This window comes from Streptomyces sp. GLSS-08, assembly GCF_056387915.1.
The window spans coordinates 228,522-284,564 of record NZ_JBWJAQ010000002.1; the positions used below are offsets into that span (position 1 = coordinate 228,522).

Below are 56,043 nucleotides of genomic sequence, written 5' to 3' on the forward strand. Positions count from 1 at the left end.
GATGTGGCGAGGCGGCGGAGTGCGGCGATGACGCCGCGCTCCGCCGCTTTGCTGTGCGCGGGGTCCGACAGTTGTTCATCGGGGGCTCCTGGGACCGGCGTTCGGGCATGCGTGGGCCAGTGATTCAACGGACGTTGGCCATTGACCCCCGACCGCGTCCACGGGTGCCGGCCGGAAGGCGGAAGGCTGCCGAATACGGCCCCGTTCGGGGGGTATTGACTGCTGTGGAGCGCGGCGGGAGCGGCATTCCGCATCTCGCCCACCTGGCAATTTTGCATCGGAGACGGCTCATTGACCGGCCGCGCCGAGGGTGCGGACACAGAGAGGAGCAGCGTGTTCATCGAAAGAATCTGGTCGTACCCGCCGCAGTGCGGTCACTCGGAAGGGTACGAACTCACGGGATACGTCGTCGAGGCGACCGACGGGACGATTGGGCACGTGGACCGGCAGGCAGACGACTCCGGGACGCGGCATCTGATCGTGGACACCGGGGTGTGGGTGTTCGGGAAGAGTGTCCTGGTGCCGGCCGGCATCGTCACCGGAGTCGACACCCAGGCGCAGAAGATCACCGTGGCGTGCACCAGGGACGAGGTCAAGTCCGCCCCCCTGTTCAAGACCGACCGGGAGACCCTGGACCCCGGATACCTGGGCCGGGTGGGCAGCTACTACGAGAGCCTGCCGCCCAGGCAGCCCGCCTGACCGGCACCGGGCTTCGTCCGGGGCGACGCATCCGTACACCCTCCACGTCCGGAAGGAACACGGGCCACCTGATGTCCCGGTGCCCGCCCGGAGAAGTGCCCGAGCGCCACAAGAACGGAAAGAGTGTGCCGATGTCCGACGAGTTGGAGGCCACCGTCACGCACCGTTCGGCCAAGGACTCTTTCGTCGTGCGGGTGGGCGGTGACATCGACTACGCGAGTGCGTCGAGGCTCGAGGAAGCCCTGGACCTCGCGCACCGAGTGGGTGCCCCACGCGCGATCGTCGATCTCTCCGGCACGGATTTCGCCGACTCGTCGATCCTGCACGTTCTGCTCGCGGCACAGCGCGCCCACCGGGCCCGCGGCAGTCTCATGGTCGTGGCGGGCCCCTTCAGCGAGACCGTCAGCAGGCTCTTCGACGTGACGGGAACCGCGGGCTTCTTCGTGCTGGCCGACACTCTGCAGGCGGCCATGTGCCTTCCCCTCCCCGGGGACGAGCACTGAGGGCCGGCCCCTCCTCCCGCAGCAGCCCCGGGACATCACCATGGAGCGGTGTCCCGGGGGCAGGAGGTCAGCGGCCCGGCCCCGTCGGAAGCGGGCCGCGGAACCACGCGCAGGCAACGCCGATGCGCCTGTAATGTCTGACGTCCCGTCACCGAGCGCTGTTCTCGGTCCTGTTGGAACGTCGCCTGAGTATCCAGGGCAGGAGGTACCAGCAGAACGCGAACCACAGCATGACGGCGCCCGCGAGGAATTCGGCGAGCAGGCTGGGCAGCACCACATGCAGAATGAGGAGCACGGTGCAGCTGATGGTGAGCGCCAGGAAGACGATGCCGCACATCATCAGGCGCCCGGCGGCGACGACGAGTTCGTCCTTCATCCGCTGGCCCGAGAGGAAGCGGTGGATCGAGACCGGTGCGATGAGGGCGCCGGTCGCGGCGGCGCCCAGGATCACGGTGACGACGTAGACCGTACGGTCGAACGTGCCCAGTTCCTTGAACAGCGACGTGAAGGCGACGCTCAGCAGGAAGCCGAACAGGATCTGCACGCCGGTCTGCGCGACCCGCGTCTCCTGCAGGATCTCGTTCCACCGCCGATTGGCGCGCTCCTGCTCCGACTCCCCGGTGTCGGAGTCGTTCCCGTTCTGCCGGCTCTGCGCGGCTCGCTCGGCCGCCTCGTCCGCGGCCTGAGATCTCTGATCCATCAGACTCAAGGCAATGCTCCTCTCCCCTGGCCCCTGATCGGGCCTCCGACTCCTTGTACCCCCCAAACGCCCGATCACGACCTGACCAGGCGGCATGCCTTGCCTGCGCGTACGGGGACGAGCCGGGCCGCCGTGGCCGACGATGCCCTGCGGTTCGCCCCGGTCCGGGCCGGGGTGTCGGGCCGGTGGTGGGCCGGTGGATTCTCCCCGGAGTCGGCGCCCGGTGCCCGACCGCCCCGAGTGTTCCGCCGCGTATCGCGGGTAGACGCGCAGAGCGGACCGAAGGTGACGGTCCGGGCAAGGGGACCGTGATGGTGGAAGCTGTAGCTGGCGAGGGTGACGCGGACATGGTTCTGCCAGGAGCGTTGCCGTGGGCCGGAGCCGTCTATGACGGCGCATCCGAGTCGGTCGGGGAGGCCCGGCACTTCGCCGCCGACTTCATGGAGCGATTGCAGCGGGCATACCGCCTCGTGGTGTCCACCAAGGTGATCGGTGCGGTGCAGCTCGTCGTCAGCGAGCTGGTCACGAACGTCTGCAAGCACGCGCCGGGGCCCTGCGCCCTCGACCTGGTCCTGATCGACCGGTCCCTGGAGATCAGGGTGTGGGACAGCAGCTTCGACGTGCCGGTCGCCCAGGCTCCCGACCCGGCACGGGTCGGGCGGCACGGCCTGGAGATCGTGACGGCGCTGTGCGGCGGGATAGACGTCCGGCGCGAACCGGTCGGAAAGCGGGTCAAGGTACGCATCGCCCTGACCGGGGCGCCGGCGTAGCCGTGCGTACGGCGCCGCGGACACGGGTGCGCCGGTGCCAGGACAACCACCGCCCAGGGTGACGGGCGGGAGTTCCACCTCCCGGCTCACGGGGAAGGCACTGGCGCGTCCGGCTTCCCCCTGCTTCTCCGGCACTGCTGTCGCCTGTTACCCCGAGGGGCACCTGTGCCGGAACAGGGCCCCTCGACGAGCAATCCGTCCGCCTCCCGGCGGGCCGCTCCTTCGTCGAAGCGGCGGTGAGCCGCCGGCGGAGACTCAGCCGGCAGCGGGCTCTCGCCGCGCGTCGTCCTTGGTGGGCTCGGACGTGGTCGTGGCGGTGTAGAAGACGGACGAACCCTGCTTGCTGCGGTGGGCATGGCTCTTGGCGACAAGGCCTTCGAGGGTGGTGCGCACGACCGTGGTCTTGATGCTGCGGTCCGGGTGGGCCTGCGTCAGCGCGGAGGTGATCTCGGCAGCGGAGCGCGGCTCCTTCTGCTCCTCGAGGTGGCCGCGGATCAGCTCGACGAGGGTCGGCTTCGCGGCGCCCTTGTCGGTCTTCTCGGTAGCGGATGCCGCGCTCTTGGCGGCGGGCTTCGCGGCCGGCTTCGTGGCCGAGGAGGTCTTGGTGGCGGAGGCCGTCTTCGCGGACGAGTCCGTCTTATTGGCCGCCGTGGCCGCGGTGCCCGCAGTGGACTTGGCGGCCGTGGTCGCCTTGGTGGCGGGCTTCCTGGCCGCCGTCTTCCTGGCGCTCGCGGAGACGGCCTTCTTCGCCTTGCTCTGCTTCGGCCCGGACTTGCCCGGCTTCGCCTCGGCGGCCGTGGCCTGGTGAGGCACGGTCGGTGTCGCCCTGATGTCCAGCTGCGCGGCCGACTCGGCGGCCGCGATGTTTCCGGCACTCAGCGCCTGCTGCATCGTCAGCAGCACGGTGTGGTCGTGCTGGAGCGCGCGCAGTTGCTCCTGCAGCGCCTCGATCTCGGTGCTGATGCGCTCCTGCTCCTTGGCGTTGCGCTCGAGGTCGCTCGTCACCTGGGCGACGTACTGCGAGGTCAGTTCGGTGGAGGGAGCTTGGGTGTCGGGCATGTCAGCGGCCTTTCTCGAATTCGCGGCCGCGGCGGTGAAAGGAAGTGCGCCCGGCTCGCGAAGGGACGGAGGATGTCTCCCGTTTGCGGTGACTGGATCGGCTGCAGTCGCAACTACTGCGGCTACTACCAGCCTAGAGATAGTACGCATGACTGGAACCGAATGTTCCTGTCGAGGGACGCACAACTCGATTCGCCGCGCTCACAAGCCGGGTGGCGAGGGCGGTACGTGAGGTCGCCACCGGCAGGGTGGGTCGACTCACCCCACACTCCCATGTGCCGCTCTGACCTGCGAATTCAGGGATTCTCAGGGGCAGTCGGTGATATTCCGTTCGCAAAGCCCGCGGTGGGGCGAACACGGGGTCACTGACGGCCCGAGGTGAACAGAAGTACCCATGCCGAAGCGGAATTCCCACACTCGGGACGAGGGCATGCGAAAGGCGCACCTTCCCCCGGTCGGCGGTTGAAGTCGCCGGGTGTGCCGACGCCGCTGAATCGGAGGGGCAGATGCGCCCATGCTTGCCGACCGAGGAGGTGAGCCCCAAGTCGGTTGCCTGGCAGGGGAGTTGAGAGACACAAACATTGGCTCATGGTGTCGCGTGGTCAAAGACCTCCAACGCCTGCGGGCCCATTCGGCCGCAGAGCGCGGCCGGCCGTCAGGCTTCAGGGACGCCGCCAGTCGTCGCTCTCGAGGTGCGAGCCGGCCTGGGGGCCCATGCGTACCATCCCGCCGTCCGCGACCCAGGACGCACCGGTGACGTACGAGGCGTCGGGACCGGCGAGGAAGGCGATCACCGCGGCCACCTCGCGCGCGTCTCCGGGGCGGCCCAGGGGGATGCCGGGGCGGCGCTCGGTGTGCACGTCGGTGTCCTCCTGCCCGGTCATGGGTGTGGCGATCTCCCCGGGCGCCACGGCGTTCACGGTGATGCCGTACTCACCGAGTTCCAGTGCCATCACCTGGGTGAGCAGCCCGAGGCCGCCCTTGGCCGCGCAGTAGGGAGCGGCGCCGACCCGGGGCTGGTGCTCGTGCACGGAGGTGACGTTGACGATACGGCCGCCGTCACCCTGCCCGATCATGAGGCGGGCCGCGCGCTGACCGCACAGGAAGGGGCCCACCAGGTCGACGTCGAGGACACGGCGTACGTCCTGAAGCTTCAGGTCGAGGAAGGGCATGGCGGTGCCGGTGCCCGCGTTGTTCACCAGTACGTCGAGGCGGCCGAGCCGGGCGGCCAGCTCGTCGATCGTGTCGGCGGCCTCGGGCAGCCGGGTGAGGTCGAGATGTGCCACTTCCGCGCGTCGGCCGTGGTGGCGCACCTCGGCGGCCGTCCGCTCGGCGCCTTCCTCGTCGCTGTGCCAGGTGATGCCGACGTCCATGCCCGCCTCGGCCAGTCGGACGGCGGTGGCCCGGCCGATACCCGAATCGGCGCCGGTGACGATCGCCGTCCTGGCGGGGGAAGGGGTGGGCGCACTCATTGCTGCCTCCTCGAAGCCGTGAGCGACATGCTGCGGTGTCTGTTGCGAGCCGCCGCCCCGGCCGTACGCGCTGCTACGGAACGGGGTGTCGCAGTACCCGGGGGAGTGGTGGTGAAACGGGGCCCTTCGGGTGCCGGGCGCTGCCGCCCGGGTACCGGCAACTGCTCGTCCCCGTACGCGAGAAAGAGGTGGGGCACGGAGCCGTCGGGCTCCGTGCCCCACCTCTTCGGGGGTGTTCCGCGGTCAGCGCCGTGTGCCCCGCCGGGACGCTGCGAGGTCCAGGGGGCTAGAGAGCGGCCAGGTGCCTGTGGTCGGCGGTGTACGCGTCCACCGTGTCGTAGACGGCGGGCGTGGCGCGGGAGTGGTCGAACGTGCGGGCCCCGAGCAGCCGGTTCCGCGCGGACACGAGGGCGGAGTCGATGTCGCGCGTGCCGGTGGCGACGCACAGGGTGTAGGTGACATCGTCGAGCCGCCGGCGCGCCTCCTCGTTGCCGTCCTCGGCGTGGAATTCGCTGAGGGCTTCGTACTGGGAGATGAGGTCGGCCAGAACGGCGGGGTGGGCCATCAGCATGGCGTTCTCCTTCGCAACGGCGCCTGGACAGGCGGTTCCGCGGTGGGGGCACAGCCCGTTTACCCCGGCCGCTCCTCCTCACGCCTCACTTTTCACCCCTACGGCACGGGGGCACCGCCGGCCCCGCAAGGTCTCACCTCCTCGTCGGGGGTGAGCCGCCCGATGCCTGGGCGACGTCGATGGGCAGGCCTACGACGGCATGCGAACTCCGCGGGGCCCCGGGCCGGTTCCGCCGTCCTCGGTGCCCGGTGTCGCCGTCATCGGCCGGCTTCGCGGGCCTGGTCGCGTGCGGCCGTCGTCCGTGTCTCCCGGGAGGGTCGTGCCTGGTGGCTCCCTCACCATCCGTCCCGCACGTCCTGCGGATCGTCGGCGTCGACACCGTGATCGCCCACTGCGCCTCCCTTCAGCCGCCCCTGCGGACCGGACCGGACCGGGGCGCGGCAGGCGGCCTCGTCGACGGGCTCAGTCGAGGATGCCGAGCCGGTGCCCGGGTTCGCAGTGGGTGCAGGCACGCAGGCCCGAGGCGAGCAGCTGACGCGCCTCCTCGCGGCTGACGGGACGGCGCCGCTTGCCGGCGGCGTAACAGTCACCGGCGTGGAGCTCCACGGGGAGCCGTCCGTCGCCGATGCCCAGCTCGACGATCCAGTCCGGGGCCGGGGGGCGGTTCCGGCGTCCCTGCTCCTGCTCGGCCTCCTTTCGGCGGACAGCCGCGATCTTGCGGTCGATGCGCTCCAGCCACATGGCGTGCCAGACCCGCAGGGTCAGCAGGCGCCCCAGGTCGGGCGGCAGGTCATCGAACATACATCCGATTGTGACGCGTGGCGGCCCGGTTTGGCCAACCGCCGTCTGACCGGCGTGGCTGTTCTCCGCCGTGGCCGAGCGTCCTGTCGATCACCTTCTCCCGCATCGGCGTCTCCAGTTCCGCGTCCGACATCGGGTGCAGGGTGTCCAGGAGGCGGCGCAGTCCCGGCTCGTCCAGGATCCGGCTGGTGACCTCGACCTCCGTGTTGCGGCGGCGGGTGAGGGTGAGGGTGATGCTGCGGTTGCCGGGCCGACCTCGGCACGGGCTGCTCGCATGCCGGGCGGCGTAGCGGTGACGTAGAGCAGTTCCGGATGCTCCCGGTACCTCGCGACCTCCGCCGTGTGCAGGTGTCGGCGCGACTGTGCCGGGCCGAGAAGGCCTCCGTGGGCCACCCCGGCCGCCAGGAGGGCGACCGCCCCACCCGTATCCACCGGATCGGTACGAAGAGCGCCGCGACCACCGCGTACGGCGCTCCCGTCAGCGCGATCCGGGTACCGGCACTGCCCAGGCCGACGTCCTCACCAGCCGACCCGAGGGAACAGCCGCAGGGCGCGAGCCCGCGCGCGTCTTCGCCCCGTGCGCGCGATGCCGAGGTCGTCCGGGAGCGCTCCCGGACGCGCTCCTGTTTCTGGCCGGAATTTGTCTCGCTCCGAGTCGTACGCGAGGCGCCGCAAAAGATCAACCGGCGGACCTGTGGGAATTCCGATCAAGAAAAGATGCCGGGTTGAACGCCAGATCGGCCAGGGCGCCCTCGGTCGGCAGAAGATCTATTCCGCGTGTTCAGCCATGCGGTATCCCGCTGATTCGAGCATGTCCTGATCAGGGCTTATCGCCTCTGTTTTCTTCTGCTTCAGTAGAACGCGTTGTGTCCCGTACTCATGGAGGAGGCCACATGGCCGAAGTCAGGAAGGTCGTCCGACCCGCGGTCACCGCGTCGTCGCGGCCCTGCGCGTTCGTCTCGCCGGACAAGGGCAACGCGCCGACCATCACGCCCGTCCGCAAGCAGGTGGAGGCCGACACCGCCCCTGCCGAGCAGCGGAAAGAGCCCACCTCTGCCTAGGCGCCGAGGCTGATCCGGGCTCCGTCCGGTTGGCCGGGCCCCGGGCCGTCGCGCGGACCGAACCCGAGTACAGGGTCGGTCCGCGTCCCGAGGGCCGCCGCCCGAAATCCCCTTCGCCGAGGCCGTGCCACGCGCCCGCCGTGCTCCACGGCCGGGCCGCGGAACACGGCCGCGCCACGCACCGTACCGAAAGCCGTGAGACGCAGGGAGAAGTTTTCAGCATGCAGAATTCGGTGTATCAGTCCTCGCGTTATGTCCGCACTCTGCGTGCCGCGGGTGACCGGGATTTCACGTCGTTCGGAGGGCGCCTCAATTCCTATGAGGATGACGCGCGGACCATGGCCTTCCATTCGCTGTACGGAAATGCGCGGCTCATCGACAAGGACGTGGTCGAACTCCTGCGGGATGCCTCCCAGGGCCTCAGCGTGGACCGGCTGCGGGAGCGGATCGACGACGCTTCGCTGCGGGACCTGGTGGAGGCGCGGTTCCTCGTCGAGGCGGGGCACGACGAGGCCGAGGAGATCGACGGCCTGCTGGCGAGCCGCCAGGACGTGCTGGGCACCGGGGTGTTCCACTCCTCCATCCAGCTCGTGCTCACCAACGCCTGCAACTTCTCCTGCCAAGGCTGCTTCGCGTACAACTTCGACGGCGGTGTGGAGGAGCGCAACACCTCCGGCGAGTCCGTGAAGCCCGGCCCCGTGCTCGTGGAGCTGCGCCGCTCCCGCGAGGACGGTTCGGGTCCGGCCCGCCAGGACTCGGGGCCCACGCTGGCGAGCGGCGACTGGAACCACGGCTCGGACACCGGCCGCAACCCGTCGATGCACATGTCGCGCGAGGTGGCCGAGAAGACGATCAAAGAGGCCATCGCGCTGCGCAAGGCCAACGGCGGCGGCCATCTGACCGTGTCCTTCTTCGGCGGCGAGCCCACACTGGCCCGGGGGACGATCCTGCACGTGCTGCGCACCTTCGGCGACAGCCACGACGGGGTCACCCTGTCCTACGACCTGACGAGCAACGGCTCCCGCATCGACGACGAGCTGCTGGCCGCACTCGCCGAGCACCGGGTCGACACCACGGTCTCCATCGACTACCTGGTGCCGGAGACCGGCGAGTTCCGGGGCGGACAGCAGCAGCGCACCCCGTGGCCGGTGGTCCGCAAGGCGATCCTCGACATGAAGGCCGCGGGCGTCCCGGTCAACATCACCACCGTCCTCTCCCAGTACACCTGGGAGAAGTGGGGCAACCCGTTGATCGACTTCGTCGCCGAGGCGGGTCTGGGCACCCTGGACGTCATCGTCTCCTTCCAGGCCAGGGAGTTCTTCCAGCAGCACAGCCCGCACGACGTGGCACAGCGGCTGCTGGCCGCGGTCGACTACGGGCGCGAGCGCGGGGTGCAGCTCAGCGGCTACTGGTACCAGACCTTCCAGATGATCATCGACGAGGCCAAATGGGCTGAGCAGGCCGACTACAAGACGTGTCCGGCGGTCGGCCGGCAGCTCTCCATCGAACCCAACGGCAGCGTCTTCGCCTGCAAGGCCACCGCCCGCGTGCTGGGCACCATCGACGACTGGCGGGGCATCTTCGCCTCCCCCGCCTACCAGGACTACGGCATGCGCGCCTACACCAACGGACCTGGCTGCCAGGGCTGCGAGCTGCAGGGGACCTGCTCGGGCGGTTCGGCGGGCGGACTGGAGGAGGAGAACGGCTCGATCCAGGTGATGTCACCCGGCTACTGCGCCTACATGCGCGAGGTGGTGCAGGGCCTCCTGGAGCGGCACCACGCGCAGAGCCTCGCCGCGCTGTCGTAAGCGGACCCCGGAGATGTCCCCGGCGGCCCGCCCACGGCGGGCCGCCGGTCCACGGGTCCCCCGCAGCCGGCTGAGGAAGAGGTGACAGGCTAATGGCAACGATCGGTATGCACTTCGGCCACGACGCGGGTGCCGCCCTGACCGACGCGGACGGCTACCTGGTCATCGAGGCGGAACGCCGGCTGCGGCTGCGCCACGTGTGCGGGGGCAACGGCGACTTCCCACAGGCAGCGGCCGGTTGGCTGGCGGAGCTGCGGGAGCGCGCCGCGAGCCCGGTGACCCGGGTCGCGGTGGCCGACTGGTACACCCCCGTGTGCCAGGTCCTGCCGCCGGCGCTCGTCGAGCTGGTCAACGAGGACGCGCGCTGGACGGCCACGGGCGGGATCGGACTCGCCGACGCGGTGACCCGGGTGATCAAGCCGGTGGACTGGCCGCTCGCCGACGGGCTCGGCGACATCTCGCTCGTCGCCGTACGCCACCACTACGCACACGCCGCGCTCGCGTACTACACCTCCGGTGCCCGCAAGGCCCTCGTGCTGGCCCTCGACGGGACCGGCAACTACGCCGAATGCGGCATGGTCTGCCTGGGCGACGGCGACCAGCTCACCCCGGTGATGTCGTTCACCAACCGCGGCGGCCCGCGCTTCGGCCTGGTCTACGAGGCGCTGGCCCGGCGGGTGCACGGCAGCCAGTTCGACACCGGCAAGCTGCTCGGCCTCGCCGCGACCGGCGAGAGCGACGCCTCCCTGTTGCCGGTGCTGCGCGCCATGCTGGTCCCGCAGTCCGCCCGGCGCGCCGCGCCCGACCTGTACGAGCAGCTGGACGAGGGCCGGCTGACCGGGTCGGCGCTGCGCTACGCCGACACCTGGTGGGAGTACGACCCGGGCAGCGGCGGCTATCTGGACGTGGGCCTCGCCGACTCCTCGGACGACGACGTCGTGCACTCCTTCGGTTCCGTGTTCCCGGATGAGATCCGCACCCCGGGCGGCCGTACGACCGTGGTGGGGACCTCGCCCGACGAGCGGGTATGCAGGGATCTCGCCGCCACCCTGCAGTCCGCCGTGGAGCGGGACCTCACCCGGCTGGCGACCGGGATCAGTCGGCGCTTCCCGAGTTACTCCACGCTCTGCTACGCGGGCGGTTGCGCACTCAACATCACCGCGAACAGCCGCCTCGCCGAATCCGGGCAGTTCACCCGGGTGTCCGTCCCGACCTGCTGCGACGACTCGGGCATCGCGCTGGGCGCGGCCCTGGCCGTGGCGGAGCCGTCCGACCGTCCGGCCCTGGCGGGCCGCTCGGGGTGGGCGCGGCTCGCGTACGCCGGGCCTCCGTTGGAGGGTCTGGACGAGCCACCGCCGCAGGAGCAGTCGCCGGCCCCCGGGTCCGAGGCCGCGTCCGAGGACGGAGCGAGCGCGGACCCGGTCAGCGGCCTGGCCGCGCGGCTGGGCGCCCGAGGGCTGTCCACGCGTGGACTCGCCGACGACGGCGAACTGGTGCGGGCGGTCGCGGACCTGCTGGCCGAGCGTCGCTGCCTGGCCTGGCTGGACGGCGGCATGGAGACGGGGCCGAGGGCGCTCGGACACCGCTCGCTGCTGGTGTCGGCGCACTGGAACGGCGCCCGCCGGCACGTGTCCCAGACCATCAAGGGACGCGAATGGTTCCGGCCGGTCGCGCCGATCTGCCCGGAGGAGGTCGCGGACCGCTACTTCACCGGCCCCCTGGACCACACCGAGAGCATGCTGTTCGCGGTGCGGGTGCGGCCCGAGGAGTCCCACCGGCTCGCCGAGGCGCGGCACATCGACGGCACGGCCCGCCTGCAGACCGTACGGCCGGACACCCACCCGCTGCTGCACCGGCTGTGCCACGCGGTCGGCGACCGCACCGGACTGCCCGTCCTCATCAACACCAGTGCCAACGGCGGCGGCATGCCCATCCTCAACCACCTCGACCAGGCCCTGGAGCTGCTGGCGGAGACGGAACTGGACGCCGTGGTGCTGCCCGGCCGCCGCCTGATCGTCGAGTGATCCGTGCCCGGGCGGTTGTCCCACCCGCTCCGGCGGGCGGCAATCGGCCGAAAACGGCGGTGCCGGTCCGGGCCCGCCCACCCGATCCTGTACAGGCGTCGTCCCCTGGAGAGTGCACGTGCCCGCAACCCAACTGCGCGACATCCGCAAGACGCAGCCGCTGCGTGTCCTGTCACCCGCCGACTGGGCCCAGTGGACCGAGCAAGGCTATGTGATCGTCCGTCAGGCGGTGGCGCCCGAAACGGTCGCCGCGCTCGCGGACGGGCTGCGGTCCTTCCTCGAAATGCGCCCCGACGACCCCTCGACCTGGACGTCGCCGCACACCGGCAACGACCGGCTGCCCGGCCACAGCGGACTGGTCGAGATGTACAACCACCAGGCCCAGTGGGACGTGCGCCAGACACCGCGCGTGTACGAGGCGTTCACCGACATCTGGGACCTGGACGAGCTGTGGGTGACCATCGACTTCGCCAACGTCAACCCGCCCAACCGGGGCGAGCGGGCCTTCGGCGGGTTCGTCCACTGGGATGTGGACACCTCCGCCGACCCGCTGCCGGTGAGCTGCCAGGCAGTGCTCTCGCTCACCGCGGGCGACGAGGACATCGGCGGCTTCCAGTGCGTGCCGGAGATCTTCGCCGAGTGGGAGAAGTGGGTGAGCCGTCAGCCCGCCGACCGGGACCCGTTCACACCGGACATCACCGGCTACTCGATCACCACCCCCGAGGTGGCGCCCGGCGACCTGATCATCTTCAACAGCCTGCTGCCGCACGGCGTGCACCCGAACGTCTCCGAGCAGCGGGTGCGCATGGCGCAGTACCTGACCATGGCGCCCGCCTGGGAGGACGACACCGAACTGCGCGAGGCCCGGGTGCGGTTCTGGCGAGACCGCGTCCCGCCGCACCCGTCGGAGGGCGGGATACGCAAGGAGGAGGCGCAGCTGTACGGGCCGGCGCGGCTGACGGAGCTGGGCGAGCGGCTGCTGGGACTGCGCGGGTGGCACGAAGGGAGCGTCGTTGGCTAGCACTGCGTCACCGGGGGCACGCGCCGCCGGACGGACGGACCTGGGCCGTCCGTTCCGCTGGCTGCTGGCCTCGGCAGCGGCCTCCAACGCCGGCGACGGCATCACGCGGACGCTGCTGCCGCTGCTGGTCGTCGCGCACCACCCCGATCCGGCGGCGGTCGCCGGCCTGACCGCCGTGAACATGTTGCCGTGGCTGCTCTTCGCGCTCCCTGCGGGCGTCCTGGTGGACCGGGCGGACCGGCGACGCATCGTGCTCGGCAGCAACGCGGTCCGGGCCGCGGCGCTGGCCGGAGCGGCGTTCGTGCTCGCGCAGGACCGGCCGCTCGGCCTGCTGTACGCGCTTGCGTTCGTGCTGGGCATCGCCGAGACACTGGCCGACACCGCCGCCCCCGCTATGCTGCCCCGTCTCGTGGACGAGCGGCAGCTGGAGCGGGCCAACGGGCGTCTGTCGGCGGCGCAGATCGTTCTCAACGAGACGGCCGGACCGCCCGTGGCGGGTCTCCTCGCGGGGCTTACCGCCGCGGCGGCGCTGGCCGCGGGCGGGGCGCTGTACGCGCTGGCCGCGCTGCTCCTGCTGGGCCTCGCCCCGCTCGCCCGGACCGAGCGCACACCGCAACCGGACGGGGCACGCTCCGCAGAGGCGCGCGGAGGAGGGCGCGGCGGTGTGCTCCGGGACATCCGGGAGGGCGTCGGCTTCGTCCTGCGCCACCGCACCCTGCGGCTCACGCTGGCCGCGAGCACCCTGTACGGACTGGTCTTCTCGGCGACCTTCTCGATGCTGGTCCTGCTCAGCGACCGCACTCTGGGGCTGAGCGGCACCGGGTACGGACTGCTGCTGGCCGCCGGGTCGCTGGGCGCCGTCGTGGGCAGCTGGCTGGCGCCCCGGGCCGCCGGCCGGCTGCCCACCGTACGGCTGGCCTTCTGGTCCCTCATGGCGTCCGGGGCCGCGTACGTCCTGCTGGGCACGGCGCCCGACCCCGTGCTCGCCGGGCTGGCGCTGGCCGCGAACGGCGTCTTCATGATGGGCTGGAACATCCCGGTGATGTCACTGCGCCAGCGGCTGACACCGGAGAACCTCCAGGGCCGGGTGATGAGCGTGTCCCGGCTGTGCGCCTGGGGCACCATGCCGCTCGGCGCGCTCCTCGGCGGGCTGCTCGCCGAAATCCTCTCCGTTCCGGCCGTGTTCGTCGTCTGCGGCACCGTCCTGGCCGCGGGTGCCCTGCTGCTGCTCACCCTCCTGCGAGGCTCCCCGGCCGCGGCGCCCGGGGAGCCTCCGCGTCCCGATCCGCACACAGACCTTCTCGACAAGGGGTGACCATTGGACACGCAGCTCTACGACACGGTGATCGTCGGGGGCGGCCCGGCCGGCCTGAACGGCGCACTGTACCTGGGCCGTTCACGCCGCCGGGTGCTGCTGATCGACTCCGGCGACGCGCGCAACATGGCGGCCGGGGTGATGCACAACGTGCTCACCAACGACGGCGTGGGCATCGCCGACTTCCGGGCCCGCTCCCGCGCCGAACTCGCCGAGTACGACGTGTCGTTCCGCGACGACGAGGTGGTGTCCGCCGCCGGCGAGGGCGACCACGTGGTGGTCGCCACCAAGGAGTCGGGCACCTTCCGCGCCCGCACCCTGCTGTACGCGGCGGGCGTGCGCTCCCTCCTGCCGCCGGTGCCCGGGATCGCGGACCTGTGGGGCAAGAAGGTGTTCGAGTGCCCGTACTGCCACGGCTGGGAGGTCCGCGAGCGGACCATCGCCGTGTACGGCGGTGCGGAGCCCAGCGAGTGCCTGGCGTCGATCCTCACGGCATGGTCCGACGACATCACCTACCTCTCCGACCGGCGGGAGTTGCCCGTGGACGAGCGGGACCGGCTCACCGCGGCCGGGGTGCCGGTCCGCGCCGACAAGGTGGCGGCGCTGAAGCCGCACCCGGAGGGCGTACAGGTGGAGTTCGAGAACGGGGACGGCGCGAGCTACGGCGCGCTGTTCCTGCATCTCGACATGGAGCCCCGGGTGGAGCCCCTGCGCCCCTGGGTCGACGCCCCGGACCTGGAAGCGGTGCAGACCGACGACCGGGGCCGCACCAGCGTCCCCCGCCTGTACGTGGCCGGCGACCTGGGACGCACCATGCACCAGGCGGCGATGGCCGCGGCGAGCGGCGGACTGGCGGCCATGGCCATCAACACCGACCTGATCCGCGAGGACCGGCCCGGCTCCCTGCCCGCGCCGCCGCCTCCCACCCCGGCGCCCTGACAGCAGCCCGCCCTCCACCGCGCACACCGACGGGAGCACACCGCAGCGATGACGTCACCCCGCGCCGCGTACACGCCGCACATGGAGCACTACACCTTCGTCCTGGAGGACCAGCCCTACCTGGGGTACTTCCAGTACGGCGGTGAGAAGACGCCCGTCCACAGCACCGACCGGCACGGCTTCCGGATCACGCCCGGTCCCGGCGGGCAGCGGGCCACGGTCGGCGACGACCGGCCCGAGGGACCCGCGCGGGTGCTGGCGGGCAGTTCCGCCGTGTTCGGAGTGGGGGCCACCGGGGACGCCGCCACCATCGGCGCGCGTCTGTGGAACGCGTACGCGCCCCGGCTGCCATGGCTGAACTTCGCCGGCCAGAGCCACAACTCGGTCCAGGAACTGCTGCTGTTCACCCTGTTCCAGCACGAACTGCCGCCCGTCGAGGACATCGTGCTGCTGTCGGGGGTGAACAACCTGGTGCTGAGCCGGTTGCCCGAGGAGAAGCAGGGCCGCCACGGCGCGTTCTTCGACTGCGGTCCCGCCCCGGACGTCGTGCCCCCGCCGGACCGCAGGGTCGCGCACGCGACGGACCTGACGCTGCGCCACCTCCGCGGCTGGAAGGTGCTCGCGGACGGGCTCGGGGCACGGCTGACGTTCGTCCTGCAGCCGCTCGCGCCGTGGGTGCGCGAGGAGCCCCTGCCGCGCGAGAAGTTGCTCTTCGAGGAACTGGACGAGGTGTCCAACTTCCGCCGGTTCCACAACGACATCTCCACCATGGAGGTCGGCCGCTCCTACGCCGAGCGGCTCGCCGCCGGATGCGCCGCGCTGGACGTGCCGTTCCTGGACATGAACGTGGCGCTGGGCGAGGCCGCAGCGCCGGAGGACTGGCTTTTCATCGACCGGGTGCACTGCACGGACCTGGGCTACGACCTGGTGGCCCGGCAGCTGGCGGACCGTCTGGACCTGGCGTGAGGGGGCCCGGCGGCGGCGGGGAACACGGGGCCGGCCGAACCCCGGCGGCCCGCCGCCTCGCGTCCTGGCTGCGCGCCCGGAGCCGCATCGAGCGGTCCACCGACGCACCGGACCCGGCCGAGTCCCCGGCGGACCGGACAGCCGAACGGCCCCCGACGCCGTCGCGGTTGCGCCCGCAGCCGGAAGACGACGCGTCCGTCTACCCGTTGTTCTGACGTGAGGACGCGGACCGGCGGGGGGCGGATCGACAGCGCGGGCCGGATCGACACTGGGGGCCGGGACGGTCCGGTACTGGGAATCTCCGCCTACTACCACGACAGCGCGGCGGCCCTGGTGTCCGGCGGCGTTCCGGTGGCCGCCGCCCAGGAGGAGCGGTTCAGCAGGCGCCGCCACGACGCGGGCTTCCCGGCCCAGGCCGTCGCCTACTGCCTGCGGGAGGCGGGTCTGCGGCTGGACGAGCTGGCGGCCGTGGCGTTCTACGAGGACCCGGCGCTGAAGTTCCGCCGGGTGATGGCCACGTGGCTCGCGACGGCGCCGCACGGCTTCCCCGTCTTCCGCCGCGCCTTCCCGCAGTGGGCCGGCTGGAAGCGGCACGCCCTGGACGACGTGCGCGCGCGGCTGCGCGCGCCGGCCGGCGGACGGCCGCTGCCGCCGGTGGTGGCGCACCGGCACCACGCCTCGCACGCCGCGTCCGCGTTCCTGCCCAGCCCGTACCCGTCGGCGGCGGTGCTGTGCGTCGACGGCGTCGGCGAGTGGGCGACGACGACGCTGTGGCACGGCCGGGGCACCGAGCTCGTCCCGCTCGCCGAACTGCGCTTCCCGCACTCGCTGGGCATGCTGTACTCGGCGTTCACCCACTTCTGCGGCTTCAAGGTCGACTCGGGCGAGTACAAGCTGATGGGTCTCGCCCCGTACGGCACCCCGCGCTGGGCACCCGTCATCCGGGAGCGGCTGATCGACGTCAAGGCGGACGGCTCGTTCCGCCTCGACCTGCGCCACTTCGCCTTCCAGTACGGCAGCACCATGACCGGCCGGGCCTTCGAGGAGCTGTTCGGCGGGCCGCGACGCACCCCCGAAGGACCGCTCACGGAGCGGGAGTTCGACCTCGCCGCCTCGGTCCAGGCGGTGACCGAGGAGGTCGTACTGCGGCTGGCCCGCACGGTGCTGGAGCGCACGGGCGAGCGACGGCTGTGCCTGGCCGGCGGTGTGGCGCTCAACTGCGTGGCCAACGGACGGCTCGTGGACGAGGGCGTCTGCGACGAGCTGTGGGTGCAGCCGGCCGCCGGGGACGCCGGCGGCGCGCTGGGTGCGGCTCTGGCGGAGTCGCACCGCCGGGGCGCGCCGCGCACCCATGTGCGGCGCGGCACGGACGCGATGGCGGGCGCACTGCTCGGGCCCGCGTACGGCGCTGAAGAGGTCGCGGAGTTCCTGGACCGGGGCGGCTGTCCCGCCGTACGCCTCCCGGAGCCCGAACTGGTCGAGCGGGTGGCCGCCGAGTTGGCGGCAGGAAAGGTGGTGGGCTGGTTCCAGGGGCGCATGGAGTTCGGTCCGCGCGCGCTGGGCAACAGGTCGATCCTGGCCGATCCGCGCGATCCCGGTACGCAGTCCACGCTCAACTTGAAGACCAAGTTCCGGGAGTCCTTCCGGCCCTTCGCCCCGGCAGTGCTCGCCGAGGACGCCAAGGACTGGTTCGACCTCGCCGGGGAGAGCCCGTACATGCTGCTGACCGCCCGGGTCGCGGCGGCACGACGCAAGGCGTGCGGACCGGAGGCGGAGGGACTGGCCGGTCTGGACCTGCTGCGGGTGCCGCGCTCGACGATCCCGGCGGTGACGCACGTGGACGGGTCGGCCCGCGTGCAGACCGTCACCGCCGAGCGCAACGCTCGCTTCCACGCGCTGCTGACCGCGTTCCGGGACCGGACGGGCTGCCCGGTGCTGGTGAACACCTCCTTCAACGTGCGCGGCGAACCGATCGTCCGCGACCCCGGGGAGGCGTACGCCTGCTTCATGCGCACCCGGATCGACTTGCTGGTGCTGGGCGACTTCCTGCTGGACAAGCGGGACCAGCCCGCGTGGCAGGAGGAGGGGGACTGGCGTGCCGCGATCCCGATGGACTGAGCGCCTGGGCGGACTGGGCCTGGCCGCGCTGTACTTCGGCGTGCTGACTCCGATCGGATGGTGCGTCCGCGCGGTGCGGGACCCACTGCGCCGGTCCTGGGACGCGGACCGCGCCGGCTACCTGGAGCCCCCGGACCGGAGCCGGGCCCGGCCGCGGGCCGGACGGCGGCGACCGGCGCCCGGGACGGCACACGGGTTCAGCGGCCGCCGGGCGTGACGGCGGAGGTCACCACCACGCCGCGGGTGCCGAGGACGTGGACGCGGGAGACGGCGTCGGTGAAGCCGCTCGCGGTGGCCCAGGCGTCGGCCTCCTCGGCGCTGCCCGGGAGCGGGACGTCCGCCGCGAGGAGCGCGGCGAAGCGTTCGGACGGGCGGAAGCGGGCGGCCAGCGGGAGCGTGAACCCCACCCGTCCGCCCGGGCGCAGCGCGCGTCGCCAGTCGGCCACCGCCCGGCCGCCCAGGAAGTGCAGCGAGGAGGCGCAGAGGACGACGTCGAGGGAGTGGTCGGCGACCGGCAGCGGCACGGCGTCCGCGAGCCGCCAGTCGATCGCCGCGCTCAGCACCGGGGACGCGGCCCGCGCCCGGCCCGCCTCGATCATGCCGGGCGACATGTCGACGGCGAGGACGGGCGGCGCGGCGGCGGGGCGCCCGCGCGCGAGTTGCAGGGCCACGGCGCCCGCTCCGCAGGCCACGTCGGCGACGGCGTCCAGCGGGCCGGGACCGACCAGGGCCAGCAGGGCCCGCGCGATCTCCTCGTGGTGCTCGTGGTCGTAGCTGGGGGCGAGATCGTCGAAGACCCCGGCCAGGGTCGTGCTCTGCGTCACCCGGCGATCCTACGCATCCGGGTCCGTTCCGTGCGACACCTGGCTGGACCCCCGCAACCAGGACCGGCCGGGGACATCGGGCCATGGCCCCGGGCCACGTCATCAGCCGCAGCATGGGCATGCTCGCCCGGAACCCCGGCGGATTCGCCCCGTACGCCGGCCGCGGTCGGCGCGGCCGAGGACACGGCGCCCCGGCCGCGCCGGCGGCCCGCTCACGCCGCCCGGGCTGTTGCTCGCCGCCGTGTCGAGCAGGTGGACGACGGTACGGAAAAGGGCGGCTGCCGCGAGCGAGGGTCAGCGGCCGACCCTGAGGAGGGGTGGTGTGACTCCGGTTCCGTCGGGGTTCACGAGGAGCCAGCCGCCGTCGTGGCCGGGCACGAGTTCAGCGGCCTCGGCGACTTCGTCGAGGCCCTCGCGGATCAGCGGCCCTTCGGCGAGGTGTCCGGTGCGCGCGTCGAGGGACCCGATCCGCCCGCCCGCGAGGACGGCGAGCCGGTTCCCGGGTAGCCGAGTGAGGGCCGTGACCTGCCCGCCCGCATCGGCGTGCCACAGACGTCGTCCGCTGCCGAGCTGGTATGCGGACACGCCGCCGGGGACGGCCTCGCCCGGCTTCGTCACCGCGGTCACCAGAACGTCTCCGACGACCGCGGCGCGGAGCGCGGGCCGGGCGTCGAAACCCTGTCCGTCGTCCACGGTCATGCGCAGGTCCTCCTCGCCCCTCGAGACCTCCACCGACCCGCGCGGGCGGTCCTGGCCGTCGAAGGCGAGTACGGCGTCGGTCCCGCGGTCGTCCTTCTCCTTGAGCCAGAGCACGAACGGCCGGGCGGACAGAACCATGACCGCCTCCCAGCGGCTCTGGGCCGGCAGCGCGGTCCGGCGTACGTGTGTGCCGGTCGAGGTGTCGAGCGAAACCAGTTGCAGCGAGCGGAACGCGGAGCCGCCGCGCAAGCACTGGACGACCACCCGGGTACGGCCTGCCGCGGCTGAGGCGACGACCGGCGAGCAGCCCTCGCCGAGGGCCAGTTTCCAGCGCGGAACGCCCGTGCGCAGGACGAAACCCCGTACGGCGGTCTCCTCCAGGGCGACGGCGACGCCGCTGTCCGCGGCCACTCGGCCGTCGGTGGCGGGCCCGAACGCGGCGCCGCCCGTGATCTTCCGCTCCCAGAGCTTGCGGCCGCTCCTGGTGTCCACCCCCCACACCGTGTCGCACGGCTGGTCCTCGCGGCCGAAGGCGATCACACCGGTGCCGTCGACCACGGTGTCACTCATCGCGCACGCCGATCCGCGCGTGGGCGCGTCCAGGTTCCAGTGCTCGTGCCCGTCGGCGAGGTCGTAGCTGGTCAGACCGTCGGCGCGGGCGCGGACGACGGCGCCGCCGAGGGTCCAGTTGCCCACGCCCCTGACGCTGCTCGGCCGGTCGACCGGCGCGTCCCAGGCCCGGTCGAGGACGGGGCCGCGCATCCACGCGTACGCCAGCCACCCTGGCCAGAGAGCGAGGAGCATGCCCGTCACGACGAGCACGACGGGCAGTGCCTTGCCGGGCCTGACCTTGATCAGTTCGGCGACTCGCCAGCTGACGAGGGCCATCCCCGCGAAGGTGCACAGGAACGCCAGCAGGATGGTCGGGACGGTGCCTTCGGGGCAGGGTGTGTAACCGTCGCCGCACTCGTTGCCCGGAATCGAGGTCCAGCCGAACCAGTGGAAGGCCACCGCGAGTCCGACGACCAGCCCGGCTGCCACAACAAGCAACGCCCTCCCGGTTACGGCTCCCCGTGTCCTGCGCGCAGGCCTGCTGTCCTCCACCACGTCGCCCCCCCAGGCGCCAACTGCCTTGTCCCTCGCCGGAGATGCGGCGATCGATCTTAACCCCCGTACGGCCGCTCCGGAGCGCGCCGGCGGCTTCAGCTTGCTCACCGGGCCGCCCGTTTGCTGGTCCCGTAGGTGTGCGGGTCCACGGGTTGCCGGGCCTTGGGCAGGTGGGCGACGACGAGCCGGTAGGAGTCCGTGACGAGTTCCCTGGCGAGCTCCTTGTCGACGCCTGTCCCGCCCTCCAGCGTGATCCAGTGCTTCTTGTTCATGTGGTAGCCGGGGGTGATCTGGCTGTACTGCTCCCGCAGGGCGTGGGCCTCGCGGGGGTCCGCCTTGAGGATCACGACGGGATACCCCGGGACTTCGGTCATCAGCATGAACACCTTGCCGCGGACCTTGAAGACCTCCCAGTCCGGGCCGAAGGGATGTTCCAGCTGCGCTCCGGGAAGTTCCTCCGCGCACTCGGCGGCGAACGTCTGCAGGGTCGATCCGTTCATGGGTGTTTCCTCTCTCAGGTGGTGGCGGGCAGGGGTGCCGGCCACGGACGCAGACGGCACGCCCCATCCTGTTCTCCGAAACGGGCGAAACGGGCGGTAAACTGCGGACACGTGATGGTCGACAAGCGACACCCCAGGCGTTCTGCCGGACGCCACGGGCAGGCCGCGGTTCCGCTGCACCGTTTCCAGCCCCCGGTCGGCACCCCGTACGGCCTTGAGGTGAGCACCGTCGAGGACTTCTTCGCCGAGCACGACGACTGGCCGTGGAATCCGCCCCGTCCGGGCCGCGCCACCTTCCACTACCTGATCCTCGTCACCGAGGGTGAGCTGCTCCACGATGTCGACCACGTCACGCGGACCGCCGCCTGCGGCCAGTGGCTGTGGGTGCGTCCGGGGCACGCGCAGTGCTGGCATCCGCCGGGCGCCGCCCGCGGCGTGTTCATCCTGTTCGAGCCGGACGTGCTGACGGCCGACGCCGCCCGACTGCTGGCCCCGCTCACCGCGCACGAGGCCCCTGCCGTGCTGAGTCCGCACCCCGATGACGCGCCATGGCTGCGGCAGACGGCGCTCCAGCTCCTGGACGAGCACCGTGCACTGGGGCGCCGCCGACTCGATGTCCACCACGCCCTGCGGCGCAGCCTGCTCGAATCGCTGCTGCTGCGCCTTGCCAACTCCCCGGATGTCACCCCCGCCGGCGCGGCGGCGGGCGGCACGGGCCGCAGGGACACGTACGCACGCTTCGTGGACGCACTGGAGCTGCACTTCCGGGAACTGCACCGGGCCGCGGACTATGCCGGGCTGCTCGGCTGTTCGGTTCGTACCCTCAGCCGCGCGGCCCGGGACGCCACCGGCAAGGGGGTGCGTGAGGTCATCGACGAGCGGCGGCTGCTCGAAGCCCGGCGCCTGCTGAGAGGCGCCGGTTGGGACGCCCGGGCTGTCGCCGTCCATCTCGGGTTCACCGATCCCGCGAACTTCGGCCGCTTCTTCCGCGAACGCACCGGTCTCACCCCGGCCGCCTTCGCGGCCCGCGAAGCCAGGACCGGCATGTGAGACGGGCGCGGCACAAGCCCGCACTCCCACGGCCGCCACGGCCTTGATCGCGTCCGGAACACCGACGCTCTCGGTGCCGGGGATGCGCGGGTGGGTGACCTCCGGGTCCGACCCGCCCTTTCGGGTGGTGACCTCGGACCGTTGACGCCGAACGCCTTCGCCTTGATGCGCACCCGTCCGGGCCGCGGCTCGGACACGGTGGTGACCTGAAGGGCATCCGGGCCGCCGGGCTGAGAGACGACCACCGCTCGCATCGTCGCCCTGGGCCCTCATCCCGGCTGGGGAGGCGCTGAGCGCGCCCGCCCCGTCACCTGTTCGGTTCGGCCGGAACCGTTGTGGAGTGGTTCGACCGACCGGGATGGGTCCGCGGCGTCCTGGTCAGGCCGCCGGGCGGCGAGGGTTGGGACGCGGACCTGTCAGGACAGCCCACACCCTGATCTTCTTTCCGGCCCGGCGGCCCATCACGTCGGCCACCTCCCGCTTGCTGACCGGACGGTCCCAACCGATGTCGATCCGCTCACCGGCCTCGGCCTCGGCGTCGACCGCGGCTGCCAGGTACGCCGCGAGGTCGGAGGTGTTGCACGAAGGTCAGCGGGACGGTGGCCTTGCCGATCCACACCACGCGGCCTGTGTCGACCGGGTCGCCCGCCATGCTCGGGACCTGGGCGAGGAACGCCCCCGGGCGCAGGGCGACGAACGGGACGCCGAGCTGTTCGAGCTTGTCCTCGGCGAGCTTCTTGTGCCAGAAGTGCGGGACATCGGGCGTCCGGTCGCTGGTGAGGACGCTGGTCAGGACGATCCGCGGTGCGCCTCGCCGCCGGAACGCGCCGCGTCCGAAGGCAGCCGGGACGGAGTGGGTTGTATGGCCGACCTGACGGTGGTCGCGCCGCGTGCGGGACGGGGTGCACCCCAGGCCGCGTGCGGGACGGGGTGCACCCCAGGCCGTGTGCCTCTTGTCGCCTGTGGTGTGGCGTACGCGGGCATGAGGTGCACACCGGGGAGTCACGCGGACTCTTCCTCCGGCAGCGCGCGGCCGCTGATCGCCTCGGTGATGGCGTACGCGGTCTCCACGAAGGCCTCCGCCTGCTGCTCCGACAGGTTCCGGGCGGAGGTCTCCTCCAGGGCCTGCCACAGGGCCGCGATGGGCTCGCGCATCGCCCGGCCCTTGTCGGTGAGGTGGACCACCATGACACGCCGGTCATGTGCGGCCGGCTCCCGGATGACCAGGCCGGCATCCTGCATGCGGCGTAGCGCCTTGGAGATGGTGGAGTGGTCCACGCCGAGGCATTCGAGCAGCCCGGACTGGGACTGGCCGTCCCGGTCGAGAAGGTGCATCAGCAGCAGTTCTTGTCCTGGATGCAGGTCCATCTCGCGCAGCAGGGTGGCGGCGTAGGCACGGTGGGCGCGGGCGAGTTGGAAGATGGCGTAGCTCATCGGTCCTGCGCCGGCCGTCGTGGGGATGCGGGGTTCGGGGGTGGGCATGGTTTGGTTCCTCAGCCGGTGTGGGTGGGGTAGTCGGTGTAACCGGCCACTCCGCCGCCGTAGAAGGTCGCAGGATCGGGGGTGTTCAGCGGCGCGCCCGCGCGGAGCCGCTCGACCAGGTCCGGGTTGGCGAGCGCGAGGGCGCCGACGGAGACGAGGTCCGCCGTGCCGTTGTCGATGTCCTTGGCGCGGGCGGGCAGGTCGGTGCCGCCCCGGTTGAGGATCAGCGTGCTCGGCCACAGCGCGCGCAGGGTGCCCAGCAGCTCCTCGTCGCCGACGTGCAGCACGTGGAGGTAGGCCAGGTCCAGGGGGCGCAGGGCGTCCAGGAGTGCCGGATACAACTCGGCGGTGTCGGACTCGGCGATGCCGTTGTACGGGTTCGCGGGGGAGATACGGATACCGGTGCGCTCGGCGCCGATCTCGTCGGCCACGGCGGCGGCGACCTCGACGGCGAAGCGGATGCGGCCCTCGATCGAGCCGCCGTAGCCGTCGGTGCGCTGATTGGTGTTGTCGGACAGGAACTGGTGCACCAGGTAGCCGTTGGCGCCGTGGATCTCCACGCCGTCGGCGCCTGCCGCGACGGCGGCAGCCGCGGCGCGGCGGAAGTCCTCGACGGTCGCCGCGACCTCCTGCGTCGACAGTGCACGGGGGGTCGGCATCTCCTGGGGCCCTGACGCGGTGAACATCATGCCCTGCGGCCGGATTGCCGAGGGGGCGACCGGCAGGCGGCCGTGGGGGGTGTTGTCGGGGTGGGCGATGCGTCCGGTGTGCATCAGCTGGATGACGATCCGGCCGTCGGCCGCGTGCACGGCGTCGGTGACCTTGCGCCACCCGGCGATCTGCTCGTCGTTGTGGATGCCGGGGGTCAGGAGGTAGCCCTGGCCGTCGGCGGAGGGCTGGGCTCCCTCGGTGATGACGAGCGCGTGCGAGGCCCGCTGGGCGTAGTACTCGGCGTTCAGCTCGGTCGGTACGCCTTCGGGTGTGGAGCGGTCACGGGTCATGGGGGCCATGACCAGGCGGTGCGGCAGAGACATGCCGCCAAGAGTGGTCGGCGTCCACAGGGAATCCAGCACGAGGGGGTCCTTCGACAGGGCGGTGACCGGCCGGTCACCGCAAATGGGGGTGGGGGCTAAGTGGGCGGGCGCGCTCAGTCGACGGTCAGGACGAGCTTGCCCCGCACGTGCCCGGCGTCGCTGACCTGCTGGGCCGTGGCCGCCTGGTCGAGCGGGTAGGCGGTGACGGTGGTGACGAGCTTGCCGGCCGCGGCGTCCCGGGCCAGGGCGGCCAAGCGGGCGGTCGAGCGTTCCTGGGGCCCCTGGGAGAAGGCGATGCCCAGCTGCCGTGCACCGAAGTCGGCGATGGTGACGATGCGCTCGGTACCGCCCCGCAGGGTGATGGAGTCCTCCAAGGCACCCTTCCCCGCCAGGTCGAACACCGCGTCCACGCCGTCGGGGGCCAGCGCCCGCACCCGCCCGACGAGGCCCTCGCCGTACACGGTCGGGGTGGCGCCGAGCGAGGCGAGATAGTCCTGGTTGGAGGGGCCCGCGGTGGCAATCACGCGTGCTCCGCGGGCCGTGGCGAGCTGGACCGCCAGGGTTCCCACCGCTCCGGACGCGCCGTGCATCAGCACGGTCTCCCCGGCGGCCACCCCCAGCTGGTTCAGGACCCGCTCGGCCGTCTCGCCGGCCACCGGCAGCGCGGCCGCGTGCTGCCAGTCGAGGCCTGCGGGCTTGGGGGCCACGGTGGTGGCCAGCGCGTACTGGGCGTACGAGCCGGTGTCCGACCAGCCCAGCACCTCATCGCCGACCTGCACGTCGCCCACGCCCTCACCCAGGGCGTCCACCACGCCGGCGAGCTCGCCACCGGGGACGGCGGGGAAGGCTGTCGGGCGGACGGCCTCCATCATCCCGGCGCGGATCTTGCCGTCCAGCGCGTTCAGCCCGGCGGCCTTCACACGGACCCGGACCTGGCCGGGGCCGGGCTGCGGGACCTCGATGTCCGCCTCGTGCAGCACGTCCGGGGCGCCGAACTGGTCGAAAACGATTGCTTTCACGATGACTCCATTCCCTTCGGCCACCAAAATAGTGGCTAGCCACATAATCAAGGTAACAGCAATCATGTGGCTAGCCAAGTAAATCCGGACGGGGGGTGAAGACAGCCGCCTCGGCTGCCCGCGCCGCCCTGCTGGGCCTCGTCGTCGAGCTCGGCCACCGGCTGTGCCGTGGGGATCAGGCCGCCCGTGGTCTGACGCTGGCGCTCCGCCTGGTCGGCGGTACGGCGTGGGAGAAGGCCCGTCGGCTCACGGCGGCCTCGGCCCATGACGAGACCTGCGCGCGCTCGCCCACCGGCTCGTCGACGCCACCGGGCTCCAGTGCGGACGCCTCACCGCGATCGCTCTGCGGGCGGTGGACCTCGTCGACGCCGACCAGGGCGCCGAGCGGATCAGTCTGGACGAGGCCCGCGAGGCCCGCCTGGTCGTGAGTCCGGCCGGCCAGAAAGGTTTCTTCAGTGCGCGGAGGGGTCCGGCCCGCCGCGCTCGACCCGCCTGCCGGGCCCAGCCTGCCCGCCTCCTTCACCGGGTGCACCCGGGTCACCAGGTGTACCCGGGTCACTTGGGTCGGCCGGTACACCTGGCCGACCTGTTTGGCCCCGCGCATCCGGTGCCCCCGGTACATCCGGCCCGCCGCGTGCCGCGTGGTGCAGGGGCAGCCGGGCGAGGCGGTCCGTCGTGTCCAGGATCGCGTCGACGCAGCGACTGGTGCGGATGATGCGTATCTCGACGCCGATCATGTGCAGGCCTTCGCTGACCCCGAGGAGCGTGTAGAGGCCGGCCGGGTCACAGGCGGCGACCTCCGACAGGTCGACCTCCAGCTCTCCGGTGGTGAGTTCGGGGACGACACGCCCGATGGCCTCGCGCAACTGGGGGCCGGTGCTCACGTCCAGCTCACCGGAGACGCACAGCAAGAGACCGCCGGGCCCCTGTGCGGCCTGGCGGATCTGCAGTCGCCGTACTGTCTCCCGGCGCACACCCGTCACTTTCCGACCGGCAATGCCGGTCATGACTGCAGTCGGCCGCTGTTGTCCCAACGGCCACGGCTCCCTCCCACCTGCCGAGGGGGAGCCGGGGCTCTACTTCCCCGGATCACGCCTCCTATGCCTCACGAATGCCGACCGTCCCTGCCCTCTCCGTCGGCTCCTCCGGGAGGCCGGACGCGCACCGGCCCGGCAGGCCCACCCCGGCCACCCGCCGTGGGCGCGAGAGGGGGCGCACCCAGGATGCAACGGGCGGTGCCGTCTACGCACCTCGTGGTTCCCGTGACGGTGAGAGTCTTGAGGTGGTTGATACGGATTCTTCCCGGACGGGAAGGCTGGACGGGTGGACGACTTCGACGTGGATGAGGCGTTGCAGCAGGCCCTGGACCGCCTCACCCTCCTGAACGACATCGCCGACGCGTTGTCGAGCACGCTGGACGAGGTGGAGGGGCTGCGCCGGGTCTGCCGGATCGTCGTGCCGCAGCTGGCCGACTGGGTGATGGCGGACCTGCTCGACGAGAAGGGCCGTCTGGAGCGCATCTGCCTGACGCACCACGACCCTGACGTCCCCCTGACCGGCCTGACCGGTGCGCTTCCCGCCGTGCCTGCCGCCGCGTCCGGCCCGCTGTCCCGCGTGTTGCTCGGAGCCGGACCGCTCCTGCTGTCGGCCGAGGACGTCCCGGCCGCCGATCAGGCCGACGACCAGCTGCACGCGGTGAACCTCGAGCTCTTCGCCCGGCTCGGCGGGGACAGCCTCATCGTCGCGCCCCTCCGTGCCCGGCGCCGGGTCCTCGGCGCTTTCACGTTCGTCCGCCACGCGGGCCGCCCGCCCTTGCAGGAAGCCGACCTGGCCCTGGTGGAGGACCTCACGCACCGGATCGCACTGGCCCTGGACAACGCCCGTCTGTACAGGGAGACCCAGCGGATCGCCGAGCGCCTGCAGCGCTCCCTCCTCCCGGACCTGCCCGCCGTCCCCGGTCTGGAGCTCACCGCACGCTACGCGCCGGCAGCCGCGAGCGCCGACGTCGGCGGCGACTGGTACGACAGTTTCGTGCTGCCGCAGGGCGACACGACGCTGATCATCGGCGATGTCACCGGCCACGACCTGCGTGCCGCCGTCACCATGAGCCAGTTGCGCAACATGCTCCGCGGCATCGCCTGCGACCGGCAGGAGCCCCCCGCCAAGATCCTCCACCGCTTCGACATGGCGGTGAACGCGCTGGCCGAGCACACGACCGCGACCTGCATCTACAGCCTCCTCAAGGGGCCTCCCGGCGGGCCGTGGCGCCTGCACTGGGCCATCGCCGGACATCCGCCGCCGCTGCTCATCACCCAGGACGGCGACACCCACTACCTCGACGACGTCCAGGGTCTGCTGCTCGGCGTCCGCCCCAACGAACCGCGGACCGACGCCGAGCGCCTGCTGCACCCGGGCAGCACGATCCTGCTCTACACCGACGGCCTCCTCGAACGGCGGGGCGAGAACCTCGACAACGGACTGACGAGACTGCGCCAGCACGCCGCGGCCCTCCACAGTCAGCCCCTGGACGTCCTGTGCGACGAACTGGTCACGGGACTGGCGGCCAACTCCACCGACGACGTGGCCCTCCTCGCGCTCCGCCTCCCCGCGGGGTAGGGAGCGGTCGCCGGGTACGGCCCGTCACGATCCCACGTCGGGCGTGGTCAATGGCGTGTCCTGAGGCGAGCGTGGCGGCGTGAATGCCGTGATTCGGGAGGGGCGTTCCCTTTGGGCGTGATGGCGGGTTAGGGTCGCGCTCGGAGAGATCTTGAGTCGAAGGTGGTCCTGATGGAGAAGACGGCAACAGCGCGCCGGGGCAGGCCGGCGGGTGTCCGCTCCGTCGAAGGCGAGCTGACGGCCCGTCAGGCAGCCATCGTCGAGTTCGTCGCGAGCGAGGTCGCCCGCCAGGGCTACCCGCCGTCGATGCGGGAGATCGGCAAGGCCGTCAACCTCGCCAGCACCTCGTCCGTCGCGCACCAGCTGATGGTCCTGGAGCGCAAGGGCGTCCTCTACCGGGATCCGCACCGGCCGCGCGCCTACCGTGTGCGTCCGACGTGGGCCCCGGACCTGGCGGGTGCTGCCGCCGTCAGGCCCCCGGCCGAGGTGCCCCTCATCGGGCGGATCGCCGCCGGTGTGCCCGTGCTGGCCGAGGAGGCGGTCGAGGACGTCTACCTGCTGCCCCGCCAACTGGTCGGTGAGGGTGACCTGTTCGCCCTCACCGTGGCCGGTGACAGCATGATCGGGGCAGCCATCTGCGACGGCGACATCGTCACGGTCCGCCGACAGGACAGCGCCGACCACGGTGACATCGTCGCGGCGCTCATCGAGGACGAGGCCACCGTGAAACAGCTGCACCGTCGCGACGGCCAGGTGCTGCTCATGCCCCGTAACACCGCGTACGCCCCGATCCCCGGCGACCAGGCGGTCATCCTGGGCAAGGTGGTCGGTGTCCTGCGCCGGCTCTGACCGGACCGGCGGGCGGCGTTTGCCCTCCCGTGATCGGGTGACCCGAGGGACCCCAGGCGCGCGCACCCGCCACGGGTGTGTGCCGCGCCCCGACCCGTGAGGAGCCCACTGTGTCCACGTCCAACGAGGCCGGCGACGCAGCCGAGGGACTGGATCCCGGACTGCTGGACGACCAGCAACTGCTGCGCGAGCTGGAAAGCGTGCACCGCACCCGCCACGACACCTTTCTGCACGGTTCGCCGGAGGCCCTGGAGACGCACAACCGCCGCACGGCGGAGCTGGAGGGCGAATACGTACGGCGCAACCCGGACCGCGCAGTGAGCGCGGGCCGCACCCGGGAGGGAGCCCGGGCCCGCGAGGCATGAGCGCGGGGCGCATGCACCACGGCGGTGCCGTGCGCGTGCGCCCCGGGGGTGCTCAGGAGTGCGTGCGGCCCCGGAGCGCTCAGGGCTGGGCACGGCCCGGATTGCTCAGCCCTGAGCGTGGCTCGGAGTGCTCAGGACTGCGGGCAGCCCCGGAGCGCTCAGCACCTCGTGCGGACCGGATCGCTCAGGACTGGGTACGGCGTACGCACTCCGTGATCACGGCGCCCAGACTGCCGGTCCTCTCCATGATCTCGCGCTGGATCCGGGCGCCGTTGCCGTGCTGGAGCAGCTCGGTGACGGCTTTCTCGGCCCGGTCGGCGTCACCGCTGTCGGTGAGGGCTTCACCGACGTGGTCCAGCAGTGCGCGTACCACTTCGCCGGCGGGAGCGGGCTTCATGGTCAGCGGGTGCAGGAGGTTCTCCTCCAGCCCGGACCGCGCCGCTCGCCAGGCCGCGAGCCGCAGCAGCTCGACGCTGTGACCCACCGGCTCGACACCCGCACGCCACTCGCGCGCGGCCGTCTCCACCAGCCCGCGGGCCAGGGTGGCGATGAGCGTGGCGGTGCTCGCCTCCAGGCAGACGTCCGAGACGCGGATCTCGACGGTGGGGTACTGGTCGGAGAGCCGCGCGTCGAAGTAGACCATCGCCTTGTCGAGGGCCACCCCCGTGGCGACCATGTCCTCGGCCCGCTGGTGGTACCGGTCGGCGGAGCCGAACAGCTCGGTGGGGCCGGCCATCGGCCAGCGCCCCCACACCCGGCTGCGGTAGCTGGCGTACGCGGTGTTCCGGCCCTGCCAGAACGGGGAGTTCGCGCTGATCGCGGTCAGGACGGACAGCCAGGGGCGGATGCGGTCGACGACGGCGACACCCTCGTCGTCGGACTCGACGGACACGTGGATGTGACAGCCGCAGACGAGTGTCTCCTGCGTCGCGATGCCGAACTCGTGGGACATCCACTGGTATCTGCTGTTCGGGCTGATCGACGGGCTGACCGGCAGGGGTGACGTGGCGAGGGCCACGACGGCCGCCCCGGTCTCCCCGGCGAGCCGTGCCGCCTCGCTGCGGCAGCGCACGATCTCCGCGCCGAGTTCGGCCATGTCGGACTGCGGGTGGGTGGCGAACTCGAGCTGCTGCTCGTGCAGCTCCTTCTCGAACGTCTCCTCCTCGGGGTCCTCCCTGGCGGCCCGGGCGAGTACGGCCGCGGACAGAGCCTGCGGTTCTCCGGTCTCCGGGTCGACCAGGAGAAGTTCTTCCTCGACTCCGACAGTGCGCACGTGATGCGGCCTTTCCTTGGGGGTTTCTACAGCTGGGTGGGGGCGGCTAGCGGGCATTGCGCGGGCGGCCCGTGTGGAGTGTCCGAGCGGCTTTCTCGCCCTGCACGAAGGGATCGATCTCCGGGTCGTACGTCCCGGCATGGTCGGCCAGGGCATCGGTCACCCGCTCCCACTCCGCCACCTCGGCGTCCGCGCGTGCCGCCTCGCCGTCCGTGAGGGCGTCGGACTTCGCGGCGTGACGGGCGGCGTCACGCGCCGCCTTCGACCCGTGGTGGGACATTCCGGTGGCTCGTCGGCGCACGTCCTCCCACGCCGCCCGTTCCTCTCCGGTCGGGCCGTCCTGCGGCGCCCCGGTGTCCTCGGTGGTGTCACGCTGCTGTTCGAAGCTCACTTCTCGTCCTCGAGGTCGGCTCGGCTGCCCGCCCTTCCGGGATCCGCCTGCCCGGGAACAGCGGACGGACACCCCCTCTGTCCTGCGGAGGCCTACGACCGGCGGGGAGCCGCAGCGGCGTCCGCGGTTCCCCCGTAGGCAGCAACAGAGTCCACGGGAGAGGGAGGAAGCTGACAATATCGGTAGGAATCTTCCCGTTCCGTAGAAAGGGCGCCGGTGGATGCGGACGCTGTCGCCGACGAGCTGTACGGGCTGCGGCCCGAGCAGTTCACCGCCGTCCGCAACCAGCGGGCCGCGGCAGCCCGCACGGCGGGCGACCGTGCGCTGTCCGAACAGATCGGCGGGATGCGCCGCCCCAGCCTGTCCGCCTGGGCCAGCAACCTGCTGGTGCGCGAGCAGCGCGACGAGATCCAGCCCCTGGTCCGGCTGGGGGAGGCCCTGCGCCAGGCGCACCAGGACCTCGACGGCGCACAGCTGCGTCAGCTCGCCGGGCAGCAGCAGGCACTGGTCAGGGCCCTGTCCCAGCAGGCGAAACAGCTCGCCGCCGAACACGGGCATCCGCTCGGTGACGGCGCCCTGCGCGAGGTCGAGCAGACCCTGCAAGCGGTCCTCGGTGACGCCGACGCCGCCCGGGAGTGGGCCGCGGGACGACTCGCCAAGCCGTTGAGTCCGGCCGTGGGCTTCCCCGCCGTGGCCCGGGACGCCGTGGCGCAGGGCAGGGCGGCGCCGACCGACAGCGAGCCCCGGGCGGCGGCCTCCAGCCCCCGGGCCGCCCGCCGTACGAACTCGGCGGCACAGGCGCGGCGGCGGAAACGGCTCGCCGAGGCCGGCCGGGCGGCGGAGGGAGCCGAGCGCGACCTCGTGGCGTGTACGACGGAGGCGGAGGAGGCGGGCCGTGCGGCCCGGGAAGCGCGGGAACTGAGCGACACGTCGCAGCAGCAAGTCACCGGGCTGCGACAGCGCATCGCGGAACTGACCGAGGACCTCGAGAACGCCGAAGAGCGGCAACGTCGGGCCCGCGCCGACCTGCGTGAGGCACAGGAGCGGGAACGTGCGGCCGACCGCCGGCTGAGTGCCGCCAGGACCCGGGCCGGGAAGGCCGCGGCGGAAGTCGATCGCCTGACGGGCGAGGACCCGGGCGGGAGCGCTGCGGCGGAGGGCGACGGCTGACGGAGATCCCGGCCCCTGGCTCCGCGTGGACGACGGCGAGGGGCGGGTCCCGCGGTCCGGTCGGGGGCTCAGTCCTTGCGGCCTGTCGCCGCGACGGTGACACCGAGGCCGATCATCGTGAGGCCGCCGAATCCGCCGATCAGGGAGAGCCGGCGCGGTGAGCGGGCGAACCAGCTGCGCGTGGTGGCCGCGGCCAGGCCCCACACGCTGTCGGAGGCCAGCGCGATGACATTGAAGACCAGCCCGAGTACGAGCATCTGCACCGGGACGTGACCCTGGCCGCGGTCGACGAACTGGGGCAGTACGGCGGCGAAGAAGACGACGGTCTTCGGGTTGGCCACGCCGACCGCGAACCCGTCCCACAGCGTCCGAAGGGTGCCGTGCGCCGCCGGCCCCTCTCCGGTGACCGAGGCGTGCAGGGACCCGCGCTGCCGCACCGCCTTGACGCCGAGGTGGATCAAGTAGGCGGCGCCCAGCAGCTTCAGCATCGTGAAGACGAGGACCGACCGTTCCACCACGGTGCCGACCCCGAGCGCCACGGCCACCACGAGGACATACGCGCCGAGGGTGTTGCCCACGACGGTGATCAGCGCCGCTCTGCGTCCGTGAGCCAGTGCCCGTCCGATCACGAACAGCACGCTGGGGCCGGGTATCACGATCAGGAGGAAGGACATGGCGGCGAAAGCCGGCAGTCGGTCGGAAGACACCATGCCGCCATGAAACAGGGGAACCTCTCGCGTCTGCAGCCCATTTTCGCCCAGCCAGCCAGCCAGCCAGCCAGCCAGCCAGCCAGCCAGCCAGCCAGCCAGCCAGCCAGCCAGCGGGCCCGGCCGGCCCGGCCGGATACCGGATACCCGTACGCCTCCCTCGTCCTTCCCGCCCTCCGCATAAAACCGGTTGGTCGACATGTTTTGATCGGGAATGGCCCTCTCGACGCGGCCGAGCGGATTCGGGCGGGAGCAGTCGCGGGCGGGGCATTGTAAAAACCAGCCATCCGGTTTTATTCTGAACGGGTTCCGCGGCTCGCCCCTCCCGGTCACTGACCGGCCTGTGGGTGGTCTGGTCCCTGTTCGTGTCGTCGGTCGGCCCTCGCGGGGCTGGTGAGACCGACGCTCTCCTCTCTGTCCTGGGTCGGTTCGAACGCCGTGCTGTTCGGCGGGTGTCGTGGGTCTTCGCTGTCTCTAGGGGGTTGTGATGTCTGGTGGAGTCGGGTGTCCGTTCGCGGTGGACGCTTCCGGGCGGGACGTACAGGGGGAGGCGGCACGGTGGGCCGAAGCGGGCCCCGTCGTACCGGTGGTGCTGCCCGGAGGCGTCGATGCCTGGGCCGTGACCGGGCTGGAGACCATCAGGGAACTGCTGCGGGACCCGCGCGTGTCCAAGGACGCGTACCGGCACTGGCCCGCCTGGCAGCAGGGCGAGATCGGCGCCGAGTGGCCGCTGGCGATCTGGGTGTCCGTGCAGAACATGGTGACGGCGTACGGCGAGGACCACCGCAGGCTGCGCAGGCTCGTGGCCTCGGCGTTCACGGCACGGCGGGTGGAGAGCATGCGCCCCCGGGTGGAGGAACTCACCGAAGGCCTGCTGGACGAACTCGCGGAGCGTGCCGCTGAAGGGCCCGTGGACGTACGGCGGGCGTTCGCGCAGGAACTCCCGGTGCGGGTGCTCGCGGAACTGTTCGGCATCCCCGGACAGTTCCGACAGGCCATCGCCCGGATCATCGCGGGGTTCTTCGACACCGGCGTCTCGCTCGAGGAGGCGCAGCGCAACGGCGTGGACCTGTACCGGACGATGAGCGCACTGGTGGACCTCAAGCGGCGGTCCCCGGGGGACGACCTGACGAGCGCGCTCATCACCGTGCGGGACGGGGACGACGACCAGCTGTCGGAGAAGGAACTCGTCGACAACCTCATCCTGCTGTACACGGCCGGGTACGAGACCACGGTGAACCTGCTGGACCACGCGGTGGCCCTGCTGCTCCAGCACCCCGACCAGCTGGCCCTGGTGCGCTCCGGGAACGCCTCCTGGCAGGACGTCGTGGAAGAGGCACTGCGGGTGGAGACACCGGGCGCGACCGGCATCCTGCGCTACGCCGTCGAGGACATCGAGATCGGCGGTGTCGTGATCCGCAGGGGAGACGCACTCGTCATCTCGTTCCTGTCGGCGGGACGTGACCCGGAAGTCCACGGCGCGGACGCCGGGGTCTTCGACGTGACGCGCGCCACGCGTCGGGAGCACCTCGCGTTCGGCTTCGGGACGCACTTCTGCGTGGGCGCGCCACTGGCCCGGCTCGAGGCTCAGGTGGCGCTGCGCGGCCTGTTCACCCGCTTCCCGGACATGTCGCTCGCCGTGCGGCCCGAGCAGCTGCGGCCGCTGGAGTCGTTCATCTCGAACGGGCACCGTGAACTTCCCGTGTCGCTGGGAGACCCCGCGGGCCCGGGTGCGCGGGAGGCTCGCCCGGTGGTCGTGCGGGCGGCCGGCGGCTGCCCGGTGGGCGCGGGCGCCGGAACCCCGGGCGCGTAACCTGCGCCGTACCCAGCGGACTGGCGGCGGCGCCCCCCAGGGGGCGCCGCCGCTCCGCCGGTGACCGGATCGTTCCGGTGCCGGCCCTGATCGAGCCTGGGACCACGGTTCGGGGCAGGTCAGAATGGGTGACATGAACCGAGCGCTGATCGTCGTCGATGTCCAGGAATCGTTCCGAGCACGCCCGTCGTGGGAGCAGTTCTCCAATCAGAAGATCGCGGAACCGGTCAACCGGCTGGTCGCCCTGGCGCGTGCGGCGGGCGACCGGGTCGTCTGGGTGCTGCACACCGAACCGGGCAGCGGTGACGTCTTCGACCCCGACTCCGGCCAGGTGCGCCTCTTCGTGGAGCTCGACGGTCCGCGGCCGGACGAACCCGTCCTGCACAAGACGTCCCACAACGCGTTCACCACCACCAACCTCCAGCAACTGCTGACCGAGGCGGAGGTCAAAGAGCTGTGGGTGTGCGGCATCCGCACCGAACAGTGCGTGGAGACCACGACCCGGCTGGGCAGCGACCTCGGGTACCGCATGGTGTTCGTCACCGACGCCACCGCGACCAGCGCCATCGGCGACCTGGGTGCCGCCGAGATCATCGAGCGGACCGAGGCGGTCCTCCGCGACCGGTTCGCCCGGATCGCCACGGTGCCGGAGCTGGAAGCCGAACGGGAAGCACCGGCTGCGTGAGTCAGGTCGTCTTCGTCCTCCTGCCCGGCGTCCACCTCCTCGACCTCGCCGGGCCCGCCCAGGTGTTCAGCACGGCGGCGGACTTCGGGCACTCCTACCGGCTCTCGTACGTCGCCGAGCAGGAGCAGGTGGTCAGCGCCCAGGGACTGCCGCTGACCGCCCGCACGCGGTGGCCCGAGCTGACACCGGAGGACCTGGTCGTGGTGCCCGGCTGGCGGGCCCCGACGCTGCACGGGGGGCCCGTGCCGGGCGAGGGCACCCTGCGGCGCCTGCGCGGACATCACGCCGGCGGCGGCACCGTCGCCAGCGTCTGCGCGGGCGCCGAGGCACTCGGCCGGGCAGGTCTCCTGGACGGGCGCCGCTGCACCACACACCATGACGTGCAGGAGGAACTCGCGGCCCGGTACCCACGGGCGCTCGTCATGCGGGACGTCCTGTTCACCGCGGACGACCGGGTCGTGACCTCGGCGGGCATCGCCAGCGGCATCGACCTGGCGCTCCACCTGCTGGCCGTGCGGCACGGCCCGGGACTCGCGGCGCAGGTGGCCCGCCAGATGGTGGTGTATGCCCGACGCAACGGACACGAGCCGCAGGCCAGCGCCATGCTGCGGCACCGCTCGCATCTGGACGACACCGTGCACCGCGTCCAGGATCTGATCGACGACCGGTTCGCCGAACCCCTGCCGCTGAGCACGCTCGCCGCGTCCGCCGGCGTGAGCGAGCGCACCCTCACCCGCCTGTTCGGGCGTGCCACCGACGGCCTCACACCGCTGCGCTACCAGCAGACACTGCGCCTGGAACGGGCCGAGTACCTCATCGGCCACGGGTCGACGATGGAGACGGCCGCGCGTGAGGTCGGCTTCGAGGACGCCCGCATGCTGCGACGCCTGCGGTCCCGGCTGCCCCTCGGCGACTCCACGTAACCGCGGCGGACCGGCGCAGGCGCCCGCCGCGGCTCAGCCGTCCGTCCCGCCGCTCAGTGCGGGGGTCAACCCGCCCCAGGGATTGGGGAGTTCCCCGGTCACCGGACCGGCGACCGCGGCCCGGCGCTCACCGGCCGTGCGGATCGCCAGCGGCACCAGCGCCTCGGGGACCCCGTAGACCAGGTGGCAGAACCGCTCCGGCGGATGCCGTGCGGTCCACGACGGTCTGCTGAACGCCGACACATACGTCGACCAGTGCCCTTCGAAGGTGACGATCAGGTCGGCGACGCGGGCGTATCCGGGCGCCGGATGGACGCCCGGATTCAGCACGACGGGCGACGCCCCCAGCCGGCGCACCGACCGCACCAGCTTCCTGCAGGCGGGCAGTTCGGCCGGCGCCGCGGTCACCCGGTCCAGGAAGCAGCCGTCGGCCCCGTACCACTCCCGGTGCCGGACCATGTCCCGCATGACGTCCGCGGCGGGGCGCGCGCCGTAGTCTGTGTCGACGTAGCCGAGCAGCCGGGCGCCGGCCGCCCTCAGCGCCTCGGCGGCCGCGGCGAACGCGGGATCGGCCGCCGTGCCCGGCCCGTCGGCCGGGTTGATGACGACCGCGTAGGTGCGGTCCGCCGACGTGATCAGACGGTGCCAGGCCGCCGGATCCTCGGCCGGATGGACGTACAGCGGGATCAGCAGGCTCACGGTGCGCGGCCCTCTTCCAGGTGGAGGGACGGACCGCCCGCTGTCGCCGCCCACAGGGCCGCCAGCGAGTCGTCCAGGGTGTACGACGGCCGCCAGCCGAGGGAGTCGGCGGCCGCGGTGATGTCGGAGCACTGCCATGACACGTCGCCCGAGCGGACGGACCCGCCGCCGTTCTCCTCGATCCGGCCGCGGAACCCGGCGACGCGCGCCAGCGCCCGCACCATGTCGCGCACCGGTACGGCGTTCCCGCCGCCGATGTTGAGAATGCGCGGCAGCGGCCCGGGCGTAGTCGCCGCGAGCACCGCCGCCCGTGCCACGTCCCGCGCGTCGACGAAGTCGCGGTACGCCGACAGGTCACCCAGCCGGATCACCGCGTCCGGGTCCCGGCCGGCCTCCGCCAGCAGACCGGCGATGCGGCCGGGCAGCCCGGTGAGCGGGGCGCCGGGCCCCACCGGGTTGCCCACCCGCAGGACCGCGGCGTCCAGCCCGGAGGTGGCAAGGGTGACGGTGCCGGCCAGCTTGGTGGCACCGTACGCGGTGACGGGACACGTGGCCGCCGACTCGGATACCCGGGCGTCCCGGGTGCCGGGGCCGTACTCGGCGGCCGAGCCCAGGTGGACCAGGCGGGTCGCGGGCGCCGCCTCCCGCAGCGCCGCGCACAGGACGGCGGGGCCACGGGAGTTGACCTCGGCGAGGGTCAAGGCGTCCCCGCCGGTCGCCCCCGCGCAGTTGATCACGGCGTCGGGGGCCGCCGACGCGAGGATGCCCGCCAGTCGGTCCGTACGGGCCGTGGCGAGGTCGATGCCGAGCTCCGCGGCGGATGAGCGGCCGCCGCGGAGCACCCGCACGCCCGCCAGGGCGTGCAGGTGCTCGACGACGTGGCCGCCCAGATAGCCGGTGAAGCCCAGGACGAGAATGCGCATGTGGTGCTCAGGCTCCCTTGAGTAGCAGCGACCTGCGGGTGGTGAACTCCGCGTTGGCCCGGTCGTAGTCGTCGGGGCGGCCGATGTCGAGCCAGTACCCGTCGAACTCGTAGGCGTGCGGGCGGTCCTCCTTTCTGAGCAGGTCCAGCACCAACTCGTCGAAGCCGAGCGGCAGACCGGCGGTGTAGCCGTCGAGCGTGGTCCGGTTCAGTCCGTACACGCCCATGGAGACGCGGTAGTCGATGCTCGGCTTCTCGGTGAACCCGACGACGTGGTTCGCGTCGGTGGTCAGCACTCCGAAGTCGATCTGCACCTTGCGGGCGTACGTGGCGATCGTCAGCGGGGCGCCCGAACTCCGGTGCCTGTTCAGGACGTCGGCGTAGTCCAGGTCGGTGAGGATGTCGCCGTTCATCACCAGGAACGACTCCGGGAGGCGTTCGCGCATGGTGAGCAGGGGACCGATCGTGCCCAGCGGGCTGTCCTCGGTGACGTAGTCGATGGACATGCCCCACTGGGAGCCGTCGCCGACATAGGCGCGGATGATCTCGCCCAGGTGGCCGATGGCGATGGTGCAGCCGGTGAAACCGGCCGTGGCGAGCTGGCGCAGCACGATCTCCAGGATGGCGTGCTGGTCGCCGATGGGCACGAGCGGCTTGGGCAGCGCGGTGGTGTAGGGCCGCAGCCGGACGCCCTTGCCTCCCGCCAGGATCACTACGTGCATGGGACTCCTCCTTCGTGGACGGACGTGCCGGTGGGTCAGATGTTGTAGATGCCGGTCTTGTAGCGGGCGAGGTTGCCCGGGTCGCGGAAGAACTCCACGGTGTGCGCGAGGCCCTGCTCCAGGTCGTGGGCGGGACTCCAGCCGGTGGCCGCGCCGAGGCGGGTCGCGTCGGCGACGAGCCGCATCACCTCGGACCCGGCCGGCCGGATCCGCTGCGGGTCCTCGCGGACGTCGAGGGCGGTGTCCATCACCTTGCCGATCAGCGCCACCAGGTCGCCGACCGAGATCTCGCCGCCGGTACCGGCGTTGAAGGTGCGCCCCACGACCCGCTCGGCGGGCGCGGTGCCCACCGCGAGGAACGCCTGCGCGGTGTCCTTGACGTAGGTGAAGTCGCGGGTGGGCCGCAGGTCCCCGAGGGTGAGGGTGCGCTCGCCCGCCGCCACCTGGCCGATGACGCTGGGGATCACCGCCCGCATCGACTGACGCGGACCGAAGGTGTTGAACGGCCGCAGCGTCACCACCGGTGTGCCGAAGCTGGCGTGGTAGCTGTCGGCAAGACGGTCCCCGCCCGCCTTCGAAGCCGCGTACGGGGACTGGGTGTTGATGGGATGGTCCTCGGTGATCGGCACGGTCTGCGCGGTGCCGTACGTCTCGCTGGTGGAGGTGTGCACCAGCCGGGGCGTCCCGAGGGCGCGCACCGCCTCCAGCACGTTGAGCGTGCCCGTGATGTTGGTGTCCACGTAACTGTGCGGTGCCTGGTACGAGTACGGGATCGCGATGAGGGCGGCCAGGTGGTAGACGCAGTCGGCGCCTTCGACGAGACCGCGGACCGAACCGGGGTCCCGGACGTCGCCGAGGACGATCTCGACGTGGTCGAGGACGTCGGGGGCCAGGGTCTCCAGCCACCCGTAGGAGGAGAAGGAGTTGTACTGCGCCATGGCCCTCACCCGGTGTCCGGAGGCGACCAGCGCCTCGGTGAGGTGGGAGCCGATGAAGCCCTCGGCTCCGGTGACGGCGGCGAGCGGTGCGGAGGTCAACTCAGGGGTCCTTCCGGTCGGTTGTGCGCGTGGTGACAGGGCGTGGAGCCGGCCCGTTCGTGGACCGGTGCCGTGCGGTGGTCGTCGGGCGGTCGCGAGGGGTGCGAGCGGTGCGGCGGTGCGGCAGGTGGTCCGTGGGACGGAACGGTGGCGGGCGGGGCGCAGGTGCGTGCGGTGCGGTGGGTCGTACGGGTGACGGCGCGGACGGAGCGGTCAGGCGTGCGGTGCCGGCCGCCCCAGCAGCCACACCGTGCACGCCGTGAGACACAGCGCGGCCGCGCCGCAGCTCAGCGACAACACGGCGACCCCGGCCGGTGGTTGGAGGAGAGCGACCGCTGTGGCTCCGCCGGCGGCCCCGAGGCAGACCCCGGCCGGCGGCCAGGCCACCCCGAAGGCCTGGAGCAGCAGAGCGGTCCACAGCGTCGCGGCGAGCAGCAGCAGCGGAGCCGGTTCGGCGCCGGTGAGCAGTGCGGCGGGCAGCAGGGGAAGGAGGTAGGCGCACAGGCAGAGGGCGAGGATTCCGGACGAACGGAGCAGGAAGGCGGCGGGTGTCGCCGTCGCCCGCAGCGCCGCCACCGACATGCCCCGGTACCGGTACAGCAGCCATTCGGCGGGCCCCATGCTCACGGTCAGCGCGATGACGGTGGACGGGTGCTCCCGCCCCTCCAGCAGCACCAGCACCCCGGCGGCCAGGCCGAACAGTCCGTACGGCAGCGACCGCAGCAGCGCGGGCGGGGTGCCGCCCGGAGCGGGGGAGGCGCCGAGCGGTGTGCGCAGGGCCCAGCCGGCCGCGGCGACCGCGCCGAGGACCGACAGCATCGGCAGCCCGGCCCGCAGCAGGGTGCCCGGCTCCCACCACGGCAGCAGCAGCGCACCGGCGATCACCGGGGCGAGCGCGGCCAGCAGCAGGCGCTCCCGGCCCAGCACCAGGAGCACCCCGGCCGCCGCGAGATACACGGACTGCGCGGCCGCCACGCATGCCGCCGCGACCGAACCGGCGAGCAGCGCCCCGGCGGTCGCCGCCGCCGCGGCACCCAGCGGTGCGCCCACGAGAAGGGTGCGCCCGGCCTCGCGCTGTCCCGTGGTCATGCGCAGATAGGCCCGGTGTCCGAGCGCCTGGCCCCAGGCCCAGGAGACGAGCCCGGCGGCGACGAGGACGACGGCGTTCCCGTCGACGTGCCACAGCCGTCCGGTGAGCAGGTAGGCGAGCCCGGGCAGGGCGAACAGGGCCCCGCGCAGTGCGCACCGGATGTGGTCCGGGCGCCACGGGTCGGCCGACGGGGCGGGTTCGGGGAAGGTCCGCGGGACGCGTTCGTACAGGGCGGAGGCGAGGGAGAACAGGTTCGGGTGCCCGTAGCGTTCCTGGATCACCTCGGCGGTCAGTCCCTCCGACTCCAGCAGCGCGGCCACCTCGTAGGGGTGCACGGCGGGACCGATGCCGTCGGCGAGTTCGGCGGCGAGCCGGTCGACCGCGTCGTGGTCCGTGCCGCGACCCGGCAGGTGCAGCGTCAGGGTGCGTTCGTCGGCGAGCCGCAGGGACAGCGTGTCCTGTCCCGCGCCGCCCGGTTCGAGAGCGATCGGCCCGCTCATCCGACCAGGCTCCTCGGCTCGGCGACAGCGGCACCCTCGGCGGCCGTGACGCCCGCTTCGGTGTCGGTCCACGGGTCGCGCAGGGTGATCCGGCCGGGCCGCGACAGCTCCAGGTAGATGGCCCGGAAGGTGTCGACGGTCTGCCGCAGCGTGAACTGCTCGATGACCCGCAACCGGGCCGCCTCTCCCAGCGCGCGCCGGCGCTCGCGGTCGCCCAGCAGGTCGAGCGCGGCGGCGGCCATTGCCGCCGGGTCGCGCGGCGCCACGACGAGACCGGTGTCGCCGACGGCCTCCCGTACGCCGCCCACGTCCGTGGACACCGTCGCCCGTCCGCACGACATGGCCTCGATCAGGGTGAAGGGGAAGCCTTCGCTGATGCTGGAGAGCATCACGACGTTGCCGGCGGCGTAGGCGTCCTTGATGTCGTCGACCCGGCCCTCGAAGGTGACCGCCTCCCCGTGGCCGAGTTCGGTGGCCAGCGCCTCGCACCGCTCCCGGTAGGCCTCACCACCGCGCGGAGTGCCACCGAACAACCGCAGTCGCGCGTCCGGGAGTTGGGCCCGGACGAGGGCGAACGCCCTGATGAGGGTCTCCAGGTCCTTGATCGGGTCGACCCGGCCGGCCCAGCTGAGGGTGGGTGCGTCGGGCTCGGGGCCGGCCGGCGGGAACGCGGCGGGGTCGACCCCGTTGTAGACGGTGCGGATCGACTCGGGATCGGCGCCGCCCTGTTCCTCCCACAGCCGGTTGTACCGGTTGCCGGGAGTGATCAGCGCGGCCCGCCGGTAGGTCTCCTCGGCCAGCAGCCGGAAGAACCCGAGGACGACGGCCTTCACCGGCCAGCGGTACGGGGCCGTGCGGTAACCGAGGTAGCGCTCACGCAGATAGACGCCGTGCTCGGTCAACAGCAGCGGCACGCCGTGCCGTTCCAGCGCGGCCAGACCCGGGAGTACGGCCACGCCGCCGCTCACTGCGTGGGCCACCCCGTGCTCGGGTACCGGGGCCGCCAGCGGGCGCAGGGCGTGCTCCAGCAGAGCCGTGGCCGTGAGGGCGTCGTGCAGGGTCGGCCGAGCCTCGCGCACGGCCAGTCCCGGCCGGTTCCACACGGCGGTGAGGATGCTGATCGCCCGGTCGCCGCGCAGGAAGGGGCTCAACTGTCCGTCGGCCGCGGCCCCCGCCATCGCGTGGAGGGCGTTGCCGAACCTGTCCTCCGCGCACGGGTCGAGCAGGGCGGTGAGGAACTGCTCGTAGGCGGTGGCGAGCCGGTTGCGGCGTCGCCCGCGGGGCGGGTTGCCGCCGGGTGCGGGCCCCCACATGGGGACCGTGACCACGCGCGACATCTGTTCCGGGATGTCCCACACGACCGGCTCGCGTCCGGTTCCGGTGACGGCGATGACGTCGAAGGAGATGTCGGGCATGCCGCCGACGAGCTGGTCGCACCAGACGCTCACGCCGCCGTGACTGTGTGGGTACGTTCCTTCGGTGAGCAGGGTGACACGCGTCGCGCCGGGGCGTCGCGTGCCGTGGTGAACGTGCATGGGTGTGCTCCACGGCCGAGGTGTGGGTGGTGGTGCCGGTCCCGGCTGCGGAGGATGCGGCCGGGACCCGGGATCGGTGCGCGGTCAGCGCTCCGGGGTGTACGGCACCTGTTCGGTCACACCGGCGGGTACACGGGTGCGCGGGGTGGTGCGGGTCGCGGCGGCTTCGCCCTCGACGTCGACGGGCGCGGTGAGCGGGGCGGCGCTCGACGGCAGGGTCAGGGTGAGGGGCCCGGCGGCGGTGACCCAGCCGGACACCTGGCCGGCGTACGCGTCGCCGAACCCGGCGCCGCCCCGCGTGGTGCCCGCGGGCATGGTCGCCGTGGTCGCGACGCCGTCCGGTGCCTCGACGGTCACCGTGTCACCGATGCGGTGGGCGCTGACCCGGCCCGCGGCGACCGCGGCCTGCCAGGCGGCGCGTCGCCGCAGTTCGACGCCGATGTCCTTCATCGACGCGTTGACCACGGGGGTGTCGGCGGCGAAGAGGTCGGCGTACCCGTCGAGCACCCCGTCCAGGACGGGGTAGGCGATACGGTCCTCGGCCAGGTTCGACTGGTGGATGAAGTGCGGCTTCGGATCGTTGGACAGGACGTGCCCGAGGGCGATCCTGGTCTCCAGCGGCACGATGTGGTCGGTGTAGCCCGTGGTGGTGCTCAGCGGTGACGACAGGCAGGTCGAGGTGTCGGGGTGGTCCTCGCAGATGCCGCTGCCGCCCTGGGCACGACTGGTGTAGATCCAGTTGTACTCGTCCACCTGCTCGGCGGCCCGCCCGGCGTTGTAGAAGACGTTCATCGGGTAGCGGGAGACGGTCGTGGCCGGGCCCACCTGGCGCTGCTGCGGGTCGCGGGAGTTGTCCGAGGCGAGCCACTTCACGCCGTTGTCCGCGAGGGCGGTCGCCAGGTTCGGGTTGTCCGCGGGCTGTTGCGGCAGCAGCTTCAGCCCGGAGTGCTCACCGGTCACCAACTCGTCGTCGTCCAGCGGCAGTCCGGCGGCCCGGCCCCAGACACGGTTCTTGGCGATCTCGTCGGAGATCTCGCTCCGGCCGACCCACGCGGTCCTGCCGTCCGGGCCGGTGGCGCACTTCCAGGGCACCACGGTCACGTCCTGCCGGCAGCCGAGGAAGGCGTGCGTGTAGGTGTGGTTGATCCAGCGGAAGCGCCCGCGGTCGTCGACCAGCTTGTCGGCCAGCGGGTCGGCGCCGTTGTTGTCCTCGCGGTGGTCGACGCTGCCGGCCCCGTTGTACGCGAGGTCGAGGGTGAAGTTCCGCCGGGTCTGCCAGGCGGTGGTGTGGTCGACGTCGGCGGGCGTCATCCGGATCGGGCGCGGCACGCCCTCGCCCTGGGCGCAGTCGACGTCGCCCGGCGTGCAGTTGAGCTCGGTGTCCCAGCGGTCGTCGGCGGCGAAGACGTCATCGACGTGCACCGCGAAGTAGTTGCGCGAGGCGCCCAGGTGAACGCCGCCGGTCATCCATTCCACGATGCCGCGGGCCAGCAGCCGGAACTGCCGCTGGTACCGGTTGTAGACGAACGTGACCACGAGTTCGCGCCGCCCGTCGTGCCGGTACTCACCGACCAGCGAACCCCGCGTCGTCCGGCCGGGGATGGCCGCGTCGACGTACGGTGTGAAGTCCGCCCCCGCGACGGCCGTCGACAGGTAGGCGTAACTCTCGCCGATGGTGGGGGAGTTGTCCTCGAACGGGACGGCGCCGTCCAGATAGCCGAAGGGCCCCGCCCGGCCGGCCGCGGTGACCTCGGCGGGTACGCCGTCCACGCTGCCGGAGTAGCCGCCGTGGACCGGGTACTGGAGTCCGGCCTCGGGGCGGGCGTAGGTGTACGCGTCGACCTGCGGGATCGTGTACGTCTGCTCGTAGGCGGCCAGTGCCGCCATCTCGGCGGAGTCCGCGGCGAACGGATTGTCGTTCGGCAGGACGACCGCCTGGAACTTCGCCCGCGGCCGGCCGTCCACCGTGTCGGCCAGGAAGCCGGCGTCGATCACGGGCCGGCCGGACTGCCGCAGGTCGACCTCGGTGTACGGCGTTCCGGCGGTGTCCAGTTCGGCGGCGATGGCGTCCGTGGCCGGTCCGCCGTCACTCACGACCAGGACCCGCAGATCGATGCGGGGCGTGGCGGGATCGGCGTGAGCCGCACCGGCCGGCAGGCCGAGCGAGGCTATGAGCACGCCCGCGGTGAACGCGGCCGTGCGGATGGTCCCCTTCATGCGGTGAAGTCCCCTCCCCGGGCAGGGGTGAACGCCGCTCCATCGAGCGGACACACCCCCTTGCGCGACGCCGCCGCCCCCCTCGAACGTCGGTCGTCGTCGCATCCGTCGCGTCACATAGTGATGTCTCTGTGTAGTTTTCGTGCTGCTGTTGCGAAACATGACGGAAAAATGCAGGCGAAGAACTCCTCCGGCCCCGGCCGGATCGGCTGTCCGGCGGTCCTCGGGGGACTCGCGGCGCGACCTGGTGGAGAGGCCTTGGGCTGGAGCGTGCCTGCGCGGAGCGCATGCGGAGCGTCGGCGTCCGCGCGGCCGGGCCGCCAGTGGTTCAGACCAGCACGGCTTGGTGGCCTATGGTCGGTTTTAGGTCACCCAGGACGCAGACGTACCGAAGGCGGCCGGTTCGCACGTGTCCGCGACGAACCGGCCGTCCTCGGTGGCCACTTGCGCTCCCGTGGTCTACGGCTGCGAGCCAAGAGGCGGGCGTCGGTGCGGGATCAGGGGCAGAGCACGCGCGTCTCGGGCGTGTGGACCGGACCGCCGCCGGTGTTCGTGGTGTCGCTGAACTCGGCGTAGTAGTACGAGTAGAAGCCGATGTTGCCGTTGCAGCCGGAGTCCGCCGCGATCTGGAGCGTGAGCGTGACGGTGCGGCTCTGGCCCGGCGGGATGGTGGAGCCGTAGTTGCCGCCGAGGTTGGCGGGGCCGGTGCCGGTACAGGGGGTGCTGCCGGCGGCGGTGGCGAGGCTGCAACCGGTGAAGGTGTACTTCAGGTCGGGCCGCTGGGTGGTCAGCCAGGTCGGGTCGATGGTCTGGTGGACGAACCAGATGTCGTAGGTCTTGTTGTTGGTGAGCGTCATCGAGAGCTTCACCGTGCCGCCGGGCTGAGTCGTGGCGCTGTCGGTGGTGAACGTCAGGTCGGCCGGGGCGAGGTCGGCCGCGCTCGCGCTCGGGGCGAGACCGAACAGGGCGAGGACGAGGGCGAGAGCGGCGGCGAGACCGAGGCGTCGTGTCTGTGTGGATCGCATGGGCCGGGAGGCTAGGCAGGCCACGAGCGCACCGTCTGCCCCGCCGGGAACACCGGCAGCGGGATGCGGCCTGAAGTGCGCGCCCGCTGATGGCTCTGTGAGCGCGTCGTCACAGAGCGAAACTGCCCGCGTTCATGCACGACAGGCCGGACGGGCGAGCCGGGTCGCCCTCCCCACGTGATGCCGCACGCTCCGACGCCCCGGTCGGCCGGATTGGCGGATACCGGGTGCGTCGCGTGCCGCGGAGGCGGAACTGCCGCATGCGGGGCGGGAGTTGTTCCCGGCCAACCGGTGAAGTTCCGGCCGTGGGGTGCCGTCGGGAAACGGTCGTGACGTCCTGCGGGTCCGTCACCCCCCACGGCCCACAACCACGCGCAGGACCGGACCAGCCCGGCGAACCCGGAAGAAACCCCACCTCACCACGCCACCGGTCCGCACTGTGGACCGGGCGTTGACACGTGTTGTCCGGCTTCGGCAAGCTACGCGATCATGCAGCTCGCCGGTGGCCTCAGCGCCACGCTCGTGCGGCGCCGCCACGTCGATCTCGGTCGTCTGGCGAGCGCCATCTGTTGCTGCGCACTCTGAGCCCGGACCGCACGACGCCCGTTCGGGCGGCCTCCCGCCGCCCGTAAGCGGCCGGGTCCGCGCCCGTCCGGCCTGTCACCCCCTGCCCGCCTCGGGCCACCCCCGTCCGCTTTGCCGACCCCGCGCGGGACGGCCGCCGCTGCGCGCGCCGAGGAGTTGCCTCACCATGTCCCCGTCCACGAACGACCGATCCGCCCTGTCACGGCGCGTCTTCGGCGGCGCGATAGGCGCCGGGGCCGCCACCGCCGCCGTCGGGCTGCCGGCCGCCACGGCGCACGCGACGCCCGCCGGCGCGGACGCCGCGCAGCCCCAAGAGCGGCCCTTCCGGGCCTCGGCAGGCCGGCACGCACGGCGGCCCAACATCCTGTTCATCCTCGGCGACGACCTGGGATGGGCCGACCTGTCCTGCTACGGCGCGCCCCACATCAAGACCCCGCACCTGGACCGTCTCGCCCGGCAGGGCGTGCGCTTCACGGACGCCTACGCGGGCTCCGCGACCTGCTCGCCGACCCGCTTCAGCCTGTACACCGGCCGCTATCCGGGGCGTACGAAGGGCGGCCTGGCCGAGCCGATCGCCAACAGGTCGGACGGGCTCGAACCGACCCACCCCACCCTCGCCTCCCTGCTCAGGGGCGCCGGATACGCGACCGCCCTGATCGGCAAGTGGCACTGCGGCTACCTGCCGGACTACTCGCCCACCAAGTCGGGCTGGGACGAGTTCTTCGGCAACTTCGGCGGCGCGCTGGAGTACTACTCCAAGCTCGGGCCGGGCGGCGAGTACGACTTGTACGAGGGGGACGCCGAGTACAAGGACCTGCGGTACTACACGCGGATCCTGACCGAGCGGGCGAGTGAGTACGTGCGCCGGGACCACGACCGGCCGTGGCTGCTCAACCTCAACTTCACCACTCCGCACTGGCCCTGGATCGCCGACGGCGACAGGGAGGAGAGCGCCGAGATCGTGCGCCGCATCAAGTCGGGCAAGGGGGTGCAGGCGCTGCTGCACACCGACGGTGGTTCGGTCGAGAAGTACACCGAGATGGTTCAGGACCTCGACCGTTCGGTGGGCCAGGTCCTGGCGGCGCTGCGGGAGTCGGGACAGGAGGAGGACACACTCGTCTTCTTCGGTTCCGACAACGGCGGCGAGCGCTTCTCCTACCAGTGGCCCCTGTCCGGCGAGAAGGCATCCCTCCAGGAGGGCGGGATCCGGGTGCCGACCGTCGTGCGCTGGCCCGCACGCCTTGAGGGCGGTCAGGTCAGCGAGGTGCCGGTCTTCTCGCCCGACTGGACCGCGACCCTGCTTGAACTGGCCGGCGCCCGCCTCGACCCCGGTCATCCGCTGGACGGCGTCAGTCTCGCCGGATACCTGCTGCGGGGCGAGACCCCGCCGCAGCGGGAGCTGTTCTGGCGGGTGCGGGGGGAGCGGGCGGTGCGCCGCGGCAAGTGGAAGTACTACCGGGGCAAGGGTGGCGCCGACCAACTGTTCGACCTGTCCCGGGACGTGCGGGAGCAGGCCGACCGGGCCGCCGAAGAGCCCACCGTGCTGGCCGAGTTGAGAGCCGTGTGGGAGAAGGTCGACGCGGAACTGCTGCCGTATCCCGCCTCCTGACGAACCGCTGCCGACGGCTCGTCAGGGCGCCGGGCTGTCAGGCCTGCTGTGCGGGGGAGGGCGGCGCCGGAGCCTCGGTGGCGTGCGGGTAGGCGGCCGCCCGGTGCTGGAAGGAGAGGATCTTCGGGTTCTGGACGACGCCGTCGCGGATCTCGATGGCCCTTCGGACCGTCGTGTCCGCGTCCCAGGCCGCGGGGCCGCTCATGACCTCACGCAGGTAGGGAATGAGCGCCTCGCTGATCTCCCACGTCGCCGAGTTCCACAGGTGGGAGGGGCTGTGATCCACCCCGTAGTAGTGGCAGCCCGGCCCCACGGTCGGCATCGGATCGGCGAAAGTGGTGGGGCGCGCCCACTCGAAGCCCATGCCCTCGTCGCAGGAGACGTCGACGAAGAACGTCCCCTGGCGGAAGCCGCCGAGTTCCTGCTCGGTGACGAACGTCAGGGGCGCGTCGGTGTCCTGCCTTATGCAGTTGACGATGATGTCGAACCGGGCCAGGTACTCCGCGAGCGGCACGGGGCCGTCCTGGGTGAGCGCCTGGAGGCGGGACGGATCGTCCTCCCGCTCCTCGAAGTGCCCCATCACGACCGAAGGCATCGGCGAGGCCACCGCAGCCGCGGCGCGCTGGGTCAGCACCGTGACGTCCGAGACACCCATGGCGCCCAGGCCCGTGACCGCCCCGCGCGCCGTGGCGCCGAAACTGATGACCACCGCTCGCAGACGCCGGCCGTAGCTGCCGGTCAGGCCGCCGAGCTGCAGGGCGTGCAGCACGGAGGAGTAGCCGGCGAGTTCGTTGTTCTTGTGGAACACATGGACACTGAACTGACCCGTGGGGGTCCAGTGGTTCATGGCTTCCCAGGCGATGACGGTCAGCCGCCGGTCGATGCTGATCTGCGTCATCTTCTCGTCCTGCACGCAGTGCGGCCATCCCCACAGCACCTGGCCATCGCGCAGCGCGGCGACGTCCTCGTGCACCGGTTTGGGCAGCAGCACGATGTCGCACTCGGCGAGGAGCTGCTCGCGGGTGCGCAGACCTGCCACGAGTGGTCGCAGCGCGTCGTCGTCGACACCGAAGCGCAGGCCGTAGCCCTGTTCGAGGAAGACCTTCTCGCGCACGTCGGGGTCGACGCGGTCGAGGTGGCGGGGGTGCAGGGGCAGCCGGAACTCGTTCTCCTTGCGGGAGGAGGCGAGTACTCCCAGACTCATCAGGCTCATGTGCGTCCTCGTCTTTTCACTTTGTAGCTGGTGCGGGGCGGTGCGTCCCCGTGCACGGGGAGCGGTCGACGGCTGAGGCGATGCCGGCTATCGAGGGCCGCGGAAGGGGACGTGGAAGACGGAGCGCGAGTACGAGCGGGGAAGCATGGGGCGGCTCGTTTCCGGCCGGTGCACAGGTGCCCGGCCATTGCCTTCCCCGAGGGCGACGCCGAAACGGATGACGGCGTGCGAGGTGCGCTCGGTACCGCAACCGTACCCCTGTCAGGACCCCTCGGCTTCCAGGCCCCGAACGCCGCCGCCGGTCACCGCCACGTCCAGACGGGGCGGCGCTTTCCCTTTGGGTTTGTTTGGGCCGGTGTGTGCGGGTGACGCATAAGTGGATACGGCGCCCGGCTCCCGTTCCGTACGGGCGTGTCTTGCGGGAAGGGGCAGGTGTGAAAGGCGGTGCGCGGGCGGGTGACCAGGTCAGGGGCCGGACGCGACCGGCCGACGGGCCGGACCCGAGCCGGTGGCGGGCCCTGTGGGCCACCCTGGTGGCCGGGTTCATGACCCTGCTCGACGTCACGATCGTCGCGGTCGCGCTGCCTTCGATGCAGCGGCAGCTCGGCGCCTCGGCCGCGTCCGTGCAATGGGTCGTTTCGGGTTATGCGCTGGCGTTCGCCCTGGCGCTGGTGACGGCCGGACGGATCGGTGACGCGGTGGGCCGGCGCCGTGTCTTCCTGTGGGCGCTGGCGGCCTTCGTGGTGTGCAGTGCCGCGGCGGGCGCCGCCCCCTCCATCACGCTGCTCGTGGCGGCCAGGCTCGCCCAGGGCATCGCCGCGGGCTGCCTGGCCCCGCAGAACTCGGCCCTCATCCAGCAGATGTTCAAGGGGGCGGAGCGGGGCCGCGCATTCGGCCTGTTCGGCGCCACGGTCGGGATCTCCAGCGCCGTGGGCCCGGTGACCGGCGGCCTGATCCTGGCCCTGGCCGACGGTCCCGGCGGATGGCGGTGGATCTTCTACGTCAACGTCCCCGTGGGCGCGCTCGCGCTCCTGCTCGGCAGCCGGCTCCTGCCGCGCGTGGCCCCTGGCCGCAGGGGACACCTGGACCTGCCGGGCGTCGCCCTGCTCGGTGCCGGGGTACTGGCGATCATGCTGCCGCTGGTCCTCGCCGAGGCGGGCGGGATACGACGCCTCTGGTGGCTGTTCCCCGCCGGACTGGCGCTCCTGGCCGGGTTCGCGCGCTGGGAGAGGCGCGTCGCGGCACAGGACGGAGAACCACTGCTGGATCCGAGGCTCTTCACCGAGGCCCGCGGTTACGCGGCCGGCGCGGGCATCGCCGCGCTGTACTTCGTCGGGTTCAGCGGCGTGTGGCTCGTCTTCGCGCTGTTCTTCCAGAACGGACTCGGCTACTCACCGCTCAGGTCCGGTCTCGCGGTGACCCCCTTCGCCGTCGGCTCGGCGGCGGCGGCGGTCGTCGCGGGACGGCTCGTCGAACGGCTGGGCAGGCTGCTGACCGTCCTCGGGCTCACCGCCGTCGTACTCGGTCTGGGTGCGACGGCCCTGGTCCTGAGGTTCGCACCGGCGGGGACGGCCGCCTGGTGCGCGGCGCCCGCCCTCCTCATCGGCGGGATCGGCAGCGGCTGCGTCATCTCGCCGAACATCACCATGACCCTGCGGGACGTTCCGGTCCGTATGGCGGGGGCGGCGGGCGGTGCCCTGCAGACGGGCCAGCGTCTGGGCGGTGCGGTCGGTACCGCGGCGCTTCCGGGGCTCTTCTACCTGGTGCTCGGATCGAGCGCCCACGACTACCGCACGGCCGTGGCGGTGGCCGTCGGCACGGGGGTCCTCGCCCTGCTCGGTGCCCTGGCGGCCGCCGTGCTCGACTGGCGCCGCGACCGCCGTACCGGCCCCGGGGGCACCGACTCGCCGGACCCGGCCGGGACGGGCCACCGCCACACCCGCGCGAATCGGTGCTGACCCGGACACGCCGCCGGATCCCTAGAACTCGCGGTCGATGCCGGTGACCGAGGCCGGTCCCAGGGGGGCGTCCGTCTCCGCGATCCCGCTGGCCCTCAGCGCCCCGGCGACGAGCCGTACCGCCTCTGCCTCCGCGCTCGACTGGTCCGCCGCATCCACTTCGAGCCGGATCGAGAACATGCCGCCGTCCTCGACCGTGAGGAGGTTCAGCTCCTCGCTCTCGCCCAGCTCCGTGTTCTTCGGGTCCTGCGGGCGCAGCCTGCGCACCACTTCGGAACGTGCGTCGTCCGTGACGCCGTGGACGAAGGTGCCGGGGACGGTGATGATGAAAGTGGTCACAAAAAGCTCCTTACGTGAACGCCCCTTGCCGCGGCAGGGGCGTCGGGCTCGCTGGGGGCTGCCGTCACTGTCCCTGGAGATTCTGGACGAGCATCCGGGCGGCGAACGCGAGAAACACCGCTCCGGAGATCCGCGTCATCAGATGGCCCTTGCGCGTCGGCCCGGTGACGCCGTGGTCCTCGGCGAACGGTCGCTGCGGGGGCCGGTCGGCCTTCCTCAGCGGTTGCGCCCGGACCACCTGCACCGGGCCCACGAGCGGGAAGAGGCACAGCGGGACGGCGACCAACGAGCCTCCCTGAGTACGTCGGGCGGCGGACGCCCGAGGTGCGGTCGGTTGCGTGGACGTCCGTCTACCCCAGATCGCCGGGGCCACCCGGGGCACCTGCGCGCCCGGTCCTCGGGAACCCGGCCGCCCCGTGAGCGGTAGCCGTCACGCCGGAACGGCCCGGAAATCAGAACGGTCGCGGGAGTCGTCCGCGGACCGTCGCCGCCGCTCCTCCGGGTGCGATCTGCGGCGGTCGCACCCGGAGGAGCACCCGGGCGTAAGCCCCCGGGACGCGGCCTCGCCGCCGCTGGTCGCGTTCCTCAGGCAGACCGGCCCGGTGAGCGGTCGTCGTCTCCCTTCTCCCGCTCCGCCGCCTCGGCGACGCGCTTGATGTTCGCCAGCCGTCGGTCCCAGTCGTTGGCGAGCGCGGCCATCCACCGTGCCGTCGCGTCCAGGGCCGCGGGCCGCACGGCGTACCGGACCTCGCGTCCGACGCGCCCGCCGGAGACCAGCCCGGCGGCGTCGAGCACGGCGAGGTGCTTGACCACCGCCTGCCGCGACACGGGCAGCCGTTCGGCGAGCGTCGTGGCCGTGGCCTCACCCTGGGCGGCGAGCAGGTCCAGCAACTGCCGCCGGGTCGCGTCGGCCAGCGCGGCGAGGACGTGGTCGACCGCCGCGGCGCCGCCGTCAAGTTCCTCGGTCACACGGACCGCTGCGCGCGCGTCTTGAGCGCGTCGAGCTCCAGGGGCCAGCCTTCGCTGTGGTCCTTGTGATTGCGAATCCGCAGGTCCTCGGATCCGGCCAGCGCCGTGAACCCGCTCTCGACGACCCGCAGCCGGGTCCGCTCGCCCTCCCGGGCCAGCGTGAACTCCACGAGGGTGCTGTTGTCCTCGCGCAGTTCCTCTCCCGGGAAGGCGCTGGTCCAGCGGTAGGCCAGGTACGTCGGCGGCTCGACCTTCTCCACCCGCACCGGGAAGTCGCCGTGCTCGGGATTCCTGGCCACCATCGTCTCGCCCTCCCTTGCGACGGTGCCGGGCAGGCTCGCCTTGTCGGCGACCCAGAATCCGGGCTGGGCCACCAGGGACCACACCCGCTCCAGGGGAGCCTCGATCAGCGTCTCGCGTTCGATCCGGTCCTCACTCATGAGCCGACTCCTTCAGCGCCACGATTGAATGCAACTCCAGAGTTGCACGTCCTGGACTGTCGCGCAACCACACGGTTGCATGTCGTGGGCGATCTGCTGTCGGCCAAGTCCCTTGGGTGCTCTCCTTCCGCGGTGGTTGGGTGGCGCGATGAAGATCCTGATTCTCGGCGGAACGGCATGGCTGGGACGCGAGCTGGCACGGCAGGCCGTCGAGCGCGGCCACCGGGTGACGTGCCTCGCCCGCGGCGAGAGCGGCACGGTCGCGGACGGCGCGACCCTGGTGGCCGCCGACCGGAGCGACCCGTCGGCGTACGAGCCGCTGGCCGACCGCGCCTGGGACGCGGTCATGGAGGTGTCCTGGCAACCCGGCTTCGTCCGCGGGGCGCTCGACGCACTCGGCCGCAGCGCCCGGCACTGGACCTACGTCTCCTCCGTCAGCGCCTACGCCACGCACGCCAAGCCGGACGCGGACGAGTCCACGGAACTCCTCGCCCCGACCGACCGGAGCGAGGCCGACCGCTCGCTGTACGGGGAGGCGAAGGCCGCCTGCGAGCACGCGTCGACCGCCGCCGTCCAAGACCGCCTCCTCGTCGCCCGCGCCGGTCTCATCGGGGGCCCGGGGGACCACAGCGGACGCTCCGGCTACTGGGTGGCCCGGGCCGCACGTGATCCGCGCGGGCCGATGCTGGTCCCCGGCGTTCCCGCGCTGCCGACCCAGGCGATCGACGTACGCGATCTCGCCGCCTGGCTGCTGGACGCCGCGCAGCGCGGGACCACCGGCACCTATGACGCGGTCGGGCCGGTCGTTCCGCTGGGGGAGTGGATCGCGCTGTCCCGGGAGGCCGGCGGCCACACCGGTCCGGTGGTCAGCGCCGACCCGGCCTGGCTGCTCGCGAACGGTGTGGCCCAGTACATGGGTGCCGAGTCGCTTCCGATGTGGCTGGCCGAACCGGGCTGGGAGGGGTGGTCGGCCCGCAGCGGGGCCGCCGCGCGGGCGGCGGGACTGCGTCACCGGCCCCGGACGGGGATGCTGGCCGACACACTGCGGTGGGAACGCGAGCAGGGACTGGACCGGGAACGACGCGCGGGCCTCAGCGCCTCGCGTGAGCGCGAGTTGCTCGACGCGCTCGGCTGACGGCTCCGCGAGCCCGGCCGCCCGCGGCGACGTCCGGAACGGCGGCGTGCTCGGCTGACGGCTCCGCGAGCCCCGCCGCCCGGCACCGCGGCGCCCTCCCGGACCCGACCGGGGGTCAGGGCGAGGACCCGAGCAGGCGCCGCAGCCAGGCCGTACGGGCCGCGCGCGCCGCCCGGGAGAGCGCGGCCTCCGGCGCCAGCGCGTCGAAGCCGTGGAAGCCCCCGGGCCACACATGCAGTTCCGCCTCGCCGCCCGCCCGCCAGATCGCGTCGGCATACGCGATGTCCTCGTCGCGGAAGGTCTCAGCGGAGCCCACGTCGATGAAGGCGGGCGGCAGACCGGACAGGTCGGTGGCGCGGGCGGGAGCGGCGTAGGCGGAGACGTCGTCGGAGCCCCGGCTGTCACCCAGCAGAGCGGTCCAGCCGGTGTCGTTGGAGGTCCGGTCCCACATGCCGTGCCCGGCCATCTGCCGGGCGGAGTAGGAGTCGTTGCGGTCGTCGAGCATCGGGCACATCAGGAGCTGGCCCGCCAGCCGGGGACCCTTTTCGTCGCGGGCGCGCAGGGCCAGGGCGGCGGCCAGTCCGCCTCCGGAGCTCTGGCCGGCCACGACGACCCGGTCGGCGTCCCCGCCGATGAGCCGCGCGTTGCGTGAGGTCCACTCCAGACCCGCGTAGCAGTCGTCGACCGGGGCGGGGTGCGGGTTCTCGGGAGCCAGGCGGTACTCGACCGACACGACCACCAGGCCCAGCTCCTCGGCCCAGCTCAGCGGAGCGTCGACACCGACGCGGTTGTCGCCCGTGACCATGCCTCCGCCGTGCACGAAGTACACGACGGGGAGCGGGACTTCGGCACCGGTGGGACGGCAGATGAGCAGGGAGACGTCAGGGGCGCCGGGAGGACCGGGCACCCGCCGGTCCTCCACGGAGAAAGCGCCGTCACGGGTCAGCGTCTGGTCGGTGGGCCGGAACGCGGCTCCGGTCTCCCGGCTGTCGGGCACCATGTCGAGGGTGAAGGGCAGCGGAACGAACTCCGTGAGCGCGACGGCGAGTTCCTTGTCGAAGGGCGGTGGTGTCAGGGTCACGGCTCACACTTTCCAGGTCGTGCCGTTGATGCGGCGGAGCGACGCGCGTGGCGGCCGGACCGGCGAGGGTGACGACCGGCGCCCGGGTCACCTTCTGTGCTGCCCCGTCCCGGAGGGGTCATGTCCGGTGGCGTGCCGGCTGCCGGACAGGGCGCAGAGGTGCCTTCGACGTGCCGCCGGCTCGGGTTTCAACCTCGCCGTGGATCGTGGGAGTGGCCGGAACCCGATGGGCGCGTGAGCCGGGCGAGGCGGGCGTCCAGGGGCTGTACACGTCCCGGGAGGACTTCCCGGAGGTTCCACCAGCGGATGGCCGCGATCTCCTCGGTGGCCTGGAAGTCCCGCATACCGTTGGTGCGGCCCGCGAACAGCGCCGCGTACTCGGCTCGCCGGTCGGGCGCGAGTACGAAGCCCGCGTGGCCGACGAACCGCAACGGCCCGTCGGGTACCTGACCACTCTCCTCCAGCAGTTCGCGCGCGGCCGCCTGACGCGGGGATTCGCCTTCCTCTATGCGGCCACCCGGCAGTTCCCAGCTCTGGCGGAACCGATCGAAGACCACGAGGACACGGTCGGCGTGCCAGACGGCGACCAACGCCGCCGGCAGCGGCGCGTCCGACGGTGGCGCGCCCTCGCCC

General features: G+C 72.3%; 55 protein-coding genes (2 of these 55 running past the window's edge). 25 read left to right on the forward strand and 30 right to left on the reverse strand.

Annotated elements, in window-relative coordinates; all coding sequences use genetic code 11:
* From AC0ZLC_RS03705 to AC0ZLC_RS03715, 3 genes are all read left to right on the forward strand, one after another.
* Window positions 1-2, forward strand: a 2-nt sliver of a protein-coding gene (locus AC0ZLC_RS03705; protein ID WP_183117244.1) for a hypothetical protein. It extends 169 nt beyond the left edge of the window; only 2 of the gene's 171 nt are visible here; its start codon lies off the left edge, out of view; its stop codon straddles the left edge of the window (only 2 of its three bases are visible, at window positions 1-2).
* 331 nt (window positions 3-333) lie between these two features.
* Window positions 334-699 (forward strand): PRC-barrel domain containing protein, encoded by a 366-nt coding sequence (locus AC0ZLC_RS03710; protein ID WP_476750404.1) that lies wholly within the window; start codon window positions 334-336, stop codon window positions 697-699.
* A 131-nt stretch (window positions 700-830) separates the two neighbouring features.
* The gene (locus AC0ZLC_RS03715; protein WP_476750405.1) at window positions 831-1,202 is read left to right on the forward strand and encodes an STAS domain-containing protein; all 372 of its coding nucleotides are present in this window, start codon (window positions 831-833) and stop codon (window positions 1,200-1,202) included.
* A gap of 148 nt (window positions 1,203-1,350) precedes the next feature.
* On the opposite strand, the gene AC0ZLC_RS03720 is transcribed toward AC0ZLC_RS03715, so the two are convergent.
* Window positions 1,351-1,902, reverse strand: a complete 552-nt coding sequence (locus AC0ZLC_RS03720) for a DUF6328 family protein (RefSeq protein ID WP_476750406.1) — start codon at window positions 1,900-1,902, stop codon at window positions 1,351-1,353.
* Between the two features lie 347 nt (window positions 1,903-2,249).
* On the opposite strand from AC0ZLC_RS03720, the gene AC0ZLC_RS03725 reads away from it, so the two are divergent.
* A complete protein-coding gene (locus tag AC0ZLC_RS03725; RefSeq protein WP_476750407.1) occupies window positions 2,250-2,672 on the forward strand; it encodes an ATP-binding protein in 423 nt (140 codons plus the stop codon).
* A 255-nt stretch (window positions 2,673-2,927) separates the two neighbouring features.
* Here the strand turns inward: AC0ZLC_RS03725 and AC0ZLC_RS03730 are convergent, their stop codons facing one another.
* The 4 genes from AC0ZLC_RS03730 to AC0ZLC_RS03745 form a co-directional block, all read right to left on the reverse strand.
* Window positions 2,928-3,731 carry a hypothetical protein gene (locus AC0ZLC_RS03730; protein WP_476750408.1) on the reverse strand — a complete coding sequence of 268 codons (804 nt, stop codon included), beginning with the start codon at window positions 3,729-3,731 and terminating at the stop codon, window positions 2,928-2,930.
* Between the two features lie 662 nt (window positions 3,732-4,393).
* Window positions 4,394-5,203, reverse strand: coding sequence for an SDR family oxidoreductase (locus AC0ZLC_RS03735; RefSeq protein ID WP_476750409.1), 810 nt, complete (start codon window positions 5,201-5,203; stop codon window positions 4,394-4,396).
* Between the two features lie 286 nt (window positions 5,204-5,489).
* Window positions 5,490-5,774: a DUF5133 domain-containing protein gene (locus tag AC0ZLC_RS03740; RefSeq protein ID WP_476750410.1), complete on the reverse strand. Its 285-nt coding sequence runs from the start codon at window positions 5,772-5,774 to the stop codon at window positions 5,490-5,492.
* Window positions 5,775-6,236: 462 nt separating this feature from the next.
* The gene (locus AC0ZLC_RS03745; protein ID WP_476750411.1) at window positions 6,237-6,575 is read right to left on the reverse strand and encodes a DUF6233 domain-containing protein; all 339 of its coding nucleotides are present in this window, start codon (window positions 6,573-6,575) and stop codon (window positions 6,237-6,239) included.
* 893 nt (window positions 6,576-7,468) lie between these two features.
* On the opposite strand from AC0ZLC_RS03745, the gene AC0ZLC_RS03750 reads away from it, so the two are divergent.
* The 8 genes from AC0ZLC_RS03750 to AC0ZLC_RS03785 all read left to right on the forward strand — a co-directional run bounded on the left by AC0ZLC_RS03750 (window position 7,469) and on the right by AC0ZLC_RS03785 (window position 17,827).
* A complete protein-coding gene (locus AC0ZLC_RS03750) occupies window positions 7,469-7,636 on the forward strand; it encodes a hypothetical protein (RefSeq protein WP_476750412.1) in 168 nt (55 codons plus the stop codon).
* Window positions 7,637-7,974: 338 nt separating this feature from the next.
* Window positions 7,975-9,444, forward strand: coding sequence for a radical SAM protein (locus AC0ZLC_RS03755; RefSeq protein WP_476750413.1), 1,470 nt, complete (start codon window positions 7,975-7,977; stop codon window positions 9,442-9,444).
* Between the two features lie 92 nt (window positions 9,445-9,536).
* A complete protein-coding gene (locus AC0ZLC_RS03760) occupies window positions 9,537-11,468 on the forward strand; it encodes a carbamoyltransferase C-terminal domain-containing protein (protein ID WP_476750414.1) in 1,932 nt (643 codons plus the stop codon).
* 118 nt (window positions 11,469-11,586) lie between these two features.
* Window positions 11,587-12,489, forward strand: coding sequence for a phytanoyl-CoA dioxygenase family protein (locus AC0ZLC_RS03765; protein WP_476750415.1), 903 nt, complete (start codon window positions 11,587-11,589; stop codon window positions 12,487-12,489).
* Window positions 12,482-13,804: an MFS transporter gene (locus AC0ZLC_RS03770; RefSeq protein ID WP_476750416.1), complete on the forward strand. Its 1,323-nt coding sequence runs from the start codon at window positions 12,482-12,484 to the stop codon at window positions 13,802-13,804. The genes AC0ZLC_RS03765 and AC0ZLC_RS03770 overlap by 8 nt, the downstream gene beginning before the upstream one ends.
* Window positions 13,805-13,807: 3 nt before the next feature.
* Window positions 13,808-14,743, forward strand: coding sequence for an NAD(P)/FAD-dependent oxidoreductase (locus AC0ZLC_RS03775; protein ID WP_476750417.1), 936 nt, complete (start codon window positions 13,808-13,810; stop codon window positions 14,741-14,743).
* A gap of 48 nt (window positions 14,744-14,791) precedes the next feature.
* Window positions 14,792-15,709 (forward strand): SGNH/GDSL hydrolase family protein, encoded by a 918-nt coding sequence (locus AC0ZLC_RS03780; protein ID WP_476750418.1) that lies wholly within the window; start codon window positions 14,792-14,794, stop codon window positions 15,707-15,709.
* A gap of 261 nt (window positions 15,710-15,970) precedes the next feature.
* The gene (locus AC0ZLC_RS03785; RefSeq protein ID WP_476750733.1) at window positions 15,971-17,827 is read left to right on the forward strand and encodes a carbamoyltransferase family protein; all 1,857 of its coding nucleotides are present in this window, start codon (window positions 15,971-15,973) and stop codon (window positions 17,825-17,827) included.
* Between the two features lie 197 nt (window positions 17,828-18,024).
* On the opposite strand, the gene AC0ZLC_RS03790 is transcribed toward AC0ZLC_RS03785, so the two are convergent.
* From AC0ZLC_RS03790 to AC0ZLC_RS03800, 3 genes are all read right to left on the reverse strand, one after another.
* Window positions 18,025-18,651, reverse strand: a complete 627-nt coding sequence (locus AC0ZLC_RS03790; protein WP_476750419.1) for a class I SAM-dependent methyltransferase — start codon at window positions 18,649-18,651, stop codon at window positions 18,025-18,027.
* A 294-nt stretch (window positions 18,652-18,945) separates the two neighbouring features.
* Window positions 18,946-20,391 (reverse strand): outer membrane protein assembly factor BamB family protein, encoded by a 1,446-nt coding sequence (locus AC0ZLC_RS03795; protein WP_476750734.1) that lies wholly within the window; start codon window positions 20,389-20,391, stop codon window positions 18,946-18,948.
* A gap of 170 nt (window positions 20,392-20,561) precedes the next feature.
* Window positions 20,562-20,957: an MmcQ/YjbR family DNA-binding protein gene (locus AC0ZLC_RS03800; protein ID WP_476750420.1), complete on the reverse strand. Its 396-nt coding sequence runs from the start codon at window positions 20,955-20,957 to the stop codon at window positions 20,562-20,564.
* Window positions 20,958-21,068: 111 nt separating this feature from the next.
* Between AC0ZLC_RS03800 and AC0ZLC_RS03805 the strand changes: the two genes are divergently transcribed.
* Window positions 21,069-22,007 (forward strand): helix-turn-helix domain-containing protein, encoded by a 939-nt coding sequence (locus AC0ZLC_RS03805; RefSeq protein WP_476750421.1) that lies wholly within the window; start codon window positions 21,069-21,071, stop codon window positions 22,005-22,007.
* A 1,002-nt stretch (window positions 22,008-23,009) separates the two neighbouring features.
* Here AC0ZLC_RS03805 and AC0ZLC_RS03810 read toward each other — a convergent pair.
* From AC0ZLC_RS03810 to AC0ZLC_RS03820, 3 genes are all read right to left on the reverse strand, one after another.
* The gene (locus tag AC0ZLC_RS03810) at window positions 23,010-23,489 is read right to left on the reverse strand and encodes a MarR family winged helix-turn-helix transcriptional regulator (protein WP_476750422.1); all 480 of its coding nucleotides are present in this window, start codon (window positions 23,487-23,489) and stop codon (window positions 23,010-23,012) included.
* Between the two features lie 11 nt (window positions 23,490-23,500).
* Complete coding sequence (locus AC0ZLC_RS03815; protein WP_476750423.1) at window positions 23,501-24,562, reverse strand: alkene reductase; 1,062 nt, start codon at window positions 24,560-24,562, stop codon at window positions 23,501-23,503.
* A gap of 74 nt (window positions 24,563-24,636) precedes the next feature.
* Window positions 24,637-25,542 carry an NADP-dependent oxidoreductase gene (locus tag AC0ZLC_RS03820; protein WP_476750424.1) on the reverse strand — a complete coding sequence of 302 codons (906 nt, stop codon included), beginning with the start codon at window positions 25,540-25,542 and terminating at the stop codon, window positions 24,637-24,639.
* Between the two features lie 95 nt (window positions 25,543-25,637).
* On the opposite strand from AC0ZLC_RS03820, the gene AC0ZLC_RS03825 reads away from it, so the two are divergent.
* Window positions 25,638-25,970, forward strand: coding sequence for a hypothetical protein (locus AC0ZLC_RS03825; protein WP_476750425.1), 333 nt, complete (start codon window positions 25,638-25,640; stop codon window positions 25,968-25,970).
* 24 nt (window positions 25,971-25,994) lie between these two features.
* Here the strand turns inward: AC0ZLC_RS03825 and AC0ZLC_RS03830 are convergent, their stop codons facing one another.
* Window positions 25,995-26,516: an STAS domain-containing protein gene (locus AC0ZLC_RS03830; RefSeq protein ID WP_476750426.1), complete on the reverse strand. Its 522-nt coding sequence runs from the start codon at window positions 26,514-26,516 to the stop codon at window positions 25,995-25,997.
* 349 nt (window positions 26,517-26,865) lie between these two features.
* Between AC0ZLC_RS03830 and AC0ZLC_RS03835 the strand changes: the two genes are divergently transcribed.
* The 3 genes from AC0ZLC_RS03835 to AC0ZLC_RS03845 all read left to right on the forward strand — a co-directional run bounded on the left by AC0ZLC_RS03835 (window position 26,866) and on the right by AC0ZLC_RS03845 (window position 29,372).
* A complete protein-coding gene (locus tag AC0ZLC_RS03835) occupies window positions 26,866-28,158 on the forward strand; it encodes a PP2C family protein-serine/threonine phosphatase (RefSeq protein ID WP_476750427.1) in 1,293 nt (430 codons plus the stop codon).
* A gap of 171 nt (window positions 28,159-28,329) precedes the next feature.
* A complete protein-coding gene (lexA, locus tag AC0ZLC_RS03840; protein ID WP_476750428.1) occupies window positions 28,330-29,007 on the forward strand; it encodes a transcriptional repressor LexA in 678 nt (225 codons plus the stop codon).
* 110 nt (window positions 29,008-29,117) lie between these two features.
* The gene (locus AC0ZLC_RS03845) at window positions 29,118-29,372 is read left to right on the forward strand and encodes a DUF6158 family protein (RefSeq protein WP_476750429.1); all 255 of its coding nucleotides are present in this window, start codon (window positions 29,118-29,120) and stop codon (window positions 29,370-29,372) included.
* Window positions 29,373-29,556: 184 nt separating this feature from the next.
* On the opposite strand, the gene AC0ZLC_RS03850 is transcribed toward AC0ZLC_RS03845, so the two are convergent.
* Window positions 29,557-30,645 carry a glutamate--cysteine ligase 2 gene (locus AC0ZLC_RS03850; RefSeq protein ID WP_476750430.1) on the reverse strand — a complete coding sequence of 363 codons (1,089 nt, stop codon included), beginning with the start codon at window positions 30,643-30,645 and terminating at the stop codon, window positions 29,557-29,559.
* A gap of 46 nt (window positions 30,646-30,691) precedes the next feature.
* Window positions 30,692-31,036, reverse strand: coding sequence for a hypothetical protein (locus AC0ZLC_RS03855; protein ID WP_476750431.1), 345 nt, complete (start codon window positions 31,034-31,036; stop codon window positions 30,692-30,694).
* 216 nt (window positions 31,037-31,252) lie between these two features.
* On the opposite strand from AC0ZLC_RS03855, the gene AC0ZLC_RS03860 reads away from it, so the two are divergent.
* Window positions 31,253-32,206, forward strand: coding sequence for a hypothetical protein (locus AC0ZLC_RS03860; protein ID WP_476750432.1), 954 nt, complete (start codon window positions 31,253-31,255; stop codon window positions 32,204-32,206).
* A 68-nt stretch (window positions 32,207-32,274) separates the two neighbouring features.
* Here AC0ZLC_RS03860 and AC0ZLC_RS03865 read toward each other — a convergent pair whose 3' ends face one another.
* On the reverse strand, window positions 32,275-32,916 hold the full coding sequence (locus AC0ZLC_RS03865; protein WP_476750433.1) for a LysE family translocator: 642 nt from the start codon (window positions 32,914-32,916) through the stop codon (window positions 32,275-32,277).
* Between the two features lie 514 nt (window positions 32,917-33,430).
* Here AC0ZLC_RS03865 and AC0ZLC_RS03870 point away from each other — a divergent pair.
* The 3 genes from AC0ZLC_RS03870 to AC0ZLC_RS03880 all read left to right on the forward strand — a co-directional run bounded on the left by AC0ZLC_RS03870 (window position 33,431) and on the right by AC0ZLC_RS03880 (window position 36,334).
* The gene (locus tag AC0ZLC_RS03870) at window positions 33,431-34,726 is read left to right on the forward strand and encodes a cytochrome P450 family protein (protein WP_476750434.1); all 1,296 of its coding nucleotides are present in this window, start codon (window positions 33,431-33,433) and stop codon (window positions 34,724-34,726) included.
* Window positions 34,727-34,859: 133 nt separating this feature from the next.
* The gene (locus AC0ZLC_RS03875; RefSeq protein ID WP_476750435.1) at window positions 34,860-35,411 is read left to right on the forward strand and encodes a cysteine hydrolase family protein; all 552 of its coding nucleotides are present in this window, start codon (window positions 34,860-34,862) and stop codon (window positions 35,409-35,411) included.
* Window positions 35,408-36,334, forward strand: coding sequence for a GlxA family transcriptional regulator (locus AC0ZLC_RS03880; RefSeq protein ID WP_476750436.1), 927 nt, complete (start codon window positions 35,408-35,410; stop codon window positions 36,332-36,334). The genes AC0ZLC_RS03875 and AC0ZLC_RS03880 overlap by 4 nt, the downstream gene beginning before the upstream one ends.
* Before the next feature lie 33 nt (window positions 36,335-36,367).
* Here the strand turns inward: AC0ZLC_RS03880 and AC0ZLC_RS03885 are convergent, their stop codons facing one another.
* From AC0ZLC_RS03885 to AC0ZLC_RS03920, 8 genes are all read right to left on the reverse strand, one after another.
* Window positions 36,368-37,033, reverse strand: a complete 666-nt coding sequence (locus AC0ZLC_RS03885) for a spherulation-specific family 4 protein (RefSeq protein ID WP_476750437.1) — start codon at window positions 37,031-37,033, stop codon at window positions 36,368-36,370.
* Window positions 37,030-37,956: an NAD-dependent epimerase/dehydratase family protein gene (locus tag AC0ZLC_RS03890; RefSeq protein WP_476750438.1), complete on the reverse strand. Its 927-nt coding sequence runs from the start codon at window positions 37,954-37,956 to the stop codon at window positions 37,030-37,032. Before AC0ZLC_RS03890 ends, AC0ZLC_RS03885 begins: the two co-directional genes overlap by 4 nt.
* Before the next feature lie 7 nt (window positions 37,957-37,963).
* Window positions 37,964-38,677: a sugar phosphate nucleotidyltransferase gene (locus AC0ZLC_RS03895; protein ID WP_476750439.1), complete on the reverse strand. Its 714-nt coding sequence runs from the start codon at window positions 38,675-38,677 to the stop codon at window positions 37,964-37,966.
* A 35-nt stretch (window positions 38,678-38,712) separates the two neighbouring features.
* Complete coding sequence (locus AC0ZLC_RS03900; protein WP_476750440.1) at window positions 38,713-39,714, reverse strand: GDP-mannose 4,6-dehydratase; 1,002 nt, start codon at window positions 39,712-39,714, stop codon at window positions 38,713-38,715.
* A gap of 213 nt (window positions 39,715-39,927) precedes the next feature.
* A complete protein-coding gene (locus tag AC0ZLC_RS03905) occupies window positions 39,928-41,304 on the reverse strand; it encodes a hypothetical protein (RefSeq protein ID WP_476750441.1) in 1,377 nt (458 codons plus the stop codon).
* A complete protein-coding gene (pelF, locus tag AC0ZLC_RS03910) occupies window positions 41,301-42,839 on the reverse strand; it encodes a GT4 family glycosyltransferase PelF (RefSeq protein ID WP_476750442.1) in 1,539 nt (512 codons plus the stop codon). The genes AC0ZLC_RS03905 and pelF overlap by 4 nt, the downstream gene beginning before the upstream one ends.
* 84 nt (window positions 42,840-42,923) lie before the next feature.
* Window positions 42,924-45,056 (reverse strand): hypothetical protein, encoded by a 2,133-nt coding sequence (locus AC0ZLC_RS03915; protein ID WP_476750443.1) that lies wholly within the window; start codon window positions 45,054-45,056, stop codon window positions 42,924-42,926.
* Between the two features lie 497 nt (window positions 45,057-45,553).
* On the reverse strand, window positions 45,554-46,081 hold the full coding sequence (locus AC0ZLC_RS03920; RefSeq protein ID WP_476750444.1) for a hypothetical protein: 528 nt from the start codon (window positions 46,079-46,081) through the stop codon (window positions 45,554-45,556).
* 489 nt (window positions 46,082-46,570) lie between these two features.
* On the opposite strand from AC0ZLC_RS03920, the gene AC0ZLC_RS03925 reads away from it, so the two are divergent.
* Together AC0ZLC_RS03925 and AC0ZLC_RS03930 are read left to right on the forward strand one after the other, a co-directional pair.
* Window positions 46,571-46,666 carry a putative leader peptide gene (locus AC0ZLC_RS03925; protein ID WP_476750445.1) on the forward strand — a complete coding sequence of 32 codons (96 nt, stop codon included), beginning with the start codon at window positions 46,571-46,573 and terminating at the stop codon, window positions 46,664-46,666.
* Window positions 46,667-46,832: 166 nt separating this feature from the next.
* Complete coding sequence (locus AC0ZLC_RS03930) at window positions 46,833-48,275, forward strand: sulfatase family protein (RefSeq protein ID WP_476750446.1); 1,443 nt, start codon at window positions 46,833-46,835, stop codon at window positions 48,273-48,275.
* Window positions 48,276-48,312: 37 nt separating this feature from the next.
* Here AC0ZLC_RS03930 and AC0ZLC_RS03935 read toward each other — a convergent pair whose 3' ends face one another.
* Complete coding sequence (locus tag AC0ZLC_RS03935) at window positions 48,313-49,488, reverse strand: N(5)-(carboxyethyl)ornithine synthase (RefSeq protein ID WP_476750447.1); 1,176 nt, start codon at window positions 49,486-49,488, stop codon at window positions 48,313-48,315.
* A 434-nt stretch (window positions 49,489-49,922) separates the two neighbouring features.
* On the opposite strand from AC0ZLC_RS03935, the gene AC0ZLC_RS03940 reads away from it, so the two are divergent.
* A complete protein-coding gene (locus tag AC0ZLC_RS03940; RefSeq protein ID WP_476750448.1) occupies window positions 49,923-51,446 on the forward strand; it encodes an MFS transporter in 1,524 nt (507 codons plus the stop codon).
* Between the two features lie 21 nt (window positions 51,447-51,467).
* Here the strand turns inward: AC0ZLC_RS03940 and AC0ZLC_RS03945 are convergent, their stop codons facing one another.
* The 4 genes from AC0ZLC_RS03945 to AC0ZLC_RS03960 form a co-directional block, all read right to left on the reverse strand.
* Window positions 51,468-51,785, reverse strand: a complete 318-nt coding sequence (locus AC0ZLC_RS03945) for a hypothetical protein (RefSeq protein ID WP_476750449.1) — start codon at window positions 51,783-51,785, stop codon at window positions 51,468-51,470.
* A gap of 64 nt (window positions 51,786-51,849) precedes the next feature.
* Complete coding sequence (locus AC0ZLC_RS03950; RefSeq protein ID WP_476750450.1) at window positions 51,850-52,071, reverse strand: DUF6199 family natural product biosynthesis protein; 222 nt, start codon at window positions 52,069-52,071, stop codon at window positions 51,850-51,852.
* 299 nt (window positions 52,072-52,370) lie between these two features.
* On the reverse strand, window positions 52,371-52,754 hold the full coding sequence (locus tag AC0ZLC_RS03955; protein WP_476750451.1) for an ArsR/SmtB family transcription factor: 384 nt from the start codon (window positions 52,752-52,754) through the stop codon (window positions 52,371-52,373).
* Window positions 52,751-53,194, reverse strand: coding sequence for an SRPBCC domain-containing protein (locus tag AC0ZLC_RS03960; RefSeq protein WP_476750452.1), 444 nt, complete (start codon window positions 53,192-53,194; stop codon window positions 52,751-52,753). The genes AC0ZLC_RS03955 and AC0ZLC_RS03960 overlap by 4 nt, the downstream gene beginning before the upstream one ends.
* Window positions 53,195-53,342: 148 nt before the next feature.
* On the opposite strand from AC0ZLC_RS03960, the gene AC0ZLC_RS03965 reads away from it, so the two are divergent.
* Window positions 53,343-54,329 carry an NAD-dependent epimerase/dehydratase family protein gene (locus AC0ZLC_RS03965; protein ID WP_476750453.1) on the forward strand — a complete coding sequence of 329 codons (987 nt, stop codon included), beginning with the start codon at window positions 53,343-53,345 and terminating at the stop codon, window positions 54,327-54,329.
* Between the two features lie 115 nt (window positions 54,330-54,444).
* Here AC0ZLC_RS03965 and AC0ZLC_RS03970 read toward each other — a convergent pair whose 3' ends face one another.
* Together AC0ZLC_RS03970 and AC0ZLC_RS03975 are read right to left on the reverse strand one after the other, a co-directional pair.
* Window positions 54,445-55,410 carry an alpha/beta hydrolase gene (locus AC0ZLC_RS03970; RefSeq protein WP_476750454.1) on the reverse strand — a complete coding sequence of 322 codons (966 nt, stop codon included), beginning with the start codon at window positions 55,408-55,410 and terminating at the stop codon, window positions 54,445-54,447.
* Between the two features lie 188 nt (window positions 55,411-55,598).
* Window positions 55,599-56,043: the 3' portion of an NUDIX hydrolase gene (locus AC0ZLC_RS03975; RefSeq protein ID WP_476750455.1), read on the reverse strand. It continues 71 nt past the right edge of the window; the window shows 445 of its 516 coding nt (coding positions 72-516); its start codon lies beyond the right edge, outside the window; the stop codon is at window positions 55,599-55,601.

Excerpts from the sequence above, each read along its gene's own strand:
- AC0ZLC_RS03735 (WP_476750409.1), bottom strand. The coding sequence starts at position 5,203 with ATGAGTGCGCCCACCCCTTCCCCCGCCAGGACGGCGATCGTCACCGGC.
- AC0ZLC_RS03895 (WP_476750439.1), bottom strand. The coding sequence starts at position 38,677 with ATGCACGTAGTGATCCTGGCGGGAGGCAAGGGCGTCCGGCTGCGGCCC.
- AC0ZLC_RS03810 (WP_476750422.1), bottom strand. The coding sequence starts at position 23,489 with ATGCCCACCCCCGAACCCCGCATCCCCACGACGGCCGGCGCAGGACCG.
- AC0ZLC_RS03960 (WP_476750452.1), bottom strand. The coding sequence starts at position 53,194 with ATGAGTGAGGACCGGATCGAACGCGAGACGCTGATCGAGGCTCCCCTG.
- AC0ZLC_RS03800 (WP_476750420.1), bottom strand. The coding sequence starts at position 20,957 with ATGAACGGATCGACCCTGCAGACGTTCGCCGCCGAGTGCGCGGAGGAA.
- AC0ZLC_RS03925 (WP_476750445.1), top strand. The coding sequence starts at position 46,571 with ATGCAGCTCGCCGGTGGCCTCAGCGCCACGCTCGTGCGGCGCCGCCAC.
- AC0ZLC_RS03875 (WP_476750435.1), top strand. The coding sequence starts at position 34,860 with ATGAACCGAGCGCTGATCGTCGTCGATGTCCAGGAATCGTTCCGAGCA.
- pelF (WP_476750442.1), bottom strand. The coding sequence starts at position 42,839 with ATGCACGTTCACCACGGCACGCGACGCCCCGGCGCGACGCGTGTCACC.
- AC0ZLC_RS03865 (WP_476750433.1), bottom strand. The coding sequence starts at position 32,916 with ATGGTGTCTTCCGACCGACTGCCGGCTTTCGCCGCCATGTCCTTCCTC.
- AC0ZLC_RS03755 (WP_476750413.1), top strand. The coding sequence starts at position 7,975 with ATGGCCTTCCATTCGCTGTACGGAAATGCGCGGCTCATCGACAAGGAC.
- AC0ZLC_RS03920 (WP_476750444.1), bottom strand. The coding sequence starts at position 46,081 with ATGCGATCCACACAGACACGACGCCTCGGTCTCGCCGCCGCTCTCGCC.
- AC0ZLC_RS03915 (WP_476750443.1), bottom strand. The coding sequence starts at position 45,056 with ATGAAGGGGACCATCCGCACGGCCGCGTTCACCGCGGGCGTGCTCATA.
- AC0ZLC_RS03905 (WP_476750441.1), bottom strand. The coding sequence starts at position 41,304 with ATGAGCGGGCCGATCGCTCTCGAACCGGGCGGCGCGGGACAGGACACG.
- AC0ZLC_RS03725 (WP_476750407.1), top strand. The coding sequence starts at position 2,250 with ATGGTTCTGCCAGGAGCGTTGCCGTGGGCCGGAGCCGTCTATGACGGC.
- AC0ZLC_RS03720 (WP_476750406.1), bottom strand. The coding sequence starts at position 1,902 with ATGGATCAGAGATCTCAGGCCGCGGACGAGGCGGCCGAGCGAGCCGCG.
- AC0ZLC_RS03930 (WP_476750446.1), top strand. The coding sequence starts at position 46,833 with ATGTCCCCGTCCACGAACGACCGATCCGCCCTGTCACGGCGCGTCTTC.
- AC0ZLC_RS03965 (WP_476750453.1), top strand. The coding sequence starts at position 53,343 with ATGAAGATCCTGATTCTCGGCGGAACGGCATGGCTGGGACGCGAGCTG.
- AC0ZLC_RS03730 (WP_476750408.1), bottom strand. The coding sequence starts at position 3,731 with ATGCCCGACACCCAAGCTCCCTCCACCGAACTGACCTCGCAGTACGTC.
- AC0ZLC_RS03780 (WP_476750418.1), top strand. The coding sequence starts at position 14,792 with ATGACGTCACCCCGCGCCGCGTACACGCCGCACATGGAGCACTACACC.
- AC0ZLC_RS03750 (WP_476750412.1), top strand. The coding sequence starts at position 7,469 with ATGGCCGAAGTCAGGAAGGTCGTCCGACCCGCGGTCACCGCGTCGTCG.
- AC0ZLC_RS03745 (WP_476750411.1), bottom strand. The coding sequence starts at position 6,575 with ATGTTCGATGACCTGCCGCCCGACCTGGGGCGCCTGCTGACCCTGCGG.
- AC0ZLC_RS03935 (WP_476750447.1), bottom strand. The coding sequence starts at position 49,488 with ATGAGCCTGATGAGTCTGGGAGTACTCGCCTCCTCCCGCAAGGAGAAC.
- lexA (WP_476750428.1), top strand. The coding sequence starts at position 28,330 with ATGGAGAAGACGGCAACAGCGCGCCGGGGCAGGCCGGCGGGTGTCCGC.
- AC0ZLC_RS03715 (WP_476750405.1), top strand. The coding sequence starts at position 831 with ATGTCCGACGAGTTGGAGGCCACCGTCACGCACCGTTCGGCCAAGGAC.
- AC0ZLC_RS03760 (WP_476750414.1), top strand. The coding sequence starts at position 9,537 with ATGGCAACGATCGGTATGCACTTCGGCCACGACGCGGGTGCCGCCCTG.
- AC0ZLC_RS03890 (WP_476750438.1), bottom strand. The coding sequence starts at position 37,956 with ATGCGCATTCTCGTCCTGGGCTTCACCGGCTATCTGGGCGGCCACGTC.
- AC0ZLC_RS03740 (WP_476750410.1), bottom strand. The coding sequence starts at position 5,774 with ATGCTGATGGCCCACCCCGCCGTTCTGGCCGACCTCATCTCCCAGTAC.